The sequence below is a fragment of the Paenibacillus sp. OK076 genome (assembly GCF_900110055.1).
Taxonomy (GTDB): Bacteria; Bacillota; Bacilli; order Paenibacillales; family Paenibacillaceae; genus Paenibacillus.
The window spans coordinates 1,614,799-1,672,469 of sequence record NZ_FOCH01000001.1 but is presented as its reverse complement, the minus strand read 5'-3'; the positions used below and the strand labels follow the sequence as shown (position 1 = coordinate 1,672,469).

Genomic DNA, 57,671 nt, shown 5'->3' with positions numbered 1-57,671 from the left:
CTTCCGCCATATATCCGCGGAACGGATCTTCCACGCCAAGCAATCGGTCTGAACCGAGAATCCCGGCCAGGAAAAAAAGCTCTTTTATTTGCAAAGTGACTACCTTTTGCTTGGAATCATGAACCGTCAACATTATGAGCCACCTCCCCTCAAACTACAACATGCCATCGGTCACGAATTTCAGAAATCCAATCAGTCATATTCCAGGTGCCATCACATGGAATTGCACCTTTAACCCTGGAATATTTACGTTTTACATAATAACCTTGACCCGGAGGCAGTACCTTCAGCCCATTGGAACTCCCACCGGATTCCGAATAAGGTATACGGAAGAACGAGAGATCATTAGGGTCTAAAGTCCCGAACAACAATCCGCTCTGGGAAGCCTTCACATCGCTCACCCAGTCAGAACCAAAGGTCGGAAAGTCTGCCGGAACTCCTGACAGAATCACATGTATGCCTCGATCCCTGCCTTGACGAACGATCACTCCCAATTGATCCTTCACATTAAAATCATTTAATTGTTTGGATAATGTATCCGCATCGTCGATAACGAGAACGATCTCCGGTCCACCGGTTAACTCGCCTCTTTTTAGAACTTCATCGTACAACTGTTGGATCACAGGTGCAAGCTGTTCTTCACGGGATACATGTCCGCGGACATGGGGCAAACTGCTGATTTCCCCCAGTCCGCCGGAACCATACCGCATATCTACCGTGTATATTTGCACGTCTTCAGGAGACGCATGATAGGCAAGTGATAACATCCAGGTCAGCAAAAATGTCGTTTTGCCACCTTCCATCGGACTCGTAACCATGAAATGTGGCCCTTCACGCAAATTCAGCTGGAAGGGTTCCAGATCATCAGTCAGCAAACCTACGGGTACTGTTAAGGATGATACGTCTCCGACTTGCCCGAAGGTTCCTGTACGGATAAGCACATCTTTGAGCTTAATCTCTTCTGGGAGCGGCGCAATCTGCGGCGCTTCTTCTCCGTTCCAGCTTTCTCTGATCTCTGCAATCATGTGGCGCAGAGCGGAGGAACGCTTGCCTTCATCTGCGCCGGATGACGGCAAAGCCGCCTGGAACATCAATGGAGGAACCTGTCCTTTGACCAGTCCTCTTCCTGGTGGAAGCTGGCTAGGTGCCTTGGACGGCCGACCTACTGCGTAATAATAGTCGCTTGGATCAGATAATTCAAACGAAACCGCATTTGGAATATTGCTTCTGAATTTCTCAAATACATCCGTAACACGGTTGGCCGTGAGAATAAATGTGATTCCTAGACTGCCGCCTTCACGAAGGATCGTTTCCAGAAGTTCATTCTCCTCCGGATACGCATTTCGGAAAGAAAGATAACCATCGATAACAACTAAAATTTGCGGAACGGCTGCATGGGCTGTGCGACGGTAGGCTGATATCGTCTTAACTCCCGCTTCGGAGATCATGTCTTTGCGTTGTGCAGACAGTTTTAGAATATACCGGAATAACCGCTTGATTCGATCTTCCTCTTCAGACATCATTACCGCACCAATCTGAGGCAAACCTGCGAAATCCTTCATCATCCGGCCCATATCAATAATATAGCCATTCCAAGGCTCAGCCCGTTTAGAACGGGCCAGTGACATCAGCAAGGTTTGAACAAACGTCGTTTTTCCCAGACCAGGCATACCGTATACCACCAGATGTCCCTGATCCACCGGAAGTGCGAGCGGCTGCTGTCGTTGATTAGGCAGATCATCCAGCAGGCCAACCACAGGTTTCAGGCCACTGGCACCGCCGTCAAGCAATACCTCACGGTTCTCTTCTTCCTGCCAGTCGTTAAGGCTTTCCCATTCGAGTGTCTCAGGCAAGGGTGGCAGCCAGGGTCCCGGTAATCTAGTGATCCCCGCCTTTGCCGCCACTTCTGCCACATAATCAATAAATACCTGAAGCTGCTTGGGCACATCCTCCCCTTTGAGCACAGCCCTGCGCTCTCCAGTCAAGAGTGGTTCCCGTTTCCCATTCAAACGAACTTCCATAACAGGCAGTACCGTCGTTGTATCTTCCTGCTGATTATACGGCGCACCGCTCCAGGCGAATTGCATTTCCTCAAATACTTCATCACTGCCTACCTGGAAATATCCACGACCCGGCTTGGTGATCCAGGCCGCATTCGGAATTTTGATCATATCCCGACTATCCCCTTCGCTTTGAACGCGAAGACAGATACGGAAACGCGAATTGCTCCAGATTTTATCATCGACCACACCTGCAGGCTTCTGAGTTGCCAATATAAGATGTACACCCAGTGTCCGACCGATGGCCGCTATGCTGATTAATTCATCCATGAACTCCGGCTGATCCCGCTTCAATTGCGCAAACTCGTCAATGATGATAACTAAGTGCGGCAACGGCTGTTCATGTCTGGAACGCAGAATTTTGTAATATTCATCAATGTGCTGAAGATTTCCCGCATCATTTAATATTTTTTGCCTTCTGACCAGTTCGGCCCGCAGTGAAACATTGGCTCGCTCAATCAAATTCCCATCCAGATTGGTGATCGTACCGACGACGTGAGGCAAGCCCACAAATGTATTCGACATGCCTCCACCCTTATAGTCAATCAACATAAAGGCCAGATCATGTGGATGGAACTCGGCAGCCAGAGAAGCCACAATTGACTGGATGACTTCACTTTTGCCTGAACCCGTTGTCCCTGCGATCAGACCATGCGGGCCGTGCCCCTGGCGTTCAATTTTATCATGTAAGTTAATCGCAATTTTCTTGCCCCCAGCTCGCACGCCCATAGGTACGGGAAGTGTGTCCGGGTATCGTGTCTGGCTCCAGCGTGTGACCACATCCAGATCCTCTACTCGTGATGTGCTTAACATGTCGAACAACGGAAGCACCTGAGGTATATCCGAAGCGGATGATCGTTTCAGACGAATCGGTGACATATAACGCGCGAGCGCCTCTGCGGACTCTCTGGAAATCACATCTGGCGTGTATGTTTGCCTGATCACGTCAGCATCCTCGGTTTTTTTGATATAAAGCCCCTTGCCTTTGGAAGCCTCCATAATCAACTGACAATGCATGGGTAGCGATTCCTTACGGTTTGCCAATATGATGGTACATACATCGATCTCCTGAGCTGATTCCAGCAGCAGGGGAAGCAACGGCTCTTCTTCTATTAATTGCGTATGCGAGAGAACCACCACATAACATGGAGTTTGCACCGTTTTCTTGTAGCGATCTTCCTTATTATTGCGCCGTCGGTTCAACACGGAAAACAAGCTGTCCGCCAATTGATGCCCACCGCTGTGCCTGTCGGCCATATAGCGTTGTCCCTGATCTTCATCCCAAATGTGGGGCAACCAGCGCAGCCAATCCCATTCCTTTGATTCCTTTTCTTCATAAAAGGCAGCAATCTTTAATTCATCCGGTGAATGACGGACGGTCAGTTGTGAAATAATTACGCGCAATGAAGCGAGTACTTCCTCACGATTGCCGACCAACCCCATCACTTTCGACTGAAATAAAGGCAGTGTAATCGATGCTTCGGGCACCGTCTCGAACTCAGCTGCCAATTCATGAGCCGCTTCAATTAACTCATCCTTTTCATAACCGTCCACACGAGGAACCTGAAGTTTGATTCGAAACGGAATTTCACCTGTGCCGATTCGCACCTGCAAGAAGTCATCATCTTCTGGGGAACGTTCCCATAACGAACTGTTGCGATTCTTCACCAACTGAAGACATACATTGGGATCCCCATGAATTTCATACAGACTCTTCACTTGCTCCGCTTGAGCTTCCTTCAGCTCTACACGATGTTTCTCCAGTTGTGCACGATACATGGTAGTACGCTCTTCCAACTTTTTGCGATAGGACTTCTTGTTGCTCAGATATACAAAAAACGGAATCGTGTATGAAGTAAGCATCATCATAACCGTCATCATCTGAAACATCATATAATTGGGATTATTCATTTTGCCGCTCATATTGATATATACGTAGAAACCGATGCTGACCATCGTCATCATGATCGGTACAATAATAGAAATCATTGAAAATGTAGGTTTGTTTGGTTCTGCCGGAGGCCTCAGAATTTCCAGCCTTTCTTCCTTGAGAACCGGTGTCATTCTTGGAGAACGCTGATATAACACATTCACGAAGAGAAGACCTCCTTATATTTCATTGCCGTAAACAATATATACGTTTAGATTGTTCATTCGTTGCTGTCCTGCTGAAACAATGAACGTCTTCCATACACCGGCGCTTCTTCAGAAGTGGTGGAAAACGCCCGCTGGACCCGTACACAACTTCCTTGACGCAGCCCTGTTTCCATTAACTGTTGTGAGTTTTGTGGCGAGAACCACAATCCTTCCGGAAATTTGGCTTCAAGGATGTACTGAATGCCCTCTCCCGGTGCCTGACCGAAAATACGGACTCCCAGCAATGTCTTCAGATGTTCAATAGTACATTCATCCGGTACCTCGATGTCGAACCACTCGCCTTCCTCCCGACCGGAATACACGGTAAGAATCAAAATAATCCCTCCCATGGTCTCATATGTAAATTGTCCTAGTGTCAAATTAAATCAAAAAAATGCAGATGAAACGCTATTCCATCCCTATTTTCTTACATAAACACCCTGTTTGCAATGTGCAACCTGTAATTTTGTTACATATGACCCACGTATATATTAAAATATCGTCCATTCGACTCAGAACTTTCGAGGCAGTAGTCACGTTAATTATTGCAAGGATACGAAACTACATGTCTTTCTTCCATATAAATGGAAGCTGTGTATTGATTTTTCGGGACTTTTTAATGCTTCGCCCACAATTGAATTGTGAACACTTTTCAAACATTGCTCACCTTTATGTTTTCATAAGCTGATTTTAAGGTAATTTTAAGCATTGGAATTTAATATAACCAGTAAGAAATAACTCTCGTGAGGTGATTTCTAGTGAGAACACTAATAACTTTTCAAAACAAATCAATCCCTGTATATTTCAATCAAGAAAACAAACAACCTGTGCAAAAGACACTACGATTGCTTAGCAGTGCACTTGAGAACAAGATTAGCAATGGTAAACGCGCTTTACAGAAATGTCTGCAATCATTGATTAGTATTGAGATTGTCGGTGGTGAAGCCATTCTTCACAGCCGTAGCGAAAATGACTCCCTCGCCTTATCCCTTTATTAAGATGAGTCAGTTGTTTCATTCAACTTGGAAACTGCGAATTCATTTATTCGCGAACATAAGGAAAAGGAAGCTTGCCGTTAAGGACAAGCTTCCTTTTTCGTATACCGAATCCTTTTATCTATTTCTAATGCAATCTGCTGACGACATAAGCATTCTCGTGTTCTTCTTCCATCTCGGCCTTTTGGATTCGAATGACAAACAACCGAACCAGGTTATCACGTGTGTTTTCTTCCTCACAAGTATTCAGCTTTCTCAGAATGAAACGGTCAATGGACATGAAGTTCAGGCCCCTTTACCTATTGGATTTACGGATCTGTTCTGCCCGTGTATCCATAAATAACCAGATTACAGGTATGCCAAACAGCTTTTTCACACCATTTTCCAACCTATTTTTCAAACGTGTAAAAACATGCAAAAGACCGCCATATCAAGCTTGAGGCGGACTTTGCGCAATTTTTGTCACTCTTTAACGAACCCTATCGGATTATAAATTATAGTATCTTCTAATCCATGTTTACTGTCGAACTATTGGACTCCCGGATAATCCCGATATTGATGCTGAATGCTGATCCAGCGAGTCCGCGTGAACTTCTCAATAGCCCAATCGCCACCGAAGCGGCCAATACCCGATGATTTCTCACCACCAAACATCACATGAGCCTCATCGTTCACGGATTGATCATTTACATGCACCATGCCCGATTCAATCTGCTGGGCCACTTGATACCCTCTTTCCAGATTTCCGGTGAATACAGAGCCGCTCAATCCATAAGGCGTATCATTCGCCAAACGCACGGCCTCCTGCTCATCCTTCGCTTTCATTAATACCGCGACAGGTCCAAACAATTCCTGTTGCACGATATGCTGCTCCGGTTTCACATCCGCAAGTACGGTGGGCTCCAGCACACTGCCTTTGCTCGTACCACCGAGCAGCAATCTTGCTCCTTCCGCCTGGGCTCCCTTAATCAAGTCCAGCAGGCGCTCCACTTCCTTCTCACGAATGAGCGGACCTACCAGCGTTTGGGCATCCGAAGGATCACCAGCCTGAATTTTTTTCGTTTTGGCGACAAAGGACTTCACAAACTTATCGTAAATATCAGCATGTACAATAATACGATTAAGTGCCATACAGATTTGCCCCTGATGCAGGAATTTACCGAACACCGCAGACTCTGCAGCACGTTCGATTTCCGCATCTTTCAGGACAATCATCGCATTGTTCCCCCCAAGTTCAAGCGCAGTTTCTTTTAATTGCTCACCCGCGAGTTTGCCGATGCCCTGCCCCACCTCTGTGGAGCCTGTAAAGGAAATGACTTTGGGTACCGGATGCGCTACAAAATAATCTCCAATCTCACTCCCGCTCCCAGCTACCACATTCAGTACACCTTCAGGTAATCCAGCCTGCTCAAATAGATCAGCAATAAGCCAACCAGCCGTAATCGGAGTATCAGACGCAGGCTTAATAACGACTCCATTACCCAAAGCAATAGCCGGGGCTACGGAACGCAGACACAGGTGCAAAGGAAAATTCCAAGGGCCGATCACGCCGATAACTCCCTTGGGTTCCCGCACAACACGATTCTCTTTCCCGGATGTATTTGAAGGCAGAATCTCCCCCTTCATCCGATAAGGGAACGAAGCAGCTTCATCCACAATCCGTTTCGCAGAAGCAAACTCCGCCTCGGCCTTGATGCGTGTGCTCCCGGATTCCGTAATCAGCAGTTTTACAATTTCCTCTTTGCGCTCAACCATTAGAGCCGAAACTTTGCGGAGTATACCTTCTTTTACCGCCGGCAGGGATTTCTTCCATTTCACGGAACTCTTTTGAGCCACCTCATATGCCTGATCTATATCTTCCTTGTTCGAGGATCGCCAGGTTGCGATGACCTCTCCCGTGTACGGATTTTTATTTTCAACTATCTTCTCGCCGGAGCCTTCTACCCATTCGCCATTAATAAATTGTTTCGTCCATGTTGTATGTTCCGTCTCCATTAAAGTCATCTGAATAACGCCTCCCAAACAAGATTGAATGTCTCACCTCAAAGCTGTGTAGTAGTTCATTAACCTTGTTAAGGATTGCGCAAACGTGAAGGAGAGATGAATCCTTTCATCTTTTGATTGGGAAAAGTATTGATAGAAAAAAGCTCCTCAATGCTCAACTTACTCAGCCAAATGTTTACTCCTTCAACTCCCGGGCACCGGCTTCTCTCCAAAAAGAGTCAAGTCCTCCCAGCCATAAGCCACCTCTAACAGATCTTGACCACCAATCCGGATATGCTGTGTTTGAACAGGGATTCCGCCCATTTTTTCATAGAAACGACAGGCTGAGTTTTGCTCCAGTGCCCAAATCAACAGGTTCCTCATGTCCAGGGAATGGAGATAACGAACGACGTGTCTCGCCAGCTGCTGACCGATACCCGTTTGTTGCACTTCTTTCAGTAAATAAATAGCATACAGCTCAGCATCGTAAGGCAATTTGCCTTCACGTTCCTTCCCACCACAGGCGAATCCGACAATTTTCCCATCTTCCTGCTCAGCCACCACCAGAATCTGATCCTTTTCGCCAGAACGGATATTCCGTTCCCATTGGGACAACCTTGATTCCGTAGTCAGATTGTCCAAAAAATCATCCGGAACGATCCCTCGATATGTCGTCTTCCAACTCTCTGTATGTACATGGGCTACAGCTTCCGCATCCCCTTCACGCGCTGGTCTGATTTGCATGTTATGACTCCTTTCTCTCGGCCACGCCGTGACTTTACAATCCCAGTTCAGATAAATCCGGCCCTAGGGCCGGATCGTTACTTGTGTGCCCACTGACACTTTGGAAGACAGGTCGAGCACATCCGAATTATACATGCGTATGCATCCATGAGAAACGGATTTGCCAATGGATGAAGGATCATTGGTTCCATGAATCCCATAATGCGGGGCCGACAACCCCATCCAGAGAACGCCAAATGGCCCTCCAGGATTCTCTTGTTTGTTAATAATCGTAAACACGCCATTAGGCGTCTGCGTGAGCATCTTGCCTATTGCGACTGGATAACCCTTAACCACCTGTGAGCCATCCAAAAGATATAACATATGATCCGACAGGTCGACGATGATGCTGTAATCTGGCATGATGGCATCCCTCCTGATCTATCCTATGCAGGATATAGAGGGATGCCCGCCTGGTCTCAGGCCTCTTCCCAGTCTTTTGTACTGCGGACATGTTTCGGTTTGCGAGAGCTGACGGGTTTGCTTGAAGCGGTCCGTCGTTTGGATGCCGCCTGTTCCTTACGCTGCTGAAACTTCAGTTCCTTCTGCATTTTCAAGTAGTTGCCCAGTCTTCTTTCATCCAATGAACCTTCCTGAATAGCCTCTTTTACAGCGCAGCCGGCTTCCCGGGTATGTGTGCAATCCTGAAATCTGCATTCCACAGCGAGTTGCTCAATTTCACCAAAGGCATGTGACAAACCATCCTGACCTTCATCCCAAAGATTGAGTTCACGCATTCCCGGCGTGTCTATCAATACCGCTCCCTGCGGCAGTACAAATATTTCCCGATGAGTGGTCGTATGACGTCCACGGCTGTCGTCCTCACGAACGGCCTGCGTAAGCTGTACACTCTCGCCCATCATCCAGTTGACCAGAGTTGACTTACCACTACCGGATGAACCCGTCAAGGCAACCGTTGTGCCTGGAGACAGAAATTTTTCAAGTAAAGATTTGCCTTGATCCTGAACAGCCGATATGGCCAACACTTCAATTCCAGGAGCAATGCCTTCCACCAGCGAAATTTGTTCTTCCACATTCTCGCTCAGATCACTTTTACTTAGAATGATGACAGGTCTGACTCCACCATTCCAGGCCATCATAATGTATCTTTCGAGCCGTCTCAGATTAAAATCATGATTAAGAGCGGCAACAATCAGCAATGTATCCACATTCGCCGCAATCAATTGCTCTTTGGTCACTGGACCGGCGGCTTGTCTGGATACCCTGCTCTGACGCGGCACAATGCTGTGAATGACGGCTTCTTCTCCAGCTTGCCCTGTAACAGCGACCCAATCCCCAACGGCTGGTACAATGCCAGTCTCCTCATGATCATGTCGCATCCGTCCGGATACCCGTCCCCAGCATTCTCCTTCAGCCGTAATCAGGCGAAGCAATTGCCCGTGATCCGCAATAATTCTTGCCGGTTTTCTTAATTGTTCTTCCATACCCGTCTGCTGCCACAACTCCTGCCACTTTGCAGACCAGCCGTATTTCTCCATCGTGTTATTCAAAATAAAAATTCCTCCCGATAAATGGTGTGTTATCCTTCATTGACATTAACAACAATCAACAATGAACGCTCCGGTCCGGCATCAAAACCAAATAAGCCACGAGCAGCACTTCACCCGCGGCAATAAGAAGTTAGCCGAACGAAAGATTGTTTTTATGGCATTCATATCGGACACATCAATACGACAATCCGACACTCGTTATCCAGAAACAACCCATTTTCGGCATACAAAAAGCCACGGGTACGTCACCCGTGGCTTCATCTGTGCATGTTATTCTGTGTTACGTACATATGGACAATATTGCGAACAATACTGCCCAACTGCCGTAAAATTACATGCATTGATCCGTTCCGGAGACGCTGTTCATATTCAAATTAACGTATACTGCCATTAGATTTGTCATTTAACATCGCCTCCCTTGTAGAATTATCCATCATGTTACACAGCTTCAACCGCTCTTGTCAAGTTTATTTTTTTTACTTACTTTACTTGATCCCAGCGAGTCCACATCTCCTTCGGATTCAGTTCATAGATCCCATCTTCCCGGTACATGAACTGGTGCATGATAAACTCCCGGCGAATGGTGGCAAAATCCTCATGATAGTTTTGAATGAATGCATTGATCTCTTTCTCCGTATATTTCCGTCCAAATTCAAGCTGCTCCACCAAATGACCCAGTACAATCAGCTTTTTCTTATATTGAGCCGGGATCTGACGCAATCGTCCATCCTTCGAGAAGAAATTCCGCATCACGGATGCCTTCAGCGTTTCATTCACATCACTCATATCGGCAACCTCCTCTTGTCTAAAAATAAAATCAACTGAAGCCTGCGCATGCTCCCTGATAAAGTAGGGATTGAGCGAGAAAAACACCGTATTTTTCTCTCTGCGTTCCTTGATTAGCGCCGCTTCTCTTAGTTTGGATGCATGATGTGTAACGGTTGGCTGAGACAAGTTAAGCTTCTCGGCAAGCGCTTGCCCATGAAGTTCTCCCTGAGATAACAGCAGCAGCATCCGAAGCCGGGTTGGATCAGCCAAGGCTTTATGGTAAGCCACAATCTTCTCCAGTTGCATTTCGCTCAACTCACTTTCGTTTAGATGATCATCTAATTTGATATTAGTCTTTTCCCTCTCTTAAGTCAATTCCTTAAGGTCAGGATCATTTCTTTACGTTCTTATCCTTCTTGAACTGGCATTAAACCCATATTTACGGTAGGATTATAGTGCTTGAAATAAGGAGGATTAAGAACATGGAAGATGTCATTATTATCGGCGGAGGCCCATGCGGTCTGTCTGCTGCCATTGAATGCGAACGGCTGGGACTGTCCGCAGTAATTGTTGAGAAGTACAATATCGTCCAATCTATTTATCTGTATCCAACCCATATGCAGTTTTTCAGTACAGCCGAATTACTTGAGATCGGGAATGTTCCGTTCAGTACACCGAACGACAAGCCTTTTCGTTACGAGGCACTCGCCTATTATCGCAAGGTAGCCGAACATTTCGGCCTGCGTGTTCATAACTATGAAGAAGCCCAAGAAATCAAACGCAAAGACGATGGCACGTTCGAGGTACATACGGTCAATCGGCGTGGGCAGGCAATCGTTCATGAAGGACGAAATGTCGTTGTGGCTACTGGTTATTTTGACCACCCTAACTATCTTGGCATTCCCGGAGAAGACAAAGATAAAGTCACTCATTATTTCCGTGAAGCTCATCCTTACACACGCACACGTGTCGCCATTATTGGAGGTAGTAATTCAGCTGTCGATGCTGCGATGGAACTGGTTCGTGTCGGCGCACATATTGACATGGTTTATCGTGGGAGCGGTGTTTCGGAACATATTAAACCATGGGTTCGTCCATTGTTCGAAAGCATGGTTCAAAAAGGAAAAATCTCACTTCACCTTGGCTCACGTGTAAATGAAATTTTGGATGATTCCATTCGGTTGCTCCATTCTGATGGATCCTCAAGTGAACTCGACAATGACTTTGTGCTGGCCTTGACCGGATTCCGTCCTGACCGCAAGCTGCTTTCTTCCGTAGGTGTGGAGATGTCTGAGGATATGGATAAACCGGTATATGACCCGCAGACAATGGAAAGCAGCGTACCAGGCATTTACGTTGGCGGAGTAATCGCATCAGGGCGCAATGCCAACGAAGTGTTTATTGAATCCGGGCGCTGGCATGGAAGATATATTGCTGAACATATCGTAGGTCGGCATCGCGGGCAGACCGAAGGGGAATGAAATCAATGGATATGACTTCACTGCTGTTGCTCGTTTTTGCCGCGTTAGGTATTATCAGCAGTAATACACCCGTAACCGTAGCGATGGTATTTCTGTTGCTGCTGCGGGTGCTGAACCTAAATCAGACTTTTCCGTGGCTGGAAAAGTATGGACTTACGATCGGTATTATCATTCTGACCATTGGCGTTATGGCACCTCTCGCCAGCGGCAAGATTAGTTTGCAGACGATCGGTGAGTCTTTTCTCCACTGGAAATCGCTGCTCGCCATTGGTGTAGGATTACTTGTCGCCCATTTGGGAGGACGAGGAGCTACGCTGATGAGTACACAGCCTACCGTCGTTGCCGGGCTGCTTATTGGTACAGTGCTTGGGGTTGCCTTGTTCAAAGGTGTTCCGGTTGGTCCCCTGATTGCAGCAGGAATTTTATCCTTACTGCTCGGAAAATCATGATCAAAGTTGGGACTTGACATCCTTCTGCGGACTGGCTGTTTTTCCCACCGTTGTATGATATACTTCTATTCATGCAATTCAAGCACCCAAGTCCATAGCAGAGAAATCAATTGGATGTTCCTTCATACAAAAGAAAATGGATATACCTCGCAACTATTAATGGCCGCAGGAGGATTCAGGAACCCATGTCACGTCAGTTTGTTACAGAAGCCGTGATGGTGGCAATTTACGGTCAATTACTCGCGCCGCCGGCGCCTGTTGAATATATTGTTCCTTACACCACCATCCTGGAGTTATATGAATTTCAGACCAGCCCTGACCCTTTGATGGATAATCCGGCAGATGACCAGCATGTGAAATCCAAGATTAACGAAATGATTTCTTATTTTGAAGAACCGTTGAATAAGAAAAAAATAGAGCGCGCCCTGGCGGTTCCCTGGGCCAAAAGTCCGTCCATTTTGTTTGGTGATCAGGTCTCCATTGCCATTGTTAATGCAGTTGATACCGCACAATATGGTGAATATTTTGATCCCATTGAGACCGAACTGCTGCTCACTTCGCAGCGTCTGGATATCCCTATCCTTACCGACCAGGTCGAATTGATCGCTCGTATTATTGAATCGGCATCTCCTGTGCAGGTCTTCGATATTGACGATTTTGATTTTGCGATGGATGATGAAGAACCGCTTGATCAAGTCTAGTTATGTCAGGAGCCCGCTGTTTCACGAGAGTGATCATCGTACTCATGGATATGGGTCTATAAATTCGCAACAAAGAAGACGCCCTCCCGTCAGGAAAGGCGTCTTCTTTGTTGGGTTTATTCAATTCCGGAAGATCTTAGCAGCAAGCGGCTAAGATCATTCAGCCTGGGCAATGATTTGAGATCAAAAAACTTCAGCCCCGCTTCGCTATTTACTCGTGATTCGACGAGAGAATCCTGAACAATTTGTGCCCTGAACATGGCAATGACAAAATATTCTTCATCCCCACTGGCATGCAAATGTCTCAGATTCGGACCGGAATGCAAACCTTCAAGTATCATATGATTGGTGGTCCACCCCGTCTCTTCCCACAGTTCCCTGTGCGCGGTGTCCTCAATGGCTTCTCCCGGGCGCATCTGTCCCGCAGGAATACGCCAATGTCCGTGTTCAGCATGCTGGATCAGCAATAATTCACCTTGTTCATTCTCGGCCCGAACCGCCGCCTTAACAACTATATGAGAGCGATTCGCGATATACTGGGCCAAATCTCGGGCTGGCGGATTCATGTCGTATCTCCTCCTGTTCGAAAATTGTGCGACCGGTGATGAGCCATTCTATATACGCGGAGATATCACGTTAAATCTCAGTGTAGCGATATTCGATATCCTGTCCTTCTTCAACAACATCTACATGAAGTTGATGACCCTTCAGATACCAGTAATCATGATCTTCCATAAAAAATTGGATACCCGATACCTTCGTTTGATCAGCAGGATGTCTCGGTTCCTCCACGGCGATTCCGAGGGAGAAGCCAGGATGAAGACCTCCGCCGGAGCTATAACGGGCGAAGAATCGAATGCTGTCTCCTTCGTTCAAATTCAGTTCTTCCTTATACCAGCGAGCAGCGCGGTCAGATACATGTATGGTACTCATTTGGTGTCAGCTCCTTCTCTATATATATGTTCCATCATATCGCTACAATGGCCTGATTACAAACCTCAACCACCCCAAATACGCAAAAAAAGTTCATTCACTTGTCATAATTCCATCACAATGGCAGCATCTTCTGTTTTGGAAAAACGTTTGACAGATTGTAAAAGTCGGTGTTAAGATGCAAACATACGAGATCCACATGCAATTTATTACCAAAAAAGAAAGGGTGATTACGGTGTTTAACAATGACGATCTACATCAATTCAACATACAACTAAATACCGGAGCACCCATGAAATCGTTATTCCGTTCATAAGACAGCATCACAGAAGCCTCTAGTCAGGTTTGCTGTTTGTACTCTCACAATCGAACTTTATCTACGGTGGTGGCTCTGCTCTCGGAGCCATGCTGCCGTATGAATGATACTCAAGACATACCGCCTGCGTGCGGTATGTCTTTTTTTGTGGGCTCAAATGGCTAAACATGAACGGAACATGCATTTCACGAACTTGAAAGGAAGGGATACCACTTGTTCTCTGTACTTAAAAATCTGGCCTGGTTTTTCCGGCTGGAACGCAAACGATACCTCATTGGTGTCACCTTGCTTATTATGGTGGGCATCATTGAACTGCTGCCACCTCGTCTTCTGGGCAACGCTATTGACGAGATTGTACGCGGTTCCATCACCGGCGCTTCACTTACACGTTACATTTTACTTATTCTAGGGTCGGTCATCATTATTTATCTGACAACGTACATATGGATGCACAAACTGTTTGGCGGTGCCAATCTGGTTGAACGTTTGCTGCGGTCACGCTTTATGGACCATTTGCTGCGGATGACCCCGCCCTTTTTTGAGAAGAACAGAACTGGCGATCTGATGGCACGTGCCACCAATGATCTTCGTTCCATTGCCACCACAGCAGGCTTCGGCATGCTGACGTTAACCGACTCCACTGCTTTTCTGGCAACCGTATTATTCGCCATGGGTTTTCTGGTTAGCTGGAAACTGACCCTAGCCGCAATTCTGCCTCTGCCCTTTATCGCCATCGCCATGATGATCTATGGTAAAGCCGTCCATCAACGATACACACTGGCACAGGATGCATTCGGGGATATGAACGATCAGGTGCTTGAATCTATTGCCGGCATTCGAGTCGTGCGTGCCTATGTTCAGGAACGCCTGGACGAGAAAAGATTCGCCGATGTCACTGAAGATGTGTACCGCAAAAATCTGGCCGTTGCCAAGATGGATGCACTGTTCGAACCTACCATCCGGTTATGTGTCGGACTCAGTTATGTGATTGCACTTGCCTACGGCATTTATCTTGTTTTTCATAATGAAATTACCCTAGGGGATCTCGTATCGTTCAATATGTACCTGGGGATGATGATCTGGCCAATGTTCGCAATTGGCGAATTGATTAACCTGATGCAGCGTGGCAGTGCCTCACTCGATCGTGTTAACGAAACGCTATCTGTAGAACCTGCCGTGAAAGATGTTGAGCAGCCTGCTCATATTCCTAATCCGGAAGAGATCGCCATGCAGGATGTTACCTTCCGTTATCCTAGTTCTACTGTCGACAATCTCAGTCATGTCAGCTTTTCACTTCGACGTGGGCAGACACTGGGGATCGTGGGACGTACAGGTAGCGGCAAGTCCACCCTGCTCAAACAATTGCTTCATGAATACCCGGCTGGATCGGGTAAATTAAGCATCTCCGGTCATCCGATTCAGGATATCGCCAAAGACGACCTGCACAGCTGGATTGGATATGTTCCACAGGAACAGGTGCTGTTCTCCAAATCAGTCCGTCAGAACATTCAATTCGGTAAGCCTGGTGCTGATGATAATGTGATTATGGAAGCGATTCGCACCGCAGCCTTTGACGGAGATCTGGGCACTTTATCCGATGGTCTGGACACACTCGTTGGTGAAAAAGGAATTGCGCTGTCCGGTGGACAGAAACAGCGGGTATCGCTGGCACGTGCCTTTATCGCCGATCCGGACATTTTGATTCTGGATGATGCTTTATCTGCCGTCGATGCACGAACCGAAGCCAAAATTATCGAAAATATACGCAGCAAACGCTCGGGCAAAACAACGCTGATCTCGACTCACCGCCTGTCCGCTATTGAACACGCAGACCGAATCATTGTACTGGAGCACGGGAAAATAACGGAAGAAGGAACCCATCAGGAACTGCTTGCTATGAACGGCTGGTACCGTGAACAGTATGAACGGCAGCAGGTGGAGTCTAATTTGTCCACGTAGGAGGTTAACGCTTTGAAGTCTAATACAGGCAAACGGCTGCTTCAATATGCCCTAAAAGCCAAAGGCACGTTTATTGCCGCTTTAATTATGCTTACGATTGGAGTTGCCGCCGAGCTTGCCGGCCCTTTCATCGCCAAGTCAATGATCGACAATCATTTGCTTGCTATTGAGCAGCCTTTCTATGAGACTACTGCTTCTAGCGAAGCAGCGGTCTACAATGGAAAGAACTACAAACGTGAAGGCCGGTTTGAACCGGAAGAAACGAAAGGTACCGAAGTACGCGTACTGCAAGCCGGTAGAAGTTTTTATTTTGTAAATGAACCCGTTAGTGCCCCCGATGGGGATCGAACATACGCGGACGGAACACTGACGGTTACACGCGCAGGCGAAGTGACGGGTCAATATGCGGCGGTGCCTTTATCCGCTGGTGAACTCTTTGCCTTTTACAAACCGGAGATGCCAAGCATCTATCAGCTGATTGTGTATTACATGATCTTCCTTGTCATCTCAGTCATTATGGAGTTTGGTAAAACATACTGGTTACAATCATCTGCCAACAAAGTCATTCAAAGACTCCGTAACGATGTGTATGCACACATCCAGCGATTGCCCGTACATTTTTTCGACAACCTGCCCGCAGGTAAAGTGGTCTCTCGGGTCACCAACGATACCGAAGCCGTCAAGGATCTGTTCGTTGCCGTTCTGTCGAACTTTTTCTCTGGCATCATTACGATTACTGGAGTGTACGTTGCGCTCTTCCTGCTGGATTTCCGCCTCGGATTGATCTCGCTGTTCGTTGTGCCGATGCTGGTTCTGTGGATTGTGCTTTATCGTAAAATCGCAACCCGGTACAACACAATCATTCGTTCACGTCTGAGTGAAATTAATGCGATTATTAACGAGTCCATTCAGGGGATGTCCATTATCCGGGTATTCCGTCATCAGAAACAGACCAAGCAGGAATTCGAGGATCTGAATGATGATTATATGAAACACCAGAACAAAATGCTCAACCTGAACGCTTTCACCTCACACAACCTGGTTAACGTCCTGCGGAATATGGCTTTTGCCGTTGTCCTGTGGTACTTCGGCTCTAGTGTGCTGGACGGCACGAGTATCATCTCGCTTGGTGTACTGTATGCATTCGTTGACGTTCTCGGACGTTTGTTCCAGCCAATTACAGGTATGGTGAACCAACTCGCGAACCTGGACTCCTCTATGGTATCCGCCGGACGTGTATTTGAACTGATGGATGAGAAAGGTGAACCGGTAACCGATGGCTCGATGCCGAGGTACAAAGGAAATGTTGTGTTTGACGATGTATCTTTTGCCTATAAAAAAGATTATGTGCTAAACAACATCTCGTTTAAAGCCTCACAAGGTCAAACGGTCGCGCTGGTTGGCCATACCGGTTCCGGTAAAAGCTCGATCATCAACCTGCTGTTCCGGTTCTATGATCCACAGAAGGGCAAGATCACGATTGACGGTCAGAACGTGAAGGATCTGCCTAAACAGTGGATTCGCGAACATATGGGCATTGTACTGCAAGACCCGTACCTGTTCACCGGTACCGTGGCTTCCAATGTCAGTCTCGGAGATGAACAGATTACTCGTGCACAGATTGAGCAGGCGCTGCGCGATGTAGGTGCTGAGCGAATTCTCGCCCATCTACCGCAAGGATTCGACGAGCCGGTTATCGAAAAAGGAAGCACATTATCTGCCGGACAACGGCAATTGATCTCCTTTGCTCGTGCACTGGCATTCGATCCAGCCATCCTGATTCTCGATGAAGCTACGGCGAATATTGATACCGAAACAGAAGCATTAATTCAAAATGCGCTCGAAGTCCTCAAAAAAGGACGGACCACTTTCATCATCGCCCACCGTCTGTCCACCATTCGTTCAGCAGACCAGATTCTAGTCCTGCATCGCGGACGGATCGTTGAACAAGGTGCACATGATGAATTGATGGAACTGAAAGGTCGCTATTTTCAGATGTATCAGCTACAGCAAGGTGCCCAAGCAGCACCGGATACGAATGAAAACAACCCACTGGGCGAGGCCATTCGAACCACTTCCTCCTTTGCTGGAGGCGGCGTGTAAGTAAAACGGGAAAAATCCGAATATAATTCAACAACCAACCGATATGCCCGTGGACCTCTTGGTCTGCGGCAGATCGGTTTTTTATTTTTAGATTTCATTCATGTATTCAGCTCTTCTGATTTCCTCTTATTGACAATGGAAACATCTCTCTGTATTATACATACCAACGGTCGGTATCTAAAATATAAGGAGGTTATTATGGCCAGAAACAAGCACCCTGAACAGACGGTACAGCAGATTCTGAACGTCGCTGCGCAGTTATTCACAGATAAAGGATTTGAAAAGACGAGTATTCAGGACATCATTGTTGCCCTAGGCATGTCCAAGGGAGCCGTGTATCATCACTTTAGATCCAAAGAGGAAATACTGGACGCGGTCATCGAACAACAGTTTAACTATTCCGCTCAGATGCTGGATCATTTAATTACAAATACATCGACCACACCAGCACGAGAGAAGTTAGTTCAGATTTTGGAGCATGTCGTCTCTGATCCACAGGCCCATTCACTGGATCACGTACTTCGAACCCAAATCAAAAATCCAGTGTTCATTGTACGAGGGATTCAACAGGCTGTGCGGATTGATGCACCGGTGATTGCAGCGATTTTGCGTGAAGGCATTACAGATGGATCTATCCATCCCGAGGATCCCGAAGCTTGTGCAGAAGTATTCATGATGCTGGTCAATATATGGATTAATCCAACACTGTTCGGCCGCAATTCGAGCGAAACAAAGCAACGTCTTTATTTTTTACAGCGGTTGATGAACATGCTTGGTGCCGATATTGTAAGTGAATCACTAATTGAACGTATTCTAGATCAACATGCTGCCATGGGTGCTTATCCTATTCTGAATGAAGACGATGACAGAAATGAGGGGTAACCAATTTGAATCCTAATAGACATATGATTTGCAAAGAATGGTTGTCCGAAGAACCCCTTCTCACCCTTTCTCTGGAATGGATGCAAGGCAAAGTGCATATCAGCCAAGGTACAGAATCGGTTATCCGTGTTACTCAATGGGGCTCCGCCCGTTTTCCAAGAATTCGATGTTTTGAAGCTAACGTCAGCCATGGTTTATTACATCTGATCGATGGACGAAAACAAGCTTTTCCGCTGGGCATAAACTTCCACCGCACATCGCTCCACATTGTACTGCCGCCTGCGGTCTTGAAAAGACTGTCGATCAACGGAGTTGGTTCCCACTTTCTTGTGAGTAACGTTTCTTCCGAACAATGGGATTGTCACTGTACATCAGGCAAGCTCACCTTATCTGGCCATGCCAATCATATCTGTCTACGATCAGTGGGAAGTCGAGTTACAGCAACAGACCTCCGTGCAGAACATATGCAACTGCAAGCCACTTCTTCACCTGTTCAGTTATCCGGTCAGTTCACCCATATTCAATCGAAAGTGACAGGTAGCCAACTCACCATTCAATCCTCAACGACACTTCAATCTCTGGATAGTCTCTCCACAGGTTGTAACGTTGAGGTGCGAATCCCACCAGAAAACGATGGATTCAAGTTAGACTTCAAGCAGGCCGGAGGCCGCTTCAGCAGTGATCTTCCGCTTCAATCCATTCATAATCAACATACGTATCGTAACGGTACTTATCCATTTCAAGCAGAAGTCAGAGGTGGGAAGCTTACCATAGGGAGCTCTTCATACCATTCCACATAGAGGAGGTAAACATATGAGCATCGGCTGGATCGTTGGCAGCAGCTTGGCTACCGTGGTATTACTTGCGGGGATTATCAATTTGTTCGTTGGTATACGTAAAAACAATCATCTGCGCTGGCCTTGGTGGTTCATCGGTTTTGGAGTGGCTGCGCTGATTAGCGCAGCGATTAACTATCCCGGAACATAGAAACGCCGCATCAACATGCGCAAAAAAAAGACAATCGCGCAGTCCAGTCACTTTCCGTGCTGCTGCGGATTGTCTATCCATCTATCCATCTATCCATCCTTTGACCATATATCCCATATATAATATCGTTTCTCTTGCCAGAAAAGGAAATTGGCTGCGCCAGGTCTGGTAAGCCGTCGTTCGTGTTGGGGACGGAACAGCATCCATGCCAAGTCCCTTAGCGAGCTTCATCGCCCGTTTCATATGTAATGGGTCACTTACAATGGTGTAGGTGTGAAATCCCGCCTGTTCTCCAACGCTAAGTGAATTCACCAGATTCTCCTCTGTAATTCTCGATTCTGTCTCCATTTGAATATCTGCCGGATCTACACCATGTGCAACAGCATAATCTCGTCCTACTTCGGCTTCGGCACGCTCACCTGGACTGCCAGAACCACCAGTAAAGAGCAGATGGCTGATCGTCCCCTGGCGATATAATACGATGGCATGCTCAATACGTTCGCGAAATACGGGTGAAGGGTTGTCCCCTTCTACGGCTGCACCGAGGATGATGGCTGCATCACTCTGTCTGGATGATTCATCATCGGTGTAGGCCCAGATGAGCGAGGCCGTAGTTATCGTCCATATGACCCCAAGCAACACGAGCGATACAATGGAGATTATCAGCCAGTGCCTGCTTTTTATTTTACGTGTACGGGACTTGCCTTCCATCACAATGATTCATCCTCTTCCAGTGCCCGGGCGTGCATGCTCTCTGCATGCATACGTTCGAGTGTCTGCAGCGCCGCCGCGGATTCAGCATTCAGCCCCAGCTCTGCAATCCAGGCACCCGTGTACTGCTGAAGACTAATCTCTAGTTCCTGTGCACGGTCTTTGAAATCTTCCAGCTCCTTGATCATGCGTGATCGTCCTTCAGGACTGAATGTCTCATGAATTCGTTCCTTGAAATAGTGATGTACAATGCTATTACGCTGCTTCCATAATTCATTCAACTGCCGAGTCTCTTCCTCCGAAAAGGTAAAATGATGGCGCACCTCATGAATGAGTTGTCCGAGTGAACTGCTCATCTTCCGTTCGTACAGATCTTCCAGATCTTCTTCGGAAACAACCTTGCCCTGAGACATTTTCATTAATAAAATCAGATTGACCAGTTGCTGTTCAAGCGCCTGTCCATAATATACAGCCAATCCGTAATATGCAAACAATTCTCTGGAGTGTTCGCTGTCCAGCATGTCACCATGCTGCATGTCTGTATTTTGCATAAGCGAGCGCCCCCTTTATCTCCGTACAATACGTTCCATTCCAACGTCCCTCTATGGTAACGAAACATAGACCAACATTCAAGTTCAGCAGAATAATAGCCTCTAACTCCGTAAATCCCTTCTTCCCGATAACCATATATGAATGATGAGTAGAACTATGGCATAGATTATAGCCCACACTGTCGTCAAAACAACAGCCCCCAACTTCAATTCTTCATATAACATCATCTCACGAACGAGATAAAATGCCGGAGGCAGAATCTTGACAACCCATTGTATGGATTCAGGCAAACGTCCGCTTAATGAACCTTGAACAAACGATAATAACAATAAAACAATGAAAGGTGGCATACTGCGGCTCAGCATGGGAATGTATGATTTTTGGAAGAACACACTGAGCCCCAGACCCAGGAGCGACAACGCCAAATGTCCGGCCCAAGCCATGATCCACTCCCCAGCGCTTGGTAGCCTCGCAAACATACCTGTAACAACTGGATATAACACGGTAATTGCAGTCAGGCCGAACTGCATGATCAACGCACAGATCAATTGTGCGAAGACAACCTTGCGTTTGCTACCTGCATGCAGAACAAGCAATTGATATTGCCCTGCAGGTTCCGTGTTCATTACCGTTAAGCCCAGCCAAGCCGCACCAAAAAAGAGCAGCATGGCTGTAACGCTGTAACTGTCCGCAATCGGATTAGGTTTGTAGGAATAGATGAGCAGCATCGTAATGATATAAAAGATCACTGGCGCAACATATTTCTGTGAACGTATGTAATGTTTTAATAAATAACGGGTCAAGTAGATCATTGGAGGTCGCCTCCTGCCGTAGATAGGGAGGAAGGGCGCTCTGCCGCTTCCCTGCTCATAACCTCACCTGGATGCCGCCCCTCCATCAATCCTTCCATATTTAATCTGGTCTCTTCCGGCTGCACAGATAAGATAGAACCGCCAGCTGCCAGAATCATTCCAATAATCTGATCTGCCGAACTGCGTGACACCTTCCAATCCCATACTTCTCGACCATCATCCTGACGAACCCTGCCGCGATGGCATGCAATGATTCCCGGTTGATCAACAAGCAGCGCATCAATAACAGATTGTTCCAGCCCTTCCATCACACTTTGGATACTCACAGCGGGCTCACCAGCTTGCTGCAAATCTTCCTGGTTCCAGCGACGCAGCACCGTTCCCTTTTGTAACACGATGACCTGATCCGCGAGACGTTCAATCAGCAATGGTTCATGGCAAGCTGTAACGATCTGGCTTCCTTCCTGTTTCCACTGTCTGAGCAAAGCTACAATTGCTTCCTGCGCAGGAACGTCCAGACCGGACAATGGTTCATCAAGCAGCAATAACCCATCAGGTCCAGGCAGCAAAGCCTGAATTAAATTCACCTTCTGCAACGTACCTTTGGATAACTGAGGCAAGTTCTGATCCAGAGCCGTGCCTACGAATAACAGCTCACTCAATTCGCCTATCCGTTGACGCAATATTTCAGGCTGCATGCCTCGAATACGTCCCATTTCCCACAGGTACTCTTTTGGGGTGAAGGGCAGGCGTGACAGTCCATCCAGTGCATACGTAATCCGTCCATGCCTGGGCTTGCGTTGCGAGCCTGCGTCGGGCAGTAACATACCCGCCAGCACACGCAGCAATGTGCTTTTGCCTGAGCCATTCCTTCCCACCAGGACGATACACTCCCCCTGACCTACTTCCAGATTGATATCATTCAATACCTGCACATCCCCAAGTCGTTTGCTCACCTGTTGTAGCGATATGATTCGTCCGTTTGAGTCTGCTGCTGCTTTTCCTGCTTTATCGAAGAATCCACTTTCCCCTGCCCTTGCTCTTGCTCTCCATCCCATAGAATCACATCCGTTCAGGAGCCTGAACGCCCAGTAAATATAGGCTGTAGGCAAGACGCTCCGCCGTACGCTCTGTTAACGCCACCCGGAAGGGTTTGACGTCAGCCGGCGCATCCGCAATCCGTTCCGCATGATAGAAGCGGTTGAACGCTTGGGCAACATCTATCGCATATTTGGCAATGACCGAAGGCTCGTTGCGATGAATTGCTTTTTCCAGATACTGAGGATAATCCGCCAGCAGTTTCAGCAATGCCCATGAAGTGTCACCGACCATGACCGACTTGTTATCTGAGTTTGCCACAGCATTGTTACTACTACTAACATTTTCTAATTGATTTTCATTTTCCACGCGCTCTGTCTCTGCTGCCTTCGCAAGCACACTGTTAATCCGGGCATGTGTGTATTGCACATAAGGTCCTGTCTCTCCTTCAAAGCTCACCGCATCTTCGAGCGAGAAATCGACGTCGTTCAACCGGTTGTTGCGCAGATCACCGAATACAATTGCACCTACACCAACCGCTTCCGCAACCTCCTGCGAATTCGGCAGATTCGGATTTTTCTCCTGAATAATCTGTAATGCCCGAGCAACCGCCTCGTCCAGTACCTCCTGCAAAAAGACGACTTTCCCCCGGCGGGTAGACATCTTCCGTCCTTCGAAACGCATCAAGCCAAACGGAATATGTTCACAAATATCAGACCACGCATACCCCATCCGGGATAATACCGCAAATACTTGACGGAAATGAAGCTTCTGCTCACCCCCGACCACATACAGCATTTTATCCGCCTTCATCACATCATGACGATAAACGGCTGTTGCCAAATCCCGCGTTGGGTAGATGGTTGTTCCATCGGTTTTGATAATCAGGCAAGGCGGCATATTCTCATCCTCCAAACGTACCACCAATGCGCCTTCGCTCTCTTCGAGCAATCCTTTGGCTTTCAGTTCTTCAACTATCGCGCCCATCTTGTCATTATAAAAGCTCTCACCCAGCGTATGGTCAAACTGAACATTCAGACGCTCATACATCCGGTTGAATTCTTTCATGCTCACCTCTACAAAAAAGGTCCATAACCGCTGCGCCTCTTCATCCCCTTGCTCCAGCTTGCGGAACCAATCTCGTGCCTCGATCTCCAGAGATGGATCATTCTCCGCCTCATCGTGAAAACGCACATACAGCTCCAATGAGGTACGAATTGGCTCAGCCTGTAGTGCTTCATCATTCCCCCAACGTTTGTAGGCTGCAATCTGTTTGCCGAATTGTGTTCCCCAATCCCCCAGATGATTCACACTGACCGAAGTGTAACCTGCCTCGTTATATAACCGATACAATGATGCCCCAATCACGGTGGAGCGCAGATGACCAATTCCGAATGGCTTGGCAATGTTAGGCGACGACATGTCGATCACAACGCGTGCACCTGCCCCCAGTTGCAGCTTGCCAAATGTTTTATGTTCCAGTTCTTGCAGCAGCTTCGGCGCCAGCTCTTCCCGATTGAAACGTATGTTCACATAGGGTCCTGCTGGTGAAGCATCCAATCCAACGGTCTGTAATTGAACAGCAATATCAGTGGCGATAACCGCGGGTGCTTTTTTCAACGACTTGGCCAAAATAAAGCAAGGAAACGCCGCATCTCCCATCTCCGCCTGTGGTGGAACCTCCAGTAATCTCAACACCTCGTCTTGCTTCAATCCCGTTAAGGGAGCAAGTTGTGCTGCTGCCTGATTCATCAACATGTTGAACACTCCTAGTCATTATCATATTTAGCCATGCTATAGATAACAAAAAAAGCCCTCGTCTCTATATCAGAGACGAGAGCTGATCTTCACAGTTCCCGCGGTACCACTCTAGGTGAGCAGATGGCGAATGCACATCAAAGTACATTCACAGTCTGCTCCGCTCGATGCGATTAACGGCCGCCTGCCGGATTGCCCTCATGACCTGCTCTACATCCCTCTCAAGGATGTAAACATACCTTCGGACAACCATCTCACGGGTGCGCTTCACTCAGATCATGTCATACCGGCTTCCACCTGCCCCGGCTCGCTGTCATGCATGGATTCTGGCTACTCTCCCGATCACAGATATTCATCGTTTCAATTCATTGCCATCATTATACAGATCACGCTCTGCTTTGGCAACCTGTTACATGCATTTGCCAATGTAATACCAGCTATCGATAGAAAATCTCACCATCGTATGGGGAGTAACAGGAACGTTACTTATGCTGAATCCATAAAAAATCCCCTCCAGCAGACAACGTTGCAAAACATCTTATCGGATGTCTTATTACGTTGTCTTCTGTGAGGGGATTAGCCCGGCATCTTTGCAACTTATCCAGGCTTTTTATTTTCAATTCAATTTAATTCAATGGAGTTATATTTACGCAACTGCGGCCATCAGGCGGCAAGCCTCTGCACATTTGCGGCAAGCTTCTGCGCAAGCCTGGCAGTGATCATGTTGATGTTTGCCACACTCAGCAGCACAAGCTTCACATGCTTTCACACACAGTTCGCAAATTTCGGCGATGAAATCACTTCCACGTGTCATGGCTTGAGCAGCAAAACTGCAGATTTCCGCACATTCCCGATCCAAACGAATGCAATCACGCAGCATTGCCAGATCATATTCTTTCAGACTCGATATGTAACATACGTTGCAAGCATTCATACACTCCAGGCAAGCATCGATACATTGCTGATATTGTTGTTGTGTCATTTAAAGTTACCTCCCAGACTAAGTTTGCTATGCTTCTTAATACCCCGTCTGGAGGAACCTTGAATCATTCAGCCTGATTTGCAGCCTCTAATTCCAGCAATTGGTTGCGAATGATCGACTGATCGAAGTGCTCACCTATAAACACAGCTACGTTAGGCACATCCCCTTGAGGCGTGATTTTCATATAATCCGATTCCCGGTAAGCATATTGGAACCAGAACCGACTGGATGTATCGCTAAAAGATAAAATCCCTTTTGCCCGGTACACGTCGCGAGGTAACTCAGCTATCAAACGCTCAAAAGCCTCACTGTTCACCGGCTCGGTGAAATAGTGCGTATACACCATGACATGTTCATGCGAAGCATGGGGGTGGGCATGATTATGACTATCGTTGTGGTCATGAGGATGAGGATGATCATGGACATTTCCCTGAGAATGTTGATGTTCTTCGTGATCATGACCCACTTGCTCATGATGTACATGTCCATGATCGTGGCTGCATCCAAGCTCTGCACAAGCCTCGGAATGCACGTGATGTTCCTGCTCCGCGTGTTTACTCGTACCATCAACAGATTGATAGGCATGCACATTGTCTCCGCTGTGAAGCAGCACATCCATGTCGACTTCACACTTCACCGTAGGCAGTACCGGAGCGAAACCGTTCCAGCGTGCCAACAGGTCCTGCAGATCTGCTAACTGCTGCTCATTCACCCGATCCGTTTTGTTCAGGAGAAGTACAGACGCACAGCGAATCTGTTCCTGCATCAGCTTGAAAGTTTGTCCCTTCTGCTCCTGGTACAGCCCTGACAGATGCGCGGCATCTACCACAGTGATCAGGCTTTTCAGCTCCAGTCGCATATAAAGTGATGTTTCCGTAACTGCATCCAGAATCTCCATCGGGTTTGCTGCTCCCGTTGCTTCGATGATAATGACATCAGGTGATTCCTCCTGCACAAGATCAGCAAGCTGCAGCCCCAAGTCACCGCGCACAGTACAGCAGATGCATCCGCCTAACATTTCCGTCATTGGTACCGAAGCATCCACAATCTGACCATCCAGATTGACTTCACCCAATTCATTCATGACCACGGCGGGTCGGAGACCTTGCTGCTGCCAATGTTCAATCAGTTGAACAAGCAGTGTCGTTTTGCCACTGCCCAGGAAGCCTGACAATATATATACAGGTATGGATGATTCATTTGCTTTTAATTCACTCATCGTTGTTCACCTCTCTATTTGTCCAATGGAACTGGTCTATCTCTATCCTAGCGAGTGTACACTATCCTGCAATCTTTGCGCAATCCTGGCCTTCTATTTGCAGGTGCATTGCCTCATTCTACTGAATGGTCTATGCTATGAGAACATGTTGATTGGAGGAGGATGTATGATGACCAATTCAGTGGAACAACATCGTCAGGAAGCCCCTGACACGGTATCCTGTATGATTGTTACCGTATCAGATACCCGCACCAAGGACACCGATACAAGCGGACAACTTATGCATAAGCTGCTGACTGATTCAGGCTACCAGATCGTCGAATATATCATTACACCGGATGAAACTGAAACCATTCGAAGCATCCTGCAGGATGCAGCCGTTCGTGACGATATCGAAGCCGTGCTGCTTAGCGGTGGAACCGGAATTGCACCCCGAGATACGACGTACGAGGCAGTGTCCTCACTACTCGACAAGGAGCTGCCGGGTTTTGGTGAGATCTTCCGCTTCCTCAGTTATACCGAGGATATCGGTTCTGCTGCCATTCTTAGCCGGGCCGTAGCCGGAACGATTGGGCGCACAGCCGTATTCTCCATGCCAGGCTCCAGGGGAGCTGTCAAGCTGGCAATGGAAAAACTCATTTTGCCTGAACTGAGGCATGTCATGCGTGAAATATATAAACCCGTCTGAAAAATCAGACGGGTTTTTCGGAATTATTTTAGTGGAGTCCATTACTTCAGTTGCTCAAGCACATGCTGGAATACCTGCATAACATCTTCTTCATAATCGTCCTTTTCTCCACCTGAAGCCGTATAGACCAGTGACACGTAGTCTTTGCTGCGAATCGTTGTTTTGCCAAGTACATTTTCCATCACAGCCTCATCGCCATCATTGCCGTACATTTCGTTCATCCGGGCTACTCGTGTGTGGACATCACTGAAAACGTGGACCTTTACAATATGTCTGCCACTTCCATTGAGCAGGTACATATAAGAGATTCCGTCCTCACCATCATCAGCGGACATATTATTCATCAACTTTATGCCTTTTGCAGCAAAAGCTTCATCCAGCTCCTGAATTAATGGACCGTTTAACCCGTGACCTTGACTCTTTGCCCGAACATTTCCTTCATCCGTCGCTTGTCGGGTATATATTTTCCGTTCCTGCTCCACATTTGATGCTGAACACGCTACTACCGATATTGTACATAGCACCACGACCATACTGACCAAGACAGACTTCACACGTCCAGATCTATGATGCAATCCTTTTCCCTTAACACGCATACTCATCCTTCCTTTCCCGCCACATGCACGGTGACGCTCTCAGGTAGAGTTAGCATGTCTAGGAGAAAAGAATCTTATTCGGCAGGCGTATCTGACATCGTATTCACTACAGTACGACCTACAGCACCGCCTTTGAGAATTGTTTCCAGTGTCTGAGGCAGCTGTGCCCATGAGATTTCCTGAATCCCCAGCTCCAGCGCCCGATCCGGCTTCCATTCTCCGCCAAGCAGCTTCCATATCCGTTCCCGCCGTTCCATCGGGCAATAGACTGAATCAATCCCAATCAATTGAATCCCCCGCAAAATAAACGGAAATACGGTGGACTCGAACGCAGCCCCTCCGGTTAAGCCTGATACGGCGACAGCGCCTCCGTATTGAATTTGTTTCAGACGCTCGGCTAGTGCCGGACCTGCTGCCGGATCAATAACACCTGCCCAGAGCTGTTTGCCCATTGCTCCTTTGGCTGGCGCATCCGCTTCTTCGCGTGAAATGACATGTGAGGCACCCAGATTCCGAAGCAGCTGCTCCTGTTGATCTTTTTTGCCTGTACTTGCAGTCACTTCAAATCCCAGCTTCGCCAAAATAGCTACCGCCATACTGCCTACTCCTCCGGTTGCTCCGGTCACCAGAATATTTCCCATCTCCGGAGTCACCCCAGCCCGCAACAACGTATCTACGGAAAGTGCTGCCGTGAACCCTGCCGTCCCTATCGCCATCGCTTCCTTCTCACTGAGTCCATGCGGCAGAGGAACAAGCCATTCGCTGCGCAGACGCGCATATTGACTATAGCCTCCAAAATGAGACACGCCTGGCTCGAAACCTGTGCTGATCACCCGATCACCCGGTGCAAACCGGCCGCTCACGGATTCCTCAACAATCCCTGCGAGATCAATTCCCGGTACGATCGGATATTCGCGAACCACACCACCTTTCTCAGTTGTGGCAAGTCCATCTTTAAAATTGACGCTTGAGTATTGAACCTGAAGGGTTACGTCACCATTAGGCAAGTCCTCTTTTGTCAGCTGCTCCATAGCAGCCTTCACGCCACCCTGTTCTTCTTTACGCACGACATAGGCAGGAAAAGTATTTTTCATTCGTTATCCTCTCCTTAATTAAAATTTACATATTTTTCTATTCATATCATGAATTGTTCGCCTTCAGATTAAACAAGTATAAGTGCGGCCTCCGCCTAACTCAATCTCTCCGGCTTGTCATTAAATAAATGAGCGGGCCTATCAATGGGATCAATCCTGAAACGGCCCACCCACGAGAACGACGATTGTCAGAAGCATCCCTAAACAATTCGATCACGGAAAGCAAAGTCAGGATGACGAAATCAATCGTCATAATATGTACAAAGGAAGAATCCATGAACGCTTCCATGTATACATCAGGATGGCCTTGAGTCACTGCATAAAAGCCTGTGCCCAATGTAAGCAGCAAAAGAACCACATAAGTCAGCTTATGAGCTGCCACACGTCCGATACTCGTTTCACGCTGACTGCCAAAAGACAATTGTTCGTACCCCGAACCTCTGTGTTTTTGTGAGGACCACGCAAAATAAGGCAGCAGCGCAAAGGCTCCCAATCCAAAAGACAGCAATACAAAGGGCCACGCCGGTACATGAGATCCTCTCCCTTTCCCTGAACTCCTTAACAGCAGACAAGCAAAAATGGCCGGATAAATTCCAAGCCACGAAAATACGGTTAGTAGCCAGGGTTCCTTGCTTTGCAATGTAACCAGTTCTTTAAACACAGGGTCACTCCCGAGAGGCTGCCCAGATACCCAAAACCAGGCATACGCAATGAAGGCCACCCAGATCAGTGCCAAAATCCATCTCATGGTTGCACCTCCTCTTTCATTCATCCCCGGCCAATGCGCAGTTGAAACAGCCACAGAAACGGATCCTGTCGAAAGGCAAGCTCGGAAAGATGCAGCATTTGACGTCTCCTGCGCTTTCCCGAGAAATAATTGCTTCATTTGGCTTGTGATCTGCGTACGTTGAAGATATAGTATACCGCAGTTTATGGACGGTCTGTCCATGATGTTGCACACACCATCCGTCGTTTTTTGAACACAATGCAAGAAGAGCAAAAAGGCATAACCCGGTCTACTTCCTCCCGGTTATGCCCCTTTATTTGATTTATTCTTCGGTGAATTGCACGTGCTCAGCAATGAGCTTCTGCTTCATATTCCAGGCCGCAGGGCTGATATTTACGCGGTAAATCTCAGGATTGAGTTTACGCAGATATTCCGGCCAGAATAGATCCATCTGCTCGCGGTGATAACTGCGAATCTCATCAAGGGTAGGCAGTTCATACACTTTGCGCCCATTCACAAAGATCGGTTCCAGCATGTTCACTGCTTCGTAGCGGGTTACCGTCTTTTTCAGATAAGGGTGTAGCGGGTTGAACAGCTTGAGCGGTCCGCCCTGTAGCGGCTGCTCTTCATCTGGATAGCAGATATAATCTGCAATCGCCTTGCCATGTTTCGGATCAATGATCCGGAAAACTTCTTTTTTACCTGGTGTGGAGACTTTTTCGGGATTGGCCGAAATTTTGATCGTAGGCAGCATGGCGCCGTCCACTTCACGCTCCACCAATTTGTACACGCCACCCAAAGAAGGCTGGTCGGAAGCGGTAATTAGCTGTGTACCCACTCCCCATGTATCAATGCGAGCTCCTTGCGCCTTAAGGTTGAAAATCGTATTTTCATCCAAGTCGTTGGAAGCTACAATCTTCACGTAATCCAGTCCGGCGTCATCCAGCATCTGCCGAGCTTGAATAGATAGATACGCAAGGTCCCCGCTATCCAGACGAATGGCGTTCATCTTTTTGCCTTGGCTCTCCAGCTTCTTGGCGGTCTTGATTGCATGAGGAACACCACTGTTCAATGTATCAAAGGTGTCCACCAGCAGCGTCACTTGATCTGGCAGCACTTTAGCATAGACGTCAAACGCCTCCTGCTCACTCATAAAACTCTGCACCCATGAATGGGCATGTGTCCCTGCTGTCGGAATTCCGAAGCGCTCTCCTGCCAGCATATTCGACGTTGCATGGAATCCTGCCACATACGAGGCACGAGCCCCCCAAATGGCCGCATCCGCTTCCTGTGCACGTCGTGTTCCGAATTCGAGCAGAGTATCTTGACTTGCTACCTGTTTTATCCGGGAAGCTTTCGTTGCAATTAACGTCTGATAATTCATGAAGTTAAGTATCGCCGTCTCCACCAGTTGTGTCTCCATAATGGAGCCTTCTACCCGAATGAGCGGTTCATCAGGGAAAACAAGCGCCCCTTCCTTCATGGAATGAATCGTTCCCTGAAATGAAAACTGGAGCAACTCTTCCAGAAAGACCGGATCGTAATTTTCCTCTTGTTTGGATAAATATTTGATGTCCTCCATCGTAAACCGAAGCTGGCTGATATAATTCACAATGCGTTCCAATCCGGCAAATACGGCATATCCGTTGCCAAAGGGAAGCTTGCGGAAATAGGCTTCAAATACCGCTTTCCGTTTGTGAGTTCCATTCACCCAATGGGCATACATCATATTGATTTGATATTTATCCGTATGTAAAGCCAGGCTAGTCGTCTGCATTTGTCTCATCCTCTCTGACTTCCGCTTGTGCCGGCAGGTCCAGCCTGCAGACACGGGTCAACATGTGGAGACTCATTGCTCATGATTCATGATTCTGGTTACGTATCATTGCATAAGTCTCCGGTTTATTCCTATTCACCATATTCCCCAGCAACATAACACTTGTTCAACCAACAGAATATGATGGATATGATCACAAGTTTGTTTACAGGTTCAAGCCTGCGAGAACGGTATCGCTCGCTTTGACCACTTGGGCCCCAAGGCTGGAACGAAAATGTCCAAGCGCCCAATCATGTCCCGCTGGATTGAAGCTCGCTACGGCGTCTTTATATACCGTTATGTGAAAACCTTTATTATAAGCATCCACTGCCGTGTGCAGTACGCAAATATCCGTACATACACCGATCAGTGCAATGTCTGTTATTCCACGTTCACGCAGCCGCAGCTCCAGATCTGTACCGCAGAATGCGCTGTATCTTGTTTTATCCACCCAACGAATCTGGGATTCCCGTTCTTCCATAACCTGGGCGAGACGACCATATAGCTGTCTTCCTTCTGTACCTCTGATGTTATGGGGCGGAAAAAGGGCCGTTTCCGGATGGTAAGGATCATTCTCTTCATGCAAATCCACAGCCATAACAACCTCATGCTTGTTATTGCAATAAGCCTCCGTTATCGCTGCAATCGTCTCCTCAATCTCCACAGCAGGCTGGCCTACAGGTAACGAACCTGTCACAAAATCACGTGTAAAATCGATTACAATCAGTGCTTTCATCGTCCACACTCCCTTTTTGAGAATAGGTTGATCCTGATTCAATCCATCATGATTCGCTTGCGAATTAAGTATAGATGGAAAGGCGAGGTACAAGCTCGGTAAAACGGTATAACTGCGCCGGACGCTGTGAATATTGATTGGAGCTTAGCAGGTTGCCCTCCTCATCCCGAACCTCTTCCACAATGCCTTTGCGACTGCGTGTTGAAGTGATCTTCCGAATGAAATTCGGTTCCTCAAAGTCAGGTACAACACTCTGAATCACTTGGTATAACTCGCTTAGTGTAAAATCACGAGGCAGGAACTGTCGTGCAATCGTCGTTTCCAGCATTTGCTGCTGAATACGCCGGTATGCATCTTCTATAATCGTGCGGTGATCAAAGGCGAGCTCGAGCTCCTGCAAAGCTTCCTGAATCGTAAACAACCCAACATCCTCAGCATCATCCGCCGCCTGACGGTGTTCCAGCATCCATTCCTCTACCAGTGCAAAAAACGCATGGGAGATAATCCATCCTCTGGGGTCACGCCCGGGCTGACTATATACATTCAAATACTCCAGATGTCCGCCGTCCACACCTGTCTCTTCCATCAACTCGCGCTTTGCAGCACCATAGATGGATTCATTTTCTTGACAAAATCCACCGGGCAACGCCCATCTTCCCGCAAAAGGCCATCCTTTGCGCTTGATCAGCATGACCTTCAACTCCCGGATGGGGAGTGTCTTGGTTACTGTCTTACGCTCCCGCTTGGTCAAGGTGAACATGACGATATCCGCGGGAACACCATCGGGTGTACGATATTTCTTGGAACTATAGGCACGTGCTGCCTGTTCATCGCTTTCAGCATTGAATTGTTCGTAGTTTTCGCTCATGGGCACCACCGACTATTCTCATTTTGATATTTTCATTATGACATAATAATATCTTTTGTCAACCTTGGGATTCCGTGTTTTGCGTTTTTACTCGCGCTATACGGAATGTCGCCGTTGCCATACATCCCAGCGTTCCTGATGCATCACGGACCTCAGATTGTGCCGTCACACTACGCCCCGCTTGATGCAGGATCGTTGATGTCACGATTAATTCCCCTAGTTTCATGGGTGCCAAGAAATGCACATTCAGATTGGTCGTCACACAACTGTCTACTGCCATTGCGGCAGTAGCTACCATGCCCATCGCCTGATCCATCAGGGATGTCAGCACACCACCATGAATTATTCCCATGGAGTTGGTGTGGTGTTCGCCCGCTGTTAGCGCGATCTGAACTTCTTTTCCGTCCCCTTTAATAAACCGACAACCGAGAAAGCCCCAAAATCTTCCGTTTCCTTCTTCAACCATTTTGTCCAAAATACCCATTATTGAATTCCCCTTTATTGCACTTTAAGTATAAAGCCCATGATGTATGTTGTTGATGATGATTTCCCAGCATTGGTTCTTTTCATAGTTGATCTAAAGTGCTTCGTCATTATATTAAGCCTGCTCCTACGGAACAGGTCTTATCCAGTGAAGTTGTCTTGATCAGGCCACCACACAAAATAACCCCACCACGTGGAGTCTGAGATGATCAAAAAAGGCGCGGACTGCGTCCGCACCCTTCCGTTCAATTACCCGCAGCTGGTCGGAGGTGAATCCGTACCTGCCTCCACGTTCACTTTCTCGGAGACGGTATCTCGAATTACAGAAATAACAAGCTGAAGCAAATAATTGATATCGCTTTGGCTTTGCTGGAATTCCGTAACGAGTGGAATGCCGTCCAACTCTTCCTGTAGGTCCTCAATTTCCTGTTCAATTTTGCGGACCATGTCTGCATTTTTGAAGCTTTCAAAAGCAACGATTTCCTTTTGTTTCTTCTTGATCGTTGCAATTAATTGCTGGATGCGTTCATGATCACGAATTTTGGACTCAGCCTGTTGGAACTGTTTGACTTCCTCACTCGTTCCAAGCATATCAGCCAATTCTTTGGCTTTTCCCATAATGTCGTCGCGTATGACCAGATTGCGCGTATCGTAGGTAGGCATTCCATAACGGTTGTACTGCACTTCTTCCTGCGCCACTCGAAATCGCTCCATTCTATGAGATGATATAAGATGAACTACTCGATGTTGCACTAAGCTTAGTGACTGCTCGAGTGACCGCTACGGTTACGGATCGTTCTTTCGATCGCTGTTGTCTCCAAATTTTTCTGATTGTAATGGTCCGTGGTTAAAATTTGGAGACAAAGGCGAACGCTTCGCTTCTACAGAATCGATTCCGTCACCTTCGCTACGCTAGGCCGTAACCCGCCAAGTGCAAAAAGAATTTCATCTTATTAGGTTTGTGTATTACTGATTGGCGGCTACTGGCTCTGTGAGCAGATTACCCCGAATATAGAAAGTCATTGGATCGGTGATTTCCACATGTACAAAAGTACCGATCAATTCTTTAGGTCCTTCAAAGTGCACCAGCTTGTTGCTGCGTGTACGTCCAGCCAGAACATTGGAATTCCGCTTGCTCTCACCTTCAACAAGCACTTCAACAACCTTGCCGCGCTGCTTCTCATTGCTGCTATGGCTGTATGCGTTGATCGTCTCGTTTAAGCGTTTCAAACGTTCCTTCTTCACGTCCATCGGCACGTTATCCTCCATAACCGCAGCAGGTGTGCCTTCGCGCGGAGAGTAGATAAATGTATAGGCAAAGTCGTAGCCAACTTCCTTAACCAGTGACAGCGTATCTTCGAACTGCTCTTCCGTTTCCCCCGGGAAACCAACGATAATATCAGTGGTTAACACGACATCTGGAATTGCAGTTTTAATTTTGTCAGCAAGCTTCAGGTAGTGTTCCCGACTGTACTTACGGCTCATACGTTTCAGCACTTCCGTGCTGCCGGACTGCACAGGCAGATGGATGTGCTCCACCAGGTTCCCGCCCTTCGCAAGCACCTCAATCAGATGATCATCGAAGTCACGTGGATGACTGGTTGTAAACCGAACCCGTGGAATATCGATTTTGCGAATATCATCCATCAGGTCACCGAAGCTGTACTTCAGATCCGTAAAGTCCTTGCCATAAGCATTGACATTCTGGCCGAGCAGCGTGATTTCCTTGAAGCCTTGTCTTGCCAGTTCGCGAACTTCGGCAATGACATCTTCCGGACGTCGACTGCGCTCTTTTCCCCGTGTGAACGGGACGATGCAATATGTACAGAACTTGTCGCAACCATACATAATGTTCACCCAGCCGCGCATGCCCTCACGTTTTTTCGGCAGGTTCTCGATGATATCGCCTTCCTTGGACCATACCTCAACAACCATTTCTTTACTGAACAGTGCTTCCTGAATCAGATGTGGCAGCCGATGCACATTGTGTGTACCAAAAATCATATCCACAAAGCCATGCTTCTGCATAATCCGGTTCACGACGCCTTCTTCCTGCGACATACAACCACACACACCCAGCAACAAGCCTGGACGTTCGGTTTTCAGGGTTTTCAGATGGCCTAGCTCACCGAACACTTTATCTTCCGCATTTTCCCGAATCGCACAGGTGTTTAACAGAATGATATCTGCCTCTTTGCGGTCCTCGGTAGCCTGATACCCCATTGATTCAAGCAATCCTTTGATCGTCTCGGAATCATGCTCGTTCATCTGGCATCCATACGTATATACGATATAGTGTTTGCCTTTCCCTACGTTTTTCAGTTCATCGGGTACGGCCGTTTCGTAAAGCACCTGGACGTCTTCCTTGCCCCGTTGTTTCTCCTGACGATGATTGGGTTCCGACTTGATGTTAATCTCCCGGCCCCGGATTCTTATCTTTTTGCTGAATTCATCTTGCGAAATTACTTTGGCATCGGAGAAATCAAAATATTGGGAGTAATCCTTTTTTGAGTCTTTAGCCATTTCCTTCGGTCACTCCTTACAGCCTCTATTAATAAAAAATCGTTATTTCATCTTGTTTCACGTGATTTGCACGCTTTATACATCAAAAGAGCATTACAGCAAATTATAACATGAATTGGGCTCTAGTTCCACATCGAAAGACGCTGCCCCTTCGCCTATCCCGAAATCTGTGCAGGTCAGCTGAACACCCCGAAAACACACAAAAACCTGAGTAATCCTCAGGTCGAATGTATCGACGCTGTAAATATACTCAGGTTTATACGTGCATTCAAACCGTCAACATAACGGCTGAAGAAGGTTCCATTTAATTAGTCGATGATTTCAGCAGTATCGCCGTTACGAGCGCCAGCTGCATTAGCTTCATCCGTATCAATATGCATGTCCAGTGCAAAGGAATCCGATACACGAGCCAGTACATTTTCCAGCACCAGACCACGATCTCCACCCAGACGAACTTTCAGCAATTGTTTGTCCTCGATACCCCATTTAACAGCATCAGAAGTATGGAAGTGGATGTGACGAGCAGCAACGATAACACCTTTATCGATTGTAACTTCGCCAGCAGGTCCTTTAATTGTGATACCTGGAGTACCTTCGATGCTTCCGGATTCACGCACAGGTGCCTTAACACCAATAGCGAAAGAGTCTGTCATCGAGATTTCCAATTGTGTTTCCGGACGAACTGGTCCAAGAATACGCACTTTATCAAACTGTCCTTTCGAACCAATAACCGCTACTGTTTCGTTAGCAGCATATTGTCCTGGTTGGGACAGAGGTTTAAACTCAGTCAATTCATAGCCTTTACCAAACAAAATTTCAACGTGCTCTTGAGATACATGAATGTGACGGGCAGATACGCCCACAGATACTGTTTTGCTCATTGTGAATTTCACTCCTTGTTTATCTATGGCCTGTAGCCAGGCTCTTAACAATCCTATGGTATTATACCCCTTTTTGAAGTGAAATGAAAACGAACTGCTGAAAATTCATGAAATACACTTATTTTGCAATCATTAATCCCCTACATTTGGTAAATCGGTCTGAACATGTACGACGTTTGCTTTCAGCTCGTTTTCTTCCGGGGACCAACGGTGTCATGATTCACCATATTCGATCTTCAAATTTTTCTTCGGCAAATTCTCTTCTAAATAACTCATGGCATTGCCCCACATCCAACCGCGAACCAGTGATTCGTCGTAGTGCTTGAGCAGCGTATTCATCAGTTTTGGATACTGCCCCGTATGTTCAAAGTCATGGATATACGTAGTAATTCCGTCAAAATCAGACCCCATCATCAGATGGTGCTCCCCACCCAGGGAACATATCCGCTCAATATGAGGCAACAGATCTTCAATACATACTTCGCCTTCCTGCTTCACAAACCACGGCACAAACGTCAGTCCGATCCTCCCTTCCCGGGCAATAATAGCTCGAATCTGATCATCCTTCAGATTACGCACATGCGGACAGATGGCATAACTGTTGGAATGCGATGCGATAAAAGGCCGTTCACTAAGGTCAGCAAGTTCCCAGAAGCCTTTCTCAGTCAGATGTGATACATCCAGCAGCATGCCGATTTGGTTACACAGGTGAACCAGCTCCCTGCCCTTCTCCGTTAGTCCAGCCCCACGTTTCTCCAATACACCATCAGCTGCCCAATTGGCATAGTTCCAGGTAAGCCCAACAATCCGCACACCCATTTGATAACATAACTCCATATAAAAGAGATTGCCCTCCAGTCCATCGACACCCTCAAGTGTAAGCAGTCCCCATGGTCTGTCCGTCTGCCCGATCTGCGTAAGCTGTTCCCGCCATAACAATGTATGTGTACCTTTAGATCGTTCTTCGGTTATCTCCACACGTTTACGGTAGATGTCCAACTGCCCCATCACATGTTCAAACTTGCCTCTGCCAAGCACTTCGGGCAAATAGATTGCAAAGGCCTGTAAACCAATGTTACCTTCCCTCATGCGTTCCAGGTTCACATCCAGCTGTGAAGCATTTTCAAATGAAAGGCTAGGATTCATCAACATTTTACTCAAAGCATCACAATGAAAATCGGCTACCCGCCAGTTGTGCATCACAATCTCTCCTTCTACACGGTTAGGTTATGGAAAAAAAACGCAAAAAAACCTGTCTACTTCGTAAACAGGTTCAATGCATAAGTGCATGTATTATCTGGGCTCCACAATCAGCTTAATGGCCGTTCGGTCCTCGCCGTCGATCACAATGTCTGTAAAAGCTGGAATACAAATCAAGTCAACTCCGCTTGGTGCTACAAATCCCCGGGCTATCGCTACCGCTTTAATGGCTTGGTTCAGTGCTCCCGCTCCAATTGCCTGCAGTTCAGCATTTCCACGTTCACGAAGAACACCTGCAAGAGCGCCGGCTACGGAATTGGGATTGGACTTTGCTGAAACTTTTAATACTTCCATGGTAAGTACCTCCCTGGGAATGTTGAATGTTTGTTTCCACTTACTAGATGTTATTCGCGGGAGGCAAAAAAATTCCTTCTTTTTAGTCGGGTTTCCCTGCAAAATGGGACAATACCCCTATTCCATGCGCCACTCGTCTTCCATCAGACGAATTTTTTCAATACGTGTTGCAGCACCTGTGGCTTCATCAATCTCCACAAATACACCGTGGAAATGCCATTTGCCATCATCAACAACAAATCGTACCGGAAGCTGGGTGTAGAACTTGCGAAGCACGGCTTCACGCTCCATGCCCAATATGCCGTCACGCGGCCCTACCATGCCCGCATCGGTTAAATAAGCTGTTCCTCCTGGCAAAATACGATCATCATTGCTCTGCACATGTGTATGTGTACCTACGACCAGCGATGCACGTCCATCCAGATGCCAGCCCATGGCAATTTTCTCAGATGTGGCTTCAGCATGCATATCGACCAAAATGCATTTGTGGTCCTGACGGAGTTCATCCACAATTTCATCGGCAACGCGGAATGGGCAATCTAGAGCAGGTAGGAACGTCCGGCCTTGCAGATTGATAATCGCCAGCTCCTTACCTTCACCTTTGACTACCGTGTATCCACGTCCTGGTGTTCCTGGAGGAAAGTTCGCAGGACGAATCATACGTGGCTCATCATCTATAAAATCAAATATGTCCTTATTGTCCCAAGTATGGTTACCAAGGGTGATGCCATGCACACCCCAGTTAAAGAATTCATTCGCAATTGCCCCGGTGATTCCCCGGCCTGCCGCTGCATTCTCCCCATTTACAATGACTACATGTGGCTTATACTTCGTTTTGAGGTAGGGGAGGTTTTCCTTCAGCGCCTTACGCCCTACATTCCCCACAATATCACCAATAAACAAAACTTTCATTTTACTGCCTCCTTAAATCCCTACCAAGCGCAGCCTTCTTCTAAGCATCCGAAACTTCGCAGGACCTCTATCTCTTGCTCATCAATTTTATTATAAAAATGCCTTTTAACTGGCTATCAACAGGAAAAGTGGCCCACTACTGCGGCCACTTTTCCGTAATGCTCTATTTTGCGTATTCAACCGCACGGGTTTCCCGGATGACGGTGACCTTGATGTGACCCGGATAATCGAGTTCGTTCTCGATCATCTTCGTGATGTCACGCGCGAGGCGGAAGGCTTCAGCATCGTCGATTTTCTCAGGCTGTACCATAACGCGAACTTCGCGTCCTGCCTGAATGGCATACGATTTCTCGACACCTTCGAACGATTCCGAAATCTCTTCCAGCTTCTCCAGTCGTTTGATATACGTTTCCAGCGTTTCGCGGCGTGCGCCCGGTCTTGCTGCGGAGAGCGCATCTGCTGCGCCAACCAACATCGCAATAACCGAAGTCGCTTCGCAATCCCCGTGATGGGACGCGATACTGTTGATTACAACCGGATGTTCTTTGTATTTCTTCGCTAGTTCCACGCCGATTTCGACGTGTGATCCTTCCACTTCGTGATCCAGCGCTTTACCAATGTCATGCAATAGACCTGCACGTCTTGCTAGGGTTACGTCTTCTCCGAGTTCGCCAGCCATCAATCCAGCTAGATAAGCGACTTCCATCGAATGTTTCAAAACGTTTTGACCATAGCTTGTACGGAACTTCAACCGGCCCAAAATTTTAATCAAGTCCGGATGCAGACCATGCACGCCCACTTCAAAGGTAGCTTGCTCACCGTATTCACGGATACGCTCATCCACTTCTTTGCGGGATTTCTCCACCATCTCTTCAATCCGTGCCGGGTGAATACGTCCATCAGCCACCAATTTTTCGAGGGCAGTACGGGCGATTTCACGGCGAATCGGGTCAAAGCCCGACAGAATAACAGCTTCTGGCGTATCATCGATAATGAGGTCAATCCCTGTAAGGGTTTCAAGCGCACGGATGTTACGTCCTTCACGACCGATAATCCGGCCTTTCATTTCTTCATTTGGCAAAGTAACAACGGATACCGTTGTCTCCGCCACGTGATCAGCCGCACAGCGTTGGATGGCGAGTGTAATAATCTCGCGGGACTTTTTGTCCGCTTCTTCCTTCGCTTGCTGTTCAATGTCCTTGATCATTTGAGCAGTCTCATGACGTACTTCCTGTTCTACGTTGGACAGTATGATACTGCGTGCGTCTTCCATAGTGAGGTTGGATATGCGCTCCAGCTCCGTCACCTGGTTTTTGTAGATCATTTCGATCTGCTGCTGTGTCTCATCAATTCGTTTCTCTTTGTTAGCCACTTGCTCTTCTTTACGTTCGAGTGATTCCAACTTTTTATCCAGCGACTCTTCTTTTTGCAACAATCGTCTTTCTTGTCGTTGAATTTCGTTCCGACGTTCACGAGTGTCTTTTTCAGCTTCGGCGCGAATGCGATGAATTTCATCCTTCGCTTCCAGCACCGTTTCTTTCTTCAGTGCTTCTGCCTCTTTCTTCGCGCTCTCCACGATTTGTACGGCAGCTTGTTCCGCACTGGAGATCTTAGCTTCTGCAAGAGATTTGCGAATAAAGTATCCTACTCCGAACCCAATGAATAGCGCGGCAACAACGAGAACGATCGTGATTGCAATCATACTGTTCACCTCCTCGTTGGTTCCTCCAAGGCATTCCTTGGGTCAATTTGCAGTTTTCAAACCTAACATATTTTTGGGAATAACGAATACTCACGGCGATCCCCCGCCGATTTTCATTTCAAGTGTACATGTCTCCACGCACTATCCGCCGTCTCCGACGAACCCATAATCATAAATGGTATAAATCTTAAAAAACAGAAACCGCTTTTTTGGAAGGAAAAAGGGTTGTCCATTTCTTACAGACTCATGTCCATTTTAGTATTTGACGAAAGAAATTGTCAAGAGAATGCAGTATAGTGAGTCCAGTCTGCTAATCCCATAACAACGATTCGTCATCTTCGGGGTCATTAGCCTCGTCTTCTTCAATTAAACCATTCACGACCCGACGCACCATATCCATGGAAAAACCTCGCCGCATCAGGAAGGGAAGCGTTTTACGTTTCTTCTCCTGGATGTCTCCTTTGACCTGATTCCATTTTTTGCGTCCGGCGGTTAGAGCCGTCTCAAATTCCGCATCTGTACTTACACCTTCAAGCGCTTCAGCAATCAGCTCATTGGCAATGCCCTTTTGACGCAGCTCTTGCCTTATCCACAGTTTTCCCTTCCGCTGTCCCTCCATACGCTGACGAGTCCATTCCTTCGCAAACAGTTCGTCATCGACCAAATTCTCCCGCTCAAGCCGATCCAGGGCCTCTTCAATCAACGGTGCAGCAAACTCTTTTTGACGAAGCTTCTGACTTAATTCGTGGCGTGTGCGGGGTTTATGCTCCAAATATCGCAAAGACTGTACATACGTCCGCTGTCGTTCGTCAGCTACGATGATATCTTCCAAGTCCTTTTTCAGAAACGTATTCCCCCGGGTCATCCGATATTTAATCATTACATCTTCAAGCACCGTAATTGAATATAAACCAAAGGTAATTCGATAACGAGCTTCCCTGCTTTTTGTTCGTTCAACCCGTGTAATGGTAAGCTCTTCGTTATCCGGGAATTGGGAGATTCCCTCCACCTCGGCTTCTTCATATAAATCATCTTCATGTTGATCCATTTCGGTCTCCCCTTCCATCTAAACCTCATACGTTTAACGTATTTCAAAAGAAATATCAGATACTAATACAAAAGGCCGGAAACAATGTCCGGCCTCTCACTAATAGTAATCATACCAACAGCCCCTGCCCATTCGGACAGAGGCTGTTGGACAGCGCGAGCACACACTGGACCCTTCTTAGCTAGATCGAGCCAAGCTCAATCAGATAAGTACGGAATCCAGAGGATTACTCGTTAATTTCAAATAATTCTTGCTCTTCTGCCGCTTCTTTTTGTTGATCTTCAGTCGTAGGTGCAGGAACTGCAGTAGTCAGGTTGCTGGCTTCACGAATTTTTTGTTCAATTACTTGAGCAATATCTGCATGCTCTTTCATGAACTGCTTCGCGTTCTCACGTCCTTGACCTAAACGCTCACCTTCGTAAGAATACCACGCACCACTTTTGTTAACGATGTCCAGCTCTGTACCAATGTCAATGATACTGCCTTCTCTCGAAATACCTTCACCGTACATAATGTCCACTTCCGCTTGTTTAAACGGTGGTGCCACTTTATTTTTCACAACTTTGATACGGGTACGGTTACCCGTGATGTCATTGCCTGACTTGATACTCTCAATACGACGTACATCCAGACGTACTGTAGAATAGAATTTCAGGGCACGACCACCAGGTGTTGTCTCCGGGTTACCAAACATAACACCGACTTTTTCACGAAGCTGGTTGATAAAGATTGCGATGGTTTTGGATTTGCTGATTGCACCAGACAGTTTACGCAGCGCCTGAGACATCAGACGTGCTTGCAAACCGACATGGGAATCCCCCATTTCGCCTTCAATTTCCGCTTTTGGTACCAATGCAGCAACTGAGTCAATAACGACAATATCGACAGCGCCACTACGTACAAGCGCTTCTGCGATTTCAAGCCCTTGCTCACCCGTATCTGGCTGGGACAGAAGCAACTCATCAATGTTAACACCCAGTTTGCTTGCGTATTGCGGGTCAAGAGCATGCTCTGCATCGATAAATGCAGCTTGTCCACCCACCCGTTGTACTTCAGCAATCGCATGCAACGCTACCGTTGTTTTACCGGAGGATTCTGGTCCATATATTTCAACAATACGGCCTTTAGGCAAGCCGCCTGTTCCTAATGCAATATCCAGAGCCAAGGAACCGCTGGGGATTATTTCCACTTGCATGTGAGTAGACTCACCCAGTTTCATGATGGATCCTTTACCAAATTGCTTCTCTATTTGACGGAGCGCCATATCAAGCGCGGCACGACGGTCTGACAATAAGCTCACACCCTTTACTGTTTATAATATAATGATACCTTGTTTTAACACGTTTGCCAAGCTTTTTTTCGAACATACATTCGTTTTTTTTGTGAAGGCCGAGGCGCCTCTTCCTCAAGGAAACTTTCCATTAAACAGAAAAAAGAACCGTAAACAAGGCTGTAAAGCCTGATTTTACGGTTCTTCCGTCTTCCTTTATTATACTTGCTTGCCTTGGTAAATGCAATCCGAGCTGTGAACTAGTCCATCTCCACAAGCTTGCGCCACAAACGATAAAGAATCGCTTTCGCTGAACGGATCCGAACCGTCTCCCGATTACCATTAATGCGCAGTTCATGAATTTCTGTCTCTTTACCACGCTCTGCCAGAGCGATGAAGACAAGTCCTGGCGGTTTGCGTTCGGAGTAACCCGGACCCGCAACACCTGTAACCGACAGACCGAAGTCCGCATCCCCAATCATGCGAATCTGCTCTGCGAGCACTTTAGCCACTTCCGGACTCACTGCGCCCGGTGCATCTTCACCTTCCAGATAGGAATGCGGCACATGGAGCAGCTTTTCCTTAATTTCATTGGAGTAACATACAATTCCGCCCTTAAGCATCGACGCACTGCCAGGAACTGATGTCAGACTCTGCATGACCAGCCCTCCTGTGCAGCTCTCAGCCGCGCTAAGGGTCAGACCCATATCAGACATCATAGTAACAATTGTGTACTCTATAGGCACATCCTCGTTCGCGTAGAGATGCTCTGGCAATCGTTCCCGAATCTGAACTTCCATTGCATCCAGCTTCAGCTTTGCCTCACTCTCACTTGGAGCCTTTGTAGATACACGTACCGTAACTTCTCCCTCACTTGCATAAGGAGCAATGGTAGGATCTGTCTGTGTATCAATCAGATCTAGGAGTCGGTCTTCCAATGCCGATTCGCCGATGCCTGCAAACTTCAGCATTTTTGAGTAGATCGGCATTTCTTCTGTCAGTACATGCTGGAACAGCCAAGGCTTAACTTCCTGTTCAAACATAGGAATCAGCTCTTTCGGCGGTCCAGGCATCACTACATAATGCTTACCATTGTCGGAAATCGCATTTCCTGCGGCAAGACCTGTTTCGTTCGCCAGCGGTGTTCCACCTTCGATAACGATCGCCTGACGACGATTGTTTTCGGTCATGTCCACATTGCGATCTCGGAAGAAGCTCTCAATTTTGTCCATAGCCAATCGATCTATATGCAGTTTGCGGTTCAAGACCGCCGCGATCGCATCCTTGGTCAAGTCATCTTGTGTAGGACCGATGCCCCCGGAAAATAAAATGACGTCTGCACGACCCTGAGCAATGCGAATGGCGTCACTAAGTCGATTTAGATTATCACCAACCACCGTTTGGAAATATACATCAATCCCGATCGCAGCCAATTCACGGGATAGATATCGGGCATTGGTGTTTACAATTTGTCCAAGCAACAATTCTGTGCCAACTGCAATGATTTCTGCCTTCATTCAGCATCCTCCTGTACATGTGGTGAGTGATCAAAGGGCAATAGGATGATTTCCTATTGCCCTTCGTACCAATGATTTCTTCATGCTTATCCATTTAACCTCAAACGTTAAGCTTTCGATAAATGAAGCAAATTTTTGTTTTTGATAAAGTAATCAATGCCTGACCAAATCGTAATAATCGCTGCAGCCCAAACAGCAATAACGTCCATGTGAATACCCGTGAATGAGAACGGGAAATTATTCAACAACAGCAGCACAATCGCTACAATTTGCACGACGGTCTTCAGTTTGCCCCAGGCACTTGCTGCAACAACCGAACCATCCAATAATGCAATCTGACGCAAGCCGGTAACAGCGAACTCACGACTAATAATGACCACAGCAATCCAGGAATCCAACTTACCCATTTCCACAAGTGAAATCAGCACCGCGGTAACCAACAATTTGTCAGCCAGCGGATCAAGCAATTTCCCCAGGTTGGTGACCATATTATTTTTCCGAGCCAGATAGCCGTCAATTCCATCCGTGCTTGCTGCAATGATAAAAATGACAGCAGCAATCAATTGATTATACGGAAGCGATAAGCTTCCCAATTGCAACGGTTCTGGATAGAACGGAAAATCTACGAGCAGGAACACCATCAAAAAAGGGATTAAGCAAATTCGTGCAAGCGTAATCCGGTTGGGTAAATTCACAAGACGCCCTCCCTCTTATCCTCCATTACTCCAAACATTCATCTTAATCCCGTATTCATCATCCGGAACATGAAATTTACAGTTTCACTGTCAATCAGCACTAAAAGTGCTCTCACTATGTAAAAACGCAAAAAATAAAGTCAACCGTTCAAACGCAAAACCGTTTTAAACGTTCCGGTGACTTCCAGAAGATGTACTGCTTTTCACAAAGTCAGCAAACGATGATGACTGGGCTTTGATGCTTATCTGCTAGCAATGCACACTTAGTATAATATACGCCAATTGCAGTGTCAAAAAACACGTCTAGCTACAAAAAGGAGATATTATTTGAAATTTGTATATTGCAGGTCCAGAGGCAGATTGGCACCGTTCAACAGCTGCATAACTGCTTGCAAATCATTCTTACTTTTACCTGTTACCCGGAGTTGATCTCCCTGAATCTGACTCTTCACTTTCATCTTGGAGTCACGAATCAAAATATTGATTTTTTTAGCGATATCCTGATCAATCCCCTGCTTGAAATTCAAACGCTGTCTGACTGTACCTGACGAAGCAGGCTCTACTTTTGCATAATCAATGTTTTTTAAAGGTAAACCCCGCTTAGCCATTTTGGATTGAAGTACATCGATGACAGCCTTGAGTTTGGTCTCATCATCAGATACGATCGTTAACGCATCCTTATCCAGTTTCAGACTGCTCTTGCTGCCCTTGAAGTCATAACGCGTGCCAATTTCCTTTTCCGTTTGTGTAACGGCATTTGTCAATTCCTGCAAGTCCATTTTGGACACGATATCAAATGAATTTTCTGAACTCAAACCAGTCACCCTTTCAGTTAATCATATGTTCTGTAACATTATAGAGGATACGCCAAGCAAAAGTCTAATTTTATGAGGTTTTTCAAAATAAAAAAGCATTTTTGGCTGCCACTTGAAATGGTTGCCAAAAATGCTCGCCGTACGGCGCCCTTCTAATAACGGCTGCGATTAGGCTGTCTGAACATGTCAAGCACACCCAGAAGCACATGTGCAAGTCCAAAGCCCAAAATTCCGTAACCCCAGGCAGTTGGAGTCAAGTAATAACCCAGGAGGCTGACAATGATCCCCAAACCTGTTACGATCCAGCTGACTGTCACAGCCATCCACCTCACTTCACCAAAAGTTAACTGCAAGTTAAGACATGGTTAGTGTCTCCTGTAGAAACTTTGGTTATTCGCCGCTAGTGTTGGTGCTTCCTTCGGTAGTGCTTCCTGTTTCATTCGACGTAGTGCTATCGTTACCTATTGAGGATGTATCCTCACCAAGCCTTAACCGAATGCGGTTTGTCGCTTTCCCGTCTGTCACAACCTGCCCTGCAACCTCAATTGTGGTCGCTGCAGCGTAACCGGACTTAATGTACATTCCTGCACTGTCCAATTCAAAAGTATAACTGTCTCCATCAGCGGTGTTGCCGTACTCCAACTTCTCTCCACTAGAGTTCTCGCCCTTGTATACTTCCAGCCAGCTATGCCCCGTTGCTTTAATCGTAACCGTCACAGGCTGCCCTGCGCTGCCGTTCACTTTAAAGTTCGTGATATTGCCTGATTTTCCGTCTTCAGCCACAGTTACAGAAGCTGGGGGACTTTCTGTTGGGTTCTCTTCATTTTCGCCCGTCGTTTGGCCATCCGTTTGTCCGTCAGTCTGTCCCTCTGCCGTTCCGCCGCCGTTACCGCCAGCCTCGCCTTCATTCGTTTCTCCGCTACCTGATTCATTAGCTGGCGGATTAGAAGCTTGACCATTATCTGTAGGCTCATCCGGTTTATCTTGAGGCAGCTGCTGGCTGTCTGTGATCTTGGTCTGATCCAGCCCTTGTGTATCCGAATCATCCTTGTTCATCACTACATACACGTACAACAGCACAAGAATTAATACCGGAAAAGTCCACATCAGCGCAACAGACATCCAGCGGTTACTGCGCTCTACCGGGCGGTTTGAACGCTTTTGAATAACCGGCTCCATGGTTGCTTCCGTTTCTTCTGCAGGTACATCTTTCTTATGTCCCTCCAGCAGCTCATCAGGATTTAGTCCCACCGTTTCCGCATAGGTTTTGATAAATGCACGCACATAGAAGCTGCCAGGCAGCACTTTGTAGTCTCCTGCCTCTATTGCCTCCAAATACCTCTTGCGAATTTTAGTCATTTCCTGTACATCGTCAAGACTCATCCCTTTTTGCAGCCGGGCCTCTCTTAACTGCTGACCCAGTTCAGACATGCCATCTCCTCCTTATGTTTATCTCTATGGTTGTTGCTTATCTATTTCATGATCCCGTACGGAGCGTTACAGTTCGTCGGTGTAGCTGGCCGTAAACGTATCATAAATAATTTCTTCATTCGGATTGTTGCGCAGTTCAATAATAATGTCAAAATCATTAAAATCATATTCCGACTCCTGCACAAAAATATCCGGATGTTCAATAACCTTGGTGCTTGGCATCGTCATGATGTCCTGTAACAGATTATAATGACGTTCGCTTGAACGAATCGTACTGACAATTCCGTCAATGATAAACACATTGTTTGGATTCAATTCGTCCTCGGACATCTGGCTTCTTATGGTTTGACGAAGAAGTGTGGAGGAAACAAACGTCCAGCGCTTCATTGCACATACGCTGCCTGCAATAATGGATTCCGTTTTGCCTACACGCGGCATTCCACGCAAACCAATGACTTGATTGCCTTCCCTCTTAAATACTTCACCCAAAAAGTCCACAAGTAACCCAAGTTCGTCCCGCGTAAAACGAAATGTCTTGCGATCATCCGAATCACGATCAATATAGCGACCATGCCGTACAGCCAAAATATCGACCAGTTTCGGTTGACGCAAAGCAGACACAGTTATGCTGTTCACTTTGCCAAGCATTTCACCCAGCAGACGAATCTTCTCGTCATCATCCGATTCCAGCAGCATCCCCCGGGTTTTGCCTTCAACACCGTTGATGGTCAATATATTTACTTCAAGCATCCCCAGCATAGAGGCGATATCCCCTAAAAGGCCAGGTCTGTTCTTATGTATTTTATACTCCATATACCATTGTTTAGATTCCATTTAAACACCCCGTAAAGCATTATTCCACATTATTCGACAGTAACAGAACGCGTCCATTGGACGACAATCTGAGATATCTTCTAAAAATGGGTCACGTTAATGATATATAAAATGAAAATGAATTACAAGAACAGGTCTGTAATCAATGTGTAATCATTAGAGAAAAGCCCCCTTGCGGGAGCTTTCCATCGTTAATCTTATGCGTTTTGTTTGGCCAATTTGACCATCAGGCACGCAATCGTACGACGTTCATCCTCGTCGCCGACTTCCCATAGTTCTTTCAATGCCCGGTTGGAAGGGTTCGCCGGATCTACTTTCTCATCCAGGAAGTCGCCGATTTCATACGCAAGTTTGTTGATGGTTTCTTCATTCATCCCCATCTTCTCTGCTTGCTGTACTCGGTCACCCAAAAACTTCTTCCAAGTGTCGAAACTCGTGAGCACCGTTTTTTCTGTTGACATGATAAATCCTCCTTAGCTGACGCATGAGATTTAAAATCAACAGTTGTAATATGTGCTTCCCGGACATTTTATATACGAGCTTTTTGGAATTAATCGAAGATCATCTTCGAATCATACATTTCCATCAGGATACTACCTCGAAGTGAAAACAAAATTAAATTCACACCCCATATATTACGTGAGCCAGCCACCATTTGGACTTATAATCTGCCCATTAATGTAGCCAGACTCGGGAAGGGCAAGGAAGTAGACCAGTGATGAGATTTCATCTGGTTGGGCAAATCTTCCTGCCGGAATTTCCTCTTCCAGCATTTTTAGTTCATCCTGATCCAGATGGTTCAGCATGGATGTTTGAACCGCACCCGGAGCTACAGCATTCACCGTTACGCCAGATGGAGCCAATTCTTTGGCAAGAGCTTTGGTGAATGCATTTACACCGCCTTTGGTAGTAGAATACAACACCTCACAAGAGGCACCCGACAATCCCCAGATAGATGACACATTTATGATTCGACCGTATCTTTGGGAGATCATGTGAGGCATCATTTCCTGTGTACACAAGAACGTGCCTTTCAGGTTAATTGCCATCACTTCATCCCAGATTTCTTCCGTAACATCGGACAGCATTCCATAATGAGATATCCCTGCATTATTCACCAGAATATCCGGCATCAGCCCGTGTGATTCCAGCTTTTCGCGCATACGTTCAATTTGTTCCCGGCTGCGAAGATCGGCAGACACCGTCATGACTTTACCACTGCCCTGTTCCATGCACCTTCTCGCCGCTTCATTAGCTGCTTCATGCGATTTCATATAGTGAATCACTACATTCATGCCCACCTTGGCAAAACGCTCTGCGATAGCTGCTCCAATGCCTCCGCTCGCGCCTGTTACAAGTACCGTCATTTCTCCAATTGGCTTCAATTGTCCTGTTCCCCTCTCCATATTAAGGACTCACGACAAGCGATATCGACAGTTGATCCCAACGAATATGCTCTTTCAATCTGCGGTTTACCTCTTCCAGTGTAAGCGATTCATACAACGGGAGCATGTTGAAAAAATCACCACCACGGAATTGCTGCCGCGTAAATTCATTTGCAATGTTTTCTGGTGAATTGAGCATGCGCAAATATCCACCTATTTTCTTTTTGCGTGCGCGCTCAAAGTCGGTTGCATCAAATCCTTTTTCCACAATAGCATCGACTTCTTCACGGATGCGGGCAAGCAGTTGATCCGGGTCTTTGGTGTCCCCGCCAATAGCCGAAAAAGCATATTGCGTCGAACTGTTATATTCATGCCCAAAGCTGTCCGAAATCAGGTCTTCATCATACAATTTTTGAAATAGCGGAGTACTGGAACCAAACAATAGATCCATCATTAGTTTGGTTGTCATATCCCGGCGCAGCAGGTCTTCTCCAGTGAGTCCCACATCGGTTTCCTTAAAACCAAACAAACATTTGGGCAGGGAAACGGCCAATTTGGATTCACGTCTGGCTTCTCCCACTTGCTTAGGTTCCGGTTCAAATATTCGCTCAATTTGCCCTTGAGGCTTGTAATTTTTCTTCGCCTGGTTCGAACGAACCATATCGATCACTTCCTGCGGATCTACTCCACCCACAACAAACAGAAGCATATTGCTTGGATGATAAAAAGAGTTGTAGCACGTGTACAACGTTTCTTTGGTTATGGTGCCAATGGATTCAACGGTTCCGGCGATATCAATATGCACAGGATGTTTCTGATACATCGCCTCGATCAGGCCAAAATAAACACGCCAATCCGGATTATCCGCATACATATTAATTTCCTGTGCGATGATCCCTTTTTCCTTTTCTACATTCTGATCGGTGAAGTAAGGATTTTGCACAAAATCAACTAATGTTTGTATATTTTCATTGACATGTTCCGTCGCCGAAAACAAATAAACCGTCTGGTCAAAACTGGTAAAGGCATTGGCAGAAGCACCATGAGAAGCAAATGTGGCAAAAATATCACCTGTTGGTTCTTCAAACATTTTGTGTTCCAGAAAATGAGCAATTCCGTCCGGAACCTTCACTTCCTCCTGTCCTTCAACCTTAAAATGATTGTCGACCGAACCGTATTTGGTAGCAAACGTGGCATATGTTTTCTGGAAACCCGGTTTAGGCAAAATATAAACATGCAGCCCGTTATCCATCACTTCGTAATACAGCGTTTCCTGCAAACGATCGTATGTTATGCTCTCCACCGACTATTCCCCCTTCTCATCACGCAAGAAATAAATCGTATCCAGACGGAATTTCTCTGCCGCCTCACGAACATTTTCTTTGCTGATCTGCTCTACCTGGGTCAGCAGTTCCTCGGCGGTCCGCTCTTTGCCGGATAACTGTCGATTGAAATCATAAGCAATCAGCTCAAATGCAGAATCCTGCATTTCCTTGAGCAGATTACGGATCATCGCCTTGGTCTGAGACATCTCCAGGTCAGTGATATTTCCATTCTTCATTTCATCCAGCTGCTGCTTGATAATCCTGACGGCTTTTTCATAATTGGGGATTTCAATCCCGGATTGAATCGTTGCAATACCCTTATGTCCGTCATAACGGGAAGAGGCATAGTACGCCAGGCTTTCTTTTTCACGAACATTAACGAACAGTTTGGAATGCGGATATCCTCCGAGAATGCCGTTATACATCAATGCTGCTGCATACTGCGGGTCACCATAAGTAATTGACGTGCGAAGTCCCATATTGAGCTTACCTTGATTCACATTAAGCCGTTCTACAACGGTTTCCACTTCTTTATCTCCACGAATAGCTTTCTGTGTGTGATAGTCGGAAGAGATCGTACGTTCAACATTGAAATAACGCTGCACCAGATTCTCTACCTCTTCCAGCGTGGTGTCTCCCACCACATACAAGTCCATACTGGCCTGCTGCAACCATTCCTGGTACGAAGCTGTCAATGTATCTGGATCAATGCCGGGCAAATCCTTGCGCTCACCAAGCGGGTGCAAACGATACGGCTCGTTTTTACACATCTCCTCAATACTACGTTCCGCAGCATAACGCATTTTGTCATTGACGATGGACTCCAGCATTTTGCGAACAGTCTCCCGCTCAGCTTGTACATAAGAGGTCCGAAAATGTCCATCCTCCTGTGCAGGGCGTGTGAGCACCTCCCCGAGAAAAGCAAAAGAACGATCCAACAGCTGCTCGTCCCCGCCAACAAAGGAATCATTAATGGTATCCATACGGAACTGTACAATCTGGTAATCGCCACGTTTATAGACATCAAAGCCAAAACCCGCTCCATACAAATGTTCCAACTGTTCTCGAAATTGCGTAGTTTCCGGATAGGATTCGGTCCCGCGCCGAAGCACAAAAGGTGTTAAGGCTACTTTGGTTACCGTATCTTCCTGCAGGGGAACCCCTGCGTAAAGTGAGATTGCAAATGTCTTAAAACGTTTCGTAGGAAGAACATGTATGCGGAATTCTTTCCGGTTTCCTCGTTCAAATCCTGATGTATTCAAATGTCAAAACCCCTTTACGGCGTCATTTATCGTGCAATAAGTGAAGCTTAAACGTAACAACCATTTTAACCCATTCAAAAGGCAAGAAGCAACCGAAGTCACGCCTTCTGGTTGCTTCCAAGATCATCACATACAGAATATATGCTGCCCGATTGTTTTTACCTGAGGACGTGTCCAGATCCATTTGGATGTAGCTGTCTTCGGATTAAAATAATAGAGGCATCCACCGGATGGGTCCCAACCATTTATCGCCTGTTCAACTGCCTTTTTAGCTTGTGCATTCGGTTCCAGATAAATCTGGCCGTCTGCAACGGCGGTGAACGCACCCGGCTGGAAAATTACTCCAGATGGGGTGTTCGGGAAACTCGGCGATTTAACGCGATTTAGGATAACTGCGGCTACTGCCACTTGACCTTCAAACGGCTCTCCGCGAGATTCACCATATACAGCGTTAGCCATAATTTTGATTTCGTTCTCCGACAACCCCATGGAATTGGCTGAGCCCATATTGTCCTGCTCTTTATCCGCAGTATTGTTATTGTTGCCACTATCTCCTGAAGTTTGATCCTTGTGCAGCGGTGTTTCTGTTGGCGACCATTGTTTTGAAGCATTATACAGCTTCAGCTTCGTTTTGGCTCCGACCACACCGTCTACCTTCATGCCAAATTCAGATTGAAACCATTTGACCGATTTCAGTGTACTGCTGCCAAAATTGCTGTCAATTTTACCATTGTAAAATCCCAAATACTTCAGCCGGCCTTGAAGCTCGTATACATCCTGACCATAACTTCCATATTTCACAGCATTGGTGCTAAAGGTGGGTAAGGACTTTTCTTCGACCTGCGGGGAACTTGGGTTTGGACTATCGGTTGCTGTATTCCCAGGAAGCAAATAACGAATTCCCAATGCGGACATCAGCAAAATAGCAGTGAAAAGCCATATGTTCATTTTTCGCATCGACTGTGCTCTACCTTTCTCTTGTGGGATTAACAGAATCGCTAAGGTTATTATGACAACCATACTTCGTTCCTATGCACCAAATCCTCCGATCATTGGACATCATGGCAAATCTTCAGTCAAATGACATGCAAAAAACCCTCAACCAATAAGGTTGAGGGCTTTAATCATTTGCACGTGCCAGTGTATTACGAGCTAATTTTATTCTGTTGATACTGCTCCAGTGAGATGAGTACTTCCCGTGGTTTGCTACCCTCGTAAGGACCGATCACACCTCGGGCTTCCATGGAGTCAATCAAACGTGCTGCACGGGTATAACCAACTCGCATTCGGCGTTGAAGCAGAGAAACCGAGGCTTGCTTCGCCTCCAAAATAATCTGCACCGCCTGTTCATATAACTCATCCTGTACTTCATCTGCTGCCTGAACGGAATCATCCACCTCAGGCACAAGGGATTCGTCATACTGCGCTTCACCCTGACCACGCACGTAATTCACGATATTTTCAACTTCCTCATCACTCATGAAAGCACCTTGTACACGAACCGGCTTCGAAGCTCCCATAGGCATGAACAGCATATCTCCCCGACCCAATAGCTTCTCGGCCCCGCCCATATCCAGAATGGTTCGGGAATCCACTTGAGAGGATACACCGAAGGCAATCCGGGAAGGGATGTTGGCTTTGATTACACCAGTGATGACATCCACAGAAGGGCGCTGTGTGGCAATGATCAGATGGATACCGGCTGCACGCGCCATCTGAGCCAATCGGGCAATCGCATCTTCCACGTCACCCGCGGCAACCATCATGAGGTCAGCCAGCTCGTCCACGATAACAACAATATAAGGCAAAACCGCCGCTGGGTTGTCTTTCATCAGATTATTATAGCCTTCAACGTTACGTGTACCCGATTTGGAGAACAGCTCATACCTTTTCTCCATCTCAACAACGATCTTTTTGAGAGCAAGTGAAGCCCTCTTAGGATCAGTTACGACCGGTGCCATCAGATGCGGAATACCATTATATACGTTCAGCTCGACCATTTTGGGATCTACCATTAGAAACTTCACTTCATCCGGCTTCGCTTTGTACAGGATGCTGGTAATAATACCATTGATACATACTGATTTACCTGAACCTGTTGCACCAGCCACCAGCAAATGGGGCATACGAGCCAGATTACCGATAATCGTCTGCCCAGAGATATCCCGTCCAAATGCAATGGTCACTTTGGATTCGGCTTCCTGGAATGTAGCTGTCTCCATGACCTCCCGCATCGTTACAACCGATACCTCTCCATTCGGTACCTCAATACCGATAGCGGATTTGCCGGGAATTGGCGCTTCCATCCGGATATCCTTTGCCGCCAGGGCTAATGCAATATCATCTGTCAGACTTACAATTCTGCTCACCTTCACACCAATATCCGGTTGGATCTCATATCGTGTAACAGCAGGCCCTCTGACGACTTCAAGTACTTTGGCGCGAACACCGAAGCTTTCCAGCGTTGCTTCCAGCTTGCGTGCAGTCTGCATATAGTCCTTCTGGTCGCCGCCCTTACCTCCGTTGTTGGGCTTCGAAAGAAGCCTGAACGATGGAAGTTTATATGGCTTGGGAGGTGGTGGAGGCGGCTTAACAGGCTGCACTTCCTGCCCCTCCGTATCCGAAGCATCCAATCCTTGAGCCGCATTGCTCAACGTAGATGCAACGTCTGAACTACCCTCAACAGCATCCATCCCATCTGTTCCGGCATCTGCCGCTCCAGGCCACTCCATGTTATCCACAAGTTCATCTGAAATCTTGATTGGAAGCTCATCTGTCTGCATATTATCCGTTAGATCATCTGGGAAAGGATACGCATCATCCAGATCATCATCTTTACTCGCATCCTCGGATCTGACATGTTCAAAGAAGTCACGGATGATTGGAGCCGAATTAGGTCTTGATTGCACTGGAACTGCTGCGGAAGCCATTACATCGGATGCGATGATTGGCTCGTCATGCCATGAATCTGCTGGAGGTTCCTGCTCAGCTCGGTAGACAACATGTTCCGTGTCTAAAGAATTATCCTCGTCCAAACCACGCTCATTCTTCGTCCGATCAGAACCCCATTTTCCAAAGAGTTGGAAAAATATCGGGGCTTTTCGTTTCGGTAGCTGCTGATCCTGCAGATCATTGTCATCATCTTCCTCATCGTTCACTGGAACAGGAACCACTTTGCGGACATTCCCGTTTTTCTTGCCCGCAGAAATTGAAACGGCTCGTGCTGACGGTCTAGCCTCCAGCTTTTTGTACATCGCACTTCCTGCATCCCATATTTTGGTTCTGAAAATGCGAATCAAATCGACATAAGAAAGATTGGTAACCAGCATGAAGCTGATAATGAACATCACGATCATAATCAATCGTGCCCCCAAGCTGCCAAACAACCACAAGAACAAGGCAAATTGCGCCGCTCCAATATAACCGCCGCTAATGTCCTTATTGAGCATTGAATCCCGTTCGCCTGGCGCAGCAGGCGTGAGCAGCTCGGTTTGCATATCATTATGTATCTGTGTAAGTACAGCACCAGGCTCAAGGGCTCCAACCGGAATAAGCTTCTGGTGCATGGCAGAGACGGTACTCATCAGGGTTAAGGCAAACACCAGTAATACAAGCCCTGTCTTGCGCGTTGTCCAACCACTAGGCCATTTTCGATGAATCATCACCATTAAGCCATAATAAATCTCGATAAGCGGAATCGCAAAATAGAACTTGCCAAGCATTAATCCAAACATCTTGGAAAGCGAGCGTCCTACGGTTGCTTCACCCGACAAAGCAATGACGGCAAGGGTAATAAGCACAATGCCGTAAATTTCATATTTTAAAACGCCACTAAACGCTGCGGCCTTTTTTTTCCTCTTTTTTCTTCTGGCCAAAATCAGGTCACCCCCAGAAGAATATTATACCATACAAATATAATCCGTACATATGTTCTTTTTCTTCTCAATTTGTCTTATTTCGTCGCGTTATGTTGGTCCCGGGTTACCCGAAAGCGGAACGATCGATCCGGGCATATTGGCTGGATTCAGATAAGCTTCCAAGGGGCATTCAAGCAAACGTACAATGACAGCCTCTTGTTCATTAACAGGTCGGACCTGCATCAATAATCCGTTCACCTTAATCTCCCGGGTGTCTTCTCCCTCATTCCACATCCCTGACCACAGCAGTTCAGGCGGCATCACGGTGTAAAGTGTCATTGGGTGTAACCCCCTGCCTGCAGTGTCTGTCTTTTGTCTCCTATAAGCTGATTCAACTGGGCGATGGCCTGGCCTATCCCGCCTACGGCATCCATTAATCCGTATTTGACCGCATCTGCGCTACCCACAGCTGTTCCAATGTCGCGGTTGAGTTCACCGGTCTTAAACATCAATTCCTTGAACATTTCTTCCGA

58 protein-coding genes (2 of these 58 only partly in view) are annotated in these 57,671 nt (G+C 46.9%); 10 read left to right on the top strand and 48 right to left on the bottom strand.

The window, feature by feature from the left end; translation table 11 throughout:
* The 3 genes in view from BMY78_RS07615 to BMY78_RS07605 are tightly spaced (at most 56 nt apart) and all read right to left on the bottom strand, a layout consistent with a single transcriptional unit that may run on beyond the window.
* Positions 1–133 carry the 5' end (the start) of a hypothetical protein gene (locus BMY78_RS07615; RefSeq protein WP_090896189.1) on the bottom strand. Its footprint begins 698 nt before the window's first position, so only the first 133 of its 831 coding nucleotides appear in the window; it begins with the start codon at positions 131–133; its stop codon lies beyond the left edge, outside the window.
* A 16-nt stretch (positions 134–149) separates the two neighbouring features.
* Positions 150–4,154 (bottom strand): type VII secretion protein EssC, encoded by a 4,005-nt coding sequence (gene essC / locus BMY78_RS07610; protein WP_090896184.1) that lies wholly within the window; start codon positions 4,152–4,154, stop codon positions 150–152.
* A gap of 56 nt (positions 4,155–4,210) precedes the next feature.
* A complete protein-coding gene (locus BMY78_RS07605; protein WP_090896181.1) occupies positions 4,211–4,531 on the bottom strand; it encodes a hypothetical protein in 321 nt (106 codons plus the stop codon).
* 423 nt (positions 4,532–4,954) lie between these two features.
* On the opposite strand from BMY78_RS07605, the gene BMY78_RS33210 reads away from it, so the two are divergent.
* Entirely contained in the window at positions 4,955–5,194 is a 240-nt protein-coding gene (locus tag BMY78_RS33210) for a hypothetical protein (RefSeq protein WP_063566326.1), read from the top strand.
* Between the two features lie 124 nt (positions 5,195–5,318).
* On the opposite strand, the gene BMY78_RS32765 is transcribed toward BMY78_RS33210, so the two are convergent.
* From BMY78_RS32765 to BMY78_RS07575, 6 genes are all read right to left on the bottom strand, one after another.
* Positions 5,319–5,471 (bottom strand): hypothetical protein, encoded by a 153-nt coding sequence (locus BMY78_RS32765; RefSeq protein ID WP_177185675.1) that lies wholly within the window; start codon positions 5,469–5,471, stop codon positions 5,319–5,321.
* A 248-nt stretch (positions 5,472–5,719) separates the two neighbouring features.
* Positions 5,720–7,195, bottom strand: a complete 1,476-nt coding sequence (locus BMY78_RS07595; protein WP_090896177.1) for an aldehyde dehydrogenase family protein — start codon at positions 7,193–7,195, stop codon at positions 5,720–5,722.
* A 183-nt stretch (positions 7,196–7,378) separates the two neighbouring features.
* The gene (locus BMY78_RS07590) at positions 7,379–7,918 is read right to left on the bottom strand and encodes a GNAT family N-acetyltransferase (protein ID WP_090896174.1); all 540 of its coding nucleotides are present in this window, start codon (positions 7,916–7,918) and stop codon (positions 7,379–7,381) included.
* 63 nt (positions 7,919–7,981) lie between these two features.
* The gene (locus BMY78_RS07585) at positions 7,982–8,320 is read right to left on the bottom strand and encodes a L,D-transpeptidase (RefSeq protein WP_079346840.1); all 339 of its coding nucleotides are present in this window, start codon (positions 8,318–8,320) and stop codon (positions 7,982–7,984) included.
* A 56-nt stretch (positions 8,321–8,376) separates the two neighbouring features.
* A complete protein-coding gene (gene rsgA / locus BMY78_RS07580; RefSeq protein ID WP_090902155.1) occupies positions 8,377–9,456 on the bottom strand; it encodes a ribosome small subunit-dependent GTPase A in 1,080 nt (359 codons plus the stop codon).
* A 492-nt stretch (positions 9,457–9,948) separates the two neighbouring features.
* A complete protein-coding gene (locus tag BMY78_RS07575) occupies positions 9,949–10,542 on the bottom strand; it encodes a DUF2087 domain-containing protein (RefSeq protein WP_090896171.1) in 594 nt (197 codons plus the stop codon).
* A gap of 176 nt (positions 10,543–10,718) precedes the next feature.
* Here BMY78_RS07575 and BMY78_RS07570 point away from each other — a divergent pair, with 176 nt between their 5' ends.
* From BMY78_RS07570 to BMY78_RS07560, 3 genes are all read left to right on the top strand, one after another.
* On the top strand, positions 10,719–11,717 hold the full coding sequence (locus BMY78_RS07570; protein ID WP_090896170.1) for a YpdA family putative bacillithiol disulfide reductase: 999 nt from the start codon (positions 10,719–10,721) through the stop codon (positions 11,715–11,717).
* A 5-nt stretch (positions 11,718–11,722) separates the two neighbouring features.
* Positions 11,723–12,166 (top strand): DUF441 domain-containing protein, encoded by a 444-nt coding sequence (locus BMY78_RS07565; RefSeq protein ID WP_090896169.1) that lies wholly within the window; start codon positions 11,723–11,725, stop codon positions 12,164–12,166.
* 185 nt (positions 12,167–12,351) lie between these two features.
* On the top strand, positions 12,352–12,867 hold the full coding sequence (locus BMY78_RS07560) for an ADP-heptose synthase (protein ID WP_090896168.1): 516 nt from the start codon (positions 12,352–12,354) through the stop codon (positions 12,865–12,867).
* A gap of 116 nt (positions 12,868–12,983) precedes the next feature.
* On the opposite strand, the gene BMY78_RS07555 is transcribed toward BMY78_RS07560, so the two are convergent.
* Both BMY78_RS07555 and BMY78_RS07550 read right to left on the bottom strand, forming a co-directional pair.
* Positions 12,984–13,433 carry an NUDIX domain-containing protein gene (locus tag BMY78_RS07555; protein WP_090896167.1) on the bottom strand — a complete coding sequence of 150 codons (450 nt, stop codon included), beginning with the start codon at positions 13,431–13,433 and terminating at the stop codon, positions 12,984–12,986.
* A 70-nt stretch (positions 13,434–13,503) separates the two neighbouring features.
* Entirely contained in the window at positions 13,504–13,800 is a 297-nt protein-coding gene (locus BMY78_RS07550; protein WP_024630313.1) for a HesB/YadR/YfhF family protein, read from the bottom strand.
* Positions 13,801–14,329: 529 nt separating this feature from the next.
* Here BMY78_RS07550 and BMY78_RS07545 point away from each other — a divergent pair.
* The 5 genes from BMY78_RS07545 (at position 14,330) to BMY78_RS32760 (ending at position 20,047) form a co-directional block, all read left to right on the top strand.
* Positions 14,330–16,075, top strand: a complete 1,746-nt coding sequence (locus BMY78_RS07545) for an ABC transporter ATP-binding protein (RefSeq protein WP_090896166.1) — start codon at positions 14,330–14,332, stop codon at positions 16,073–16,075.
* A gap of 12 nt (positions 16,076–16,087) precedes the next feature.
* A complete protein-coding gene (locus BMY78_RS07540) occupies positions 16,088–18,178 on the top strand; it encodes an ABC transporter ATP-binding protein (RefSeq protein ID WP_090896164.1) in 2,091 nt (696 codons plus the stop codon).
* A gap of 198 nt (positions 18,179–18,376) precedes the next feature.
* Positions 18,377–19,060: a TetR/AcrR family transcriptional regulator gene (locus tag BMY78_RS07535; protein WP_090896161.1), complete on the top strand. Its 684-nt coding sequence runs from the start codon at positions 18,377–18,379 to the stop codon at positions 19,058–19,060.
* A gap of 5 nt (positions 19,061–19,065) precedes the next feature.
* Complete coding sequence (locus tag BMY78_RS07530) at positions 19,066–19,860, top strand: DUF4097 family beta strand repeat-containing protein (RefSeq protein ID WP_143067010.1); 795 nt, start codon at positions 19,066–19,068, stop codon at positions 19,858–19,860.
* 13 nt (positions 19,861–19,873) lie between these two features.
* Entirely contained in the window at positions 19,874–20,047 is a 174-nt protein-coding gene (locus tag BMY78_RS32760) for a hypothetical protein (protein WP_177185674.1), read from the top strand.
* A gap of 81 nt (positions 20,048–20,128) precedes the next feature.
* On the opposite strand, the gene BMY78_RS07525 is transcribed toward BMY78_RS32760, so the two are convergent.
* The 7 genes from BMY78_RS07525 to BMY78_RS07495 form a co-directional block, all read right to left on the bottom strand.
* Positions 20,129–20,758 (bottom strand): YdcF family protein, encoded by a 630-nt coding sequence (locus tag BMY78_RS07525; protein ID WP_090896153.1) that lies wholly within the window; start codon positions 20,756–20,758, stop codon positions 20,129–20,131.
* Positions 20,758–21,309 carry a hypothetical protein gene (locus BMY78_RS07520; protein WP_090896147.1) on the bottom strand — a complete coding sequence of 184 codons (552 nt, stop codon included), beginning with the start codon at positions 21,307–21,309 and terminating at the stop codon, positions 20,758–20,760. The genes BMY78_RS07525 and BMY78_RS07520 overlap by 1 nt, the downstream gene beginning before the upstream one ends.
* Positions 21,310–21,411: 102 nt before the next feature.
* Entirely contained in the window at positions 21,412–22,122 is a 711-nt protein-coding gene (locus tag BMY78_RS07515; RefSeq protein ID WP_090896144.1) for a hypothetical protein, read from the bottom strand.
* Complete coding sequence (locus tag BMY78_RS07510; RefSeq protein WP_090896141.1) at positions 22,119–23,180, bottom strand: ATP-binding cassette domain-containing protein; 1,062 nt, start codon at positions 23,178–23,180, stop codon at positions 22,119–22,121. The genes BMY78_RS07515 and BMY78_RS07510 overlap by 4 nt, the downstream gene beginning before the upstream one ends.
* A 4-nt stretch (positions 23,181–23,184) precedes the next feature.
* On the bottom strand, positions 23,185–24,918 hold the full coding sequence (gene argS, locus BMY78_RS07505; protein WP_090896132.1) for an arginine--tRNA ligase: 1,734 nt from the start codon (positions 24,916–24,918) through the stop codon (positions 23,185–23,187).
* A gap of 646 nt (positions 24,919–25,564) precedes the next feature.
* On the bottom strand, positions 25,565–25,900 hold the full coding sequence (locus BMY78_RS07500) for a four-helix bundle copper-binding protein (protein ID WP_090896129.1): 336 nt from the start codon (positions 25,898–25,900) through the stop codon (positions 25,565–25,567).
* Between the two features lie 64 nt (positions 25,901–25,964).
* Positions 25,965–27,119 carry a CobW family GTP-binding protein gene (locus BMY78_RS07495; protein ID WP_090896126.1) on the bottom strand — a complete coding sequence of 385 codons (1,155 nt, stop codon included), beginning with the start codon at positions 27,117–27,119 and terminating at the stop codon, positions 25,965–25,967.
* 166 nt (positions 27,120–27,285) lie between these two features.
* Here BMY78_RS07495 and BMY78_RS07490 point away from each other — a divergent pair, with 166 nt between their 5' ends.
* Positions 27,286–27,807 (top strand): MogA/MoaB family molybdenum cofactor biosynthesis protein, encoded by a 522-nt coding sequence (locus BMY78_RS07490; RefSeq protein WP_090896123.1) that lies wholly within the window; start codon positions 27,286–27,288, stop codon positions 27,805–27,807.
* A gap of 41 nt (positions 27,808–27,848) precedes the next feature.
* Here BMY78_RS07490 and BMY78_RS07485 read toward each other — a convergent pair whose 3' ends face one another.
* The 30 genes from BMY78_RS07485 to BMY78_RS07345 all read right to left on the bottom strand — a co-directional run.
* Positions 27,849–28,403, bottom strand: coding sequence for a hypothetical protein (locus tag BMY78_RS07485; RefSeq protein WP_090896119.1), 555 nt, complete (start codon positions 28,401–28,403; stop codon positions 27,849–27,851).
* Between the two features lie 74 nt (positions 28,404–28,477).
* Positions 28,478–29,497, bottom strand: coding sequence for an acrylyl-CoA reductase family protein (locus tag BMY78_RS07480; protein ID WP_090896115.1), 1,020 nt, complete (start codon positions 29,495–29,497; stop codon positions 28,478–28,480).
* Between the two features lie 100 nt (positions 29,498–29,597).
* On the bottom strand, positions 29,598–30,245 hold the full coding sequence (locus BMY78_RS07475) for a hypothetical protein (protein ID WP_090896111.1): 648 nt from the start codon (positions 30,243–30,245) through the stop codon (positions 29,598–29,600).
* A gap of 301 nt (positions 30,246–30,546) precedes the next feature.
* Complete coding sequence (locus BMY78_RS07470) at positions 30,547–32,001, bottom strand: nicotinate phosphoribosyltransferase (RefSeq protein ID WP_090896108.1); 1,455 nt, start codon at positions 31,999–32,001, stop codon at positions 30,547–30,549.
* Between the two features lie 205 nt (positions 32,002–32,206).
* Positions 32,207–32,776 carry a cysteine hydrolase family protein gene (locus BMY78_RS07465; RefSeq protein ID WP_090896105.1) on the bottom strand — a complete coding sequence of 190 codons (570 nt, stop codon included), beginning with the start codon at positions 32,774–32,776 and terminating at the stop codon, positions 32,207–32,209.
* A gap of 64 nt (positions 32,777–32,840) precedes the next feature.
* The gene (locus tag BMY78_RS07460; RefSeq protein WP_062326181.1) at positions 32,841–33,644 is read right to left on the bottom strand and encodes an NUDIX hydrolase; all 804 of its coding nucleotides are present in this window, start codon (positions 33,642–33,644) and stop codon (positions 32,841–32,843) included.
* Between the two features lie 58 nt (positions 33,645–33,702).
* Positions 33,703–34,128 (bottom strand): PaaI family thioesterase, encoded by a 426-nt coding sequence (locus tag BMY78_RS07455; RefSeq protein ID WP_090896101.1) that lies wholly within the window; start codon positions 34,126–34,128, stop codon positions 33,703–33,705.
* A gap of 248 nt (positions 34,129–34,376) precedes the next feature.
* Complete coding sequence (locus BMY78_RS07450; RefSeq protein ID WP_371129151.1) at positions 34,377–34,841, bottom strand: YlbF/YmcA family competence regulator; 465 nt, start codon at positions 34,839–34,841, stop codon at positions 34,377–34,379.
* 252 nt (positions 34,842–35,093) lie between these two features.
* The gene (miaB, locus tag BMY78_RS07445) at positions 35,094–36,650 is read right to left on the bottom strand and encodes a tRNA (N6-isopentenyl adenosine(37)-C2)-methylthiotransferase MiaB (RefSeq protein WP_076289547.1); all 1,557 of its coding nucleotides are present in this window, start codon (positions 36,648–36,650) and stop codon (positions 35,094–35,096) included.
* 308 nt (positions 36,651–36,958) lie between these two features.
* Entirely contained in the window at positions 36,959–37,531 is a 573-nt protein-coding gene (gene pduL, locus BMY78_RS07440) for a phosphate propanoyltransferase (protein WP_090896095.1), read from the bottom strand.
* Positions 37,532–37,744: 213 nt separating this feature from the next.
* Positions 37,745–38,731 carry a dipeptidase gene (locus tag BMY78_RS07435; protein WP_090896091.1) on the bottom strand — a complete coding sequence of 329 codons (987 nt, stop codon included), beginning with the start codon at positions 38,729–38,731 and terminating at the stop codon, positions 37,745–37,747.
* A gap of 93 nt (positions 38,732–38,824) precedes the next feature.
* Positions 38,825–39,085: a stage V sporulation protein S gene (locus BMY78_RS07430; RefSeq protein WP_019005392.1), complete on the bottom strand. Its 261-nt coding sequence runs from the start codon at positions 39,083–39,085 to the stop codon at positions 38,825–38,827.
* Positions 39,086–39,202: 117 nt separating this feature from the next.
* Positions 39,203–39,997 (bottom strand): TIGR00282 family metallophosphoesterase, encoded by a 795-nt coding sequence (locus tag BMY78_RS07425; protein WP_090896088.1) that lies wholly within the window; start codon positions 39,995–39,997, stop codon positions 39,203–39,205.
* 163 nt (positions 39,998–40,160) lie between these two features.
* Positions 40,161–41,699 carry a ribonuclease Y gene (gene rny, locus BMY78_RS07420; RefSeq protein WP_024630288.1) on the bottom strand — a complete coding sequence of 513 codons (1,539 nt, stop codon included), beginning with the start codon at positions 41,697–41,699 and terminating at the stop codon, positions 40,161–40,163.
* A gap of 310 nt (positions 41,700–42,009) precedes the next feature.
* A complete protein-coding gene (locus BMY78_RS07415; protein ID WP_090902150.1) occupies positions 42,010–42,747 on the bottom strand; it encodes a regulatory protein RecX in 738 nt (245 codons plus the stop codon).
* A gap of 226 nt (positions 42,748–42,973) precedes the next feature.
* Positions 42,974–44,038, bottom strand: coding sequence for a recombinase RecA (gene recA, locus BMY78_RS07410; protein WP_090896085.1), 1,065 nt, complete (start codon positions 44,036–44,038; stop codon positions 42,974–42,976).
* Positions 44,039–44,277: 239 nt separating this feature from the next.
* Positions 44,278–45,534, bottom strand: coding sequence for a competence/damage-inducible protein A (locus BMY78_RS07405; protein ID WP_090896082.1), 1,257 nt, complete (start codon positions 45,532–45,534; stop codon positions 44,278–44,280).
* Positions 45,535–45,641: 107 nt separating this feature from the next.
* A complete protein-coding gene (gene pgsA / locus BMY78_RS07400) occupies positions 45,642–46,229 on the bottom strand; it encodes a CDP-diacylglycerol--glycerol-3-phosphate 3-phosphatidyltransferase (protein ID WP_063566359.1) in 588 nt (195 codons plus the stop codon).
* Positions 46,230–46,552: 323 nt separating this feature from the next.
* The gene (locus BMY78_RS07395) at positions 46,553–47,044 is read right to left on the bottom strand and encodes a YajQ family cyclic di-GMP-binding protein (RefSeq protein ID WP_017689115.1); all 492 of its coding nucleotides are present in this window, start codon (positions 47,042–47,044) and stop codon (positions 46,553–46,555) included.
* Between the two features lie 152 nt (positions 47,045–47,196).
* Positions 47,197–47,367, bottom strand: a complete 171-nt coding sequence (locus tag BMY78_RS32755) for a hypothetical protein (RefSeq protein WP_157258470.1) — start codon at positions 47,365–47,367, stop codon at positions 47,197–47,199.
* Between the two features lie 67 nt (positions 47,368–47,434).
* The gene (locus BMY78_RS07390; protein ID WP_090896079.1) at positions 47,435–48,475 is read right to left on the bottom strand and encodes a helix-turn-helix domain-containing protein; all 1,041 of its coding nucleotides are present in this window, start codon (positions 48,473–48,475) and stop codon (positions 47,435–47,437) included.
* A 66-nt stretch (positions 48,476–48,541) separates the two neighbouring features.
* The gene (locus BMY78_RS07385) at positions 48,542–49,309 is read right to left on the bottom strand and encodes a DUF3388 domain-containing protein (protein WP_024630282.1); all 768 of its coding nucleotides are present in this window, start codon (positions 49,307–49,309) and stop codon (positions 48,542–48,544) included.
* Between the two features lie 197 nt (positions 49,310–49,506).
* Positions 49,507–49,770, bottom strand: coding sequence for a DUF3243 domain-containing protein (locus BMY78_RS07380; RefSeq protein WP_063566361.1), 264 nt, complete (start codon positions 49,768–49,770; stop codon positions 49,507–49,509).
* Between the two features lie 174 nt (positions 49,771–49,944).
* Positions 49,945–50,715 (bottom strand): elongation factor P 5-aminopentanone reductase, encoded by a 771-nt coding sequence (gene ymfI, locus BMY78_RS07375; protein WP_090896076.1) that lies wholly within the window; start codon positions 50,713–50,715, stop codon positions 49,945–49,947.
* Between the two features lies 1 nt (position 50,716).
* Entirely contained in the window at positions 50,717–51,997 is a 1,281-nt protein-coding gene (gene yfmH, locus BMY78_RS07370) for an EF-P 5-aminopentanol modification-associated protein YfmH (RefSeq protein ID WP_090896069.1), read from the bottom strand.
* A gap of 3 nt (positions 51,998–52,000) precedes the next feature.
* Complete coding sequence (gene yfmF, locus BMY78_RS07365; RefSeq protein WP_090896065.1) at positions 52,001–53,281, bottom strand: EF-P 5-aminopentanol modification-associated protein YfmF; 1,281 nt, start codon at positions 53,279–53,281, stop codon at positions 52,001–52,003.
* A 126-nt stretch (positions 53,282–53,407) separates the two neighbouring features.
* On the bottom strand, positions 53,408–54,238 hold the full coding sequence (gene sleB, locus BMY78_RS07360) for a spore cortex-lytic enzyme (protein WP_090896062.1): 831 nt from the start codon (positions 54,236–54,238) through the stop codon (positions 53,408–53,410).
* 188 nt (positions 54,239–54,426) lie between these two features.
* Entirely contained in the window at positions 54,427–57,156 is a 2,730-nt protein-coding gene (locus BMY78_RS07355; RefSeq protein WP_090896057.1) for an FtsK/SpoIIIE family DNA translocase, read from the bottom strand.
* Positions 57,157–57,246: 90 nt separating this feature from the next.
* Positions 57,247–57,477 carry a YlzJ-like family protein gene (locus BMY78_RS07350; protein ID WP_090896053.1) on the bottom strand — a complete coding sequence of 77 codons (231 nt, stop codon included), beginning with the start codon at positions 57,475–57,477 and terminating at the stop codon, positions 57,247–57,249.
* A protein-coding gene (locus tag BMY78_RS07345) for a ClpP family protease (RefSeq protein WP_371129122.1) crosses the window boundary here: on the bottom strand, positions 57,474–57,671 show its 3' portion. It continues 576 nt past the right edge of the window; only the last 198 of its 774 coding nucleotides appear in the window; its start codon lies beyond the right edge, outside the window; its stop codon occupies positions 57,474–57,476. Before BMY78_RS07345 ends, BMY78_RS07350 begins: the two co-directional genes overlap by 4 nt.

What these genes read in the sequence shown, in the direction of transcription:
- BMY78_RS32765 (WP_177185675.1), bottom strand. Translation starts at nt 5,471, where the DNA reads ATGTCCATTGACCGTTTCATTCTGAGAAAGCTGAATACTTGTGAGGAA.
- BMY78_RS07595 (WP_090896177.1), bottom strand. Translation starts at nt 7,195, where the DNA reads ATGACTTTAATGGAGACGGAACATACAACATGGACGAAACAATTTATT.
- BMY78_RS07590 (WP_090896174.1), bottom strand. Translation starts at nt 7,918, where the DNA reads ATGCAAATCAGACCAGCGCGTGAAGGGGATGCGGAAGCTGTAGCCCAT.
- BMY78_RS07585 (WP_079346840.1), bottom strand. Translation starts at nt 8,320, where the DNA reads ATGCCAGATTACAGCATCATCGTCGACCTGTCGGATCATATGTTATAT.
- rsgA (WP_090902155.1), bottom strand. Translation starts at nt 9,456, where the DNA reads ATGGAGAAATACGGCTGGTCTGCAAAGTGGCAGGAGTTGTGGCAGCAG.
- BMY78_RS07575 (WP_090896171.1), bottom strand. Translation starts at nt 10,542, where the DNA reads ATGCAACTGGAGAAGATTGTGGCTTACCATAAAGCCTTGGCTGATCCA.
- BMY78_RS07570 (WP_090896170.1), top strand. Translation starts at nt 10,719, where the DNA reads ATGGAAGATGTCATTATTATCGGCGGAGGCCCATGCGGTCTGTCTGCT.
- BMY78_RS07565 (WP_090896169.1), top strand. Translation starts at nt 11,723, where the DNA reads ATGGATATGACTTCACTGCTGTTGCTCGTTTTTGCCGCGTTAGGTATT.
- BMY78_RS07560 (WP_090896168.1), top strand. Translation starts at nt 12,352, where the DNA reads ATGTCACGTCAGTTTGTTACAGAAGCCGTGATGGTGGCAATTTACGGT.
- BMY78_RS07555 (WP_090896167.1), bottom strand. Translation starts at nt 13,433, where the DNA reads ATGAATCCGCCAGCCCGAGATTTGGCCCAGTATATCGCGAATCGCTCT.
- BMY78_RS07550 (WP_024630313.1), bottom strand. Translation starts at nt 13,800, where the DNA reads ATGAGTACCATACATGTATCTGACCGCGCTGCTCGCTGGTATAAGGAA.
- BMY78_RS07535 (WP_090896161.1), top strand. Translation starts at nt 18,377, where the DNA reads ATGGCCAGAAACAAGCACCCTGAACAGACGGTACAGCAGATTCTGAAC.
- BMY78_RS32760 (WP_177185674.1), top strand. Translation starts at nt 19,874, where the DNA reads ATGAGCATCGGCTGGATCGTTGGCAGCAGCTTGGCTACCGTGGTATTA.
- BMY78_RS07525 (WP_090896153.1), bottom strand. Translation starts at nt 20,758, where the DNA reads ATGGAAGGCAAGTCCCGTACACGTAAAATAAAAAGCAGGCACTGGCTG.
- BMY78_RS07520 (WP_090896147.1), bottom strand. Translation starts at nt 21,309, where the DNA reads ATGCAAAATACAGACATGCAGCATGGTGACATGCTGGACAGCGAACAC.
- BMY78_RS07515 (WP_090896144.1), bottom strand. Translation starts at nt 22,122, where the DNA reads ATGATCTACTTGACCCGTTATTTATTAAAACATTACATACGTTCACAG.
- BMY78_RS07510 (WP_090896141.1), bottom strand. Translation starts at nt 23,180, where the DNA reads ATGGGATGGAGAGCAAGAGCAAGGGCAGGGGAAAGTGGATTCTTCGAT.
- argS (WP_090896132.1), bottom strand. Translation starts at nt 24,918, where the DNA reads ATGTTGATGAATCAGGCAGCAGCACAACTTGCTCCCTTAACGGGATTG.
- BMY78_RS07500 (WP_090896129.1), bottom strand. Translation starts at nt 25,900, where the DNA reads ATGACACAACAACAATATCAGCAATGTATCGATGCTTGCCTGGAGTGT.
- BMY78_RS07495 (WP_090896126.1), bottom strand. Translation starts at nt 27,119, where the DNA reads ATGAGTGAATTAAAAGCAAATGAATCATCCATACCTGTATATATATTG.
- BMY78_RS07490 (WP_090896123.1), top strand. Translation starts at nt 27,286, where the DNA reads ATGATGACCAATTCAGTGGAACAACATCGTCAGGAAGCCCCTGACACG.
- BMY78_RS07485 (WP_090896119.1), bottom strand. Translation starts at nt 28,403, where the DNA reads ATGCGTGTTAAGGGAAAAGGATTGCATCATAGATCTGGACGTGTGAAG.
- BMY78_RS07480 (WP_090896115.1), bottom strand. Translation starts at nt 29,497, where the DNA reads ATGAAAAATACTTTTCCTGCCTATGTCGTGCGTAAAGAAGAACAGGGT.
- BMY78_RS07475 (WP_090896111.1), bottom strand. Translation starts at nt 30,245, where the DNA reads ATGAGATGGATTTTGGCACTGATCTGGGTGGCCTTCATTGCGTATGCC.
- BMY78_RS07470 (WP_090896108.1), bottom strand. Translation starts at nt 32,001, where the DNA reads ATGCAGACGACTAGCCTGGCTTTACATACGGATAAATATCAAATCAAT.
- BMY78_RS07465 (WP_090896105.1), bottom strand. Translation starts at nt 32,776, where the DNA reads ATGAAAGCACTGATTGTAATCGATTTTACACGTGATTTTGTGACAGGT.
- BMY78_RS07460 (WP_062326181.1), bottom strand. Translation starts at nt 33,644, where the DNA reads ATGAGCGAAAACTACGAACAATTCAATGCTGAAAGCGATGAACAGGCA.
- BMY78_RS07455 (WP_090896101.1), bottom strand. Translation starts at nt 34,128, where the DNA reads ATGGGTATTTTGGACAAAATGGTTGAAGAAGGAAACGGAAGATTTTGG.
- BMY78_RS07450 (WP_371129151.1), bottom strand. Translation starts at nt 34,841, where the DNA reads ATGGAGCGATTTCGAGTGGCGCAGGAAGAAGTGCAGTACAACCGTTAT.
- miaB (WP_076289547.1), bottom strand. Translation starts at nt 36,650, where the DNA reads ATGGCTAAAGACTCAAAAAAGGATTACTCCCAATATTTTGATTTCTCC.
- pduL (WP_090896095.1), bottom strand. Translation starts at nt 37,531, where the DNA reads ATGAGCAAAACAGTATCTGTGGGCGTATCTGCCCGTCACATTCATGTA.
- BMY78_RS07435 (WP_090896091.1), bottom strand. Translation starts at nt 38,731, where the DNA reads ATGCACAACTGGCGGGTAGCCGATTTTCATTGTGATGCTTTGAGTAAA.
- BMY78_RS07430 (WP_019005392.1), bottom strand. Translation starts at nt 39,085, where the DNA reads ATGGAAGTATTAAAAGTTTCAGCAAAGTCCAATCCCAATTCCGTAGCC.
- BMY78_RS07425 (WP_090896088.1), bottom strand. Translation starts at nt 39,997, where the DNA reads ATGAAAGTTTTGTTTATTGGTGATATTGTGGGGAATGTAGGGCGTAAG.
- rny (WP_024630288.1), bottom strand. Translation starts at nt 41,699, where the DNA reads ATGATTGCAATCACGATCGTTCTCGTTGTTGCCGCGCTATTCATTGGG.
- BMY78_RS07415 (WP_090902150.1), bottom strand. Translation starts at nt 42,747, where the DNA reads ATGGATCAACATGAAGATGATTTATATGAAGAAGCCGAGGTGGAGGGA.
- BMY78_RS07405 (WP_090896082.1), bottom strand. Translation starts at nt 45,534, where the DNA reads ATGAAGGCAGAAATCATTGCAGTTGGCACAGAATTGTTGCTTGGACAA.
- BMY78_RS32755 (WP_157258470.1), bottom strand. Translation starts at nt 47,367, where the DNA reads ATGGCTGTGACAGTCAGCTGGATCGTAACAGGTTTGGGGATCATTGTC.
- BMY78_RS07390 (WP_090896079.1), bottom strand. Translation starts at nt 48,475, where the DNA reads ATGTCTGAACTGGGTCAGCAGTTAAGAGAGGCCCGGCTGCAAAAAGGG.
- BMY78_RS07385 (WP_024630282.1), bottom strand. Translation starts at nt 49,309, where the DNA reads ATGGAATCTAAACAATGGTATATGGAGTATAAAATACATAAGAACAGA.
- BMY78_RS07380 (WP_063566361.1), bottom strand. Translation starts at nt 49,770, where the DNA reads ATGTCAACAGAAAAAACGGTGCTCACGAGTTTCGACACTTGGAAGAAG.
- ymfI (WP_090896076.1), bottom strand. Translation starts at nt 50,715, where the DNA reads ATGGAGAGGGGAACAGGACAATTGAAGCCAATTGGAGAAATGACGGTA.
- sleB (WP_090896062.1), bottom strand. Translation starts at nt 54,238, where the DNA reads ATGCGAAAAATGAACATATGGCTTTTCACTGCTATTTTGCTGATGTCC.
- BMY78_RS07350 (WP_090896053.1), bottom strand. Translation starts at nt 57,477, where the DNA reads ATGACACTTTACACCGTGATGCCGCCTGAACTGCTGTGGTCAGGGATG.